The following is a 57,671-nucleotide window of genomic DNA, read 5'->3' on the forward strand; positions in this document are numbered from 1 at the left end:
TTTATTGATTTTAAAGTCTTAGAAGTCCAGGATTCCATGCCTAAGCCACTATATATAAATATATCTGCATTTGTAAGTGTTTCGATATCCTTTGTTTTAGGTTCAAAATCATGTGGTTCTGTCCCATTAGGTGTCATATTGACTATAGTTATTTTATCTTTTCCTACTGCATAAGCGAATTCTTTCATTGCATTGAAAGAAACTACGACTTTTAATTTTTTATTGGAAGAATTTGAGGTACTGTTGTTACTGCAAGCAGTAAATGAGAAAAAGATAGATATAGTTAAGAATAAAGTTAGAAATTTTTTAAACATTTTATCACTCCTATAATATTGTAAATGCAATTAATTTGCATTTACAATATTATATTATTAAGAAAAATTTGTCAATATTACTCTGTACTTTAAGCCAAGTTCTGGTTTTCCAAGATAAACTTAGAATTTAAAATTTTTAGGTTTCATGTTGTCTATCTATAATGATGGCTTAGTTTATAAAATAATTATTTTTGTATTGTTGAAATAGAAACAAAAAATTAATATAATATTGTTAATGCGCCAACAAGTGGGAGGATAGACCATGAATAAAGAAGAACAGGTCATGATGAGTTTAAGAGAGCTATTTGATAAAATGGCTTGGCTTAATAAGTTTAAGATGGAAGACAGTCTTAAGGGGTTTAAGTCTTCTGAAGTACATTACATAGAATGCATTGGAAAAAATGCCGATTCTAATGTGACAAAACTTGCAGAGTCACTTTATATGACAAGGGGTGCCATAAGCAAAATGACCAAAAAGCTTATAAAAAAAGGTGTAATTGAAAGCTATCAGAAACCAGACAATAAAAAAGAAATTTATTTTAGGCTTACTGAACAAGGAAAGAAAATTTATAAAATTCATGAGGATTTGCACAAAGAATTTCAGGAACGGGATAAAGTCGTATTTGAGCAAGTAACTGAAGAGCAATTTGAAAGTATGCTTAGCTTTTTTAAAAATTATATTAAACATTTGGATACAGAAATAAAGAAGCAGAATATAAATGAACAACATGAGACATGAAAATTTGAATAACGGAAATAAACTTATAGGCAGCTTAGCTCTGTTGAGAGCAGGCTGTATTTTTATTACTATAATTTTGTTGACAAGGAAACAAAAAGATGATACGATAAAAATGTTTCCAGGGAAACAAAGTAATGATTTCTGAAAGGAGAATTTAAATGTTTAAATTTAAATCATATAGTAAACACAATAAAGAACAAATTGTAGATAAAAATGCTTTGATATTCGGTCTTATATCTGTATTTCTTTGTGGATTAGGCTTAACTATAGTAGCACCCGTTATCCCATTCTTAGTTCAGCCTTATATAAGCAATGCAAAAGATCAAGCTGTAGTTGTTACACTGCTGACCTCTGTTTATGCAGTCTGCATGTTTTTTGCTGCTCCTGGACTTGGAGCTTTAAGTGATAAATACGGACGTCGTCCAGTGCTCTTAGTATGTCTTTTGGGTTCTACCATTGGGTACTTGGTTTTTGGCATAGGAGGAGCTTTATGGGTACTATTTGTTGGACGCATAATAGATGGTATAACAGGTGGGAACATAAGCACTATTTTCGCGTATTTTGCAGATATAATTCCTAAAGAACAGAGAACCAAATATTTTGGATGGATGAGTGCAGTTGTAGGTGTAGGTACCGTTATTGGTCCAACTATAGGTGGATTACTTGCCAAATTTGGTTATTCTGTACCTCTGTATTTTGGAGCAATAATCACTTTTTTAAATATCATTTATGGATTCTTTTTTATGCCTGAGAGTCTTGACAGAAATAATAGACTGAAGGAAATTGAATTTATACGGCTTAATCCATTTACACAGCTTGCAGATATACTTTCTATAAAAAGTTTAAATAGGCTGCTTATCTCAGCTTTCTTACTCTGGATACCAAACGGATCTTTACAGGCAATTTTTTCACAGTTTACAATTGATGCTTTCAGCTTTCAGCCTGCATTAATCGGACTTATGTTTTCAATTATGGGCATCCAAGACATCATTTCACAAGGTTTAATAATGCCAAAGCTTTTGACAAAACTTAGTGATAAACAAATATCAATTCTTGGAATGATATCGGAGATTATAGGGTACAGTTTTATAGGAGCATCAGCTCTAGGTTCCTTTTATCCTCTTTTTATTGCTGGAATGTTTATATTTGGTTTTGGTGATTCGATATTTGGACCTTCATTCAATGGAATGCTTTCTAAGTCTGTGGATTCTAATGAACAAGGAAGGATTCAGGGAGGTAGCCAGTCTGTTCAATCTTTAGCAAGAATGCTGGGACCTATTATTGGAGGTCAAATTTATGTATCATTTGGACATGCTGCACCCGCTTTTATGGGCATGATTCTTATAGCAGCGGCAATACCAGTTTTGTATAAGGGTACACAGCTAAATAAATGAACTATTTTAAGTAAACATTATTTTATTGTGGCAGGAAGGCAAGGGATATGCACATATAGGAGTTTGGCATAAGTCCAAACTCCTATATGTGTATATGACGAAGTATTGTTACTTCGTTAAGTCCATTTTTCAGCCCATTTTTGTATTTCATCCATTGATTTTTCTAAGTCTCTGCCCTTTTCAGTTAATTTATACTCAATACGCACTGGAGTTTCAGGGTATACCGTGCGAGTTATTATTCCCTCTTTTTCGAGTTCTTTAAATCTTTCTGTAAGCATTCTAGCACTTAAATCAGGGATGATTTGTTGAATGTCGGAAAATCTTTTGGAACCATCAAGCAAGGAACGTATAATTAGCCCGGTCCATCGTTTACCAAGTAATGCAAAAGCAGCTTCAAAGTGTGGACATAATCTGAAATTATCCATAATGATCATCCTCCTAAGCTTATTTTATCATATTTACTTGACAAAAGTAAGTGGCTTATTATATTATAGTTACATAAAGTAACTGGGTGTATAAAAGTAATTATAATTTGGAGGTTTATGATTATGGAATTTAAAAAACTTGTTGAAGAAAGACGTTCTGCCAATAATTTTATAGAGGGAATTGAAATTCCTAAAAGTGATTTTGAAGATATTTTTGAACTATTAAAATTAGCTCCATCTTGCTTTAATATACAACATGCAAATTATATTGTTATAACTGATAAGGATATGAAGGAAGTTTTAAGAAATGCGGCATTTAATCAATATAAGATTCATACGGCTTCGGCGGCTGTAATTGTGCTTGGAGATAAAGAGGCATATAAAGATTCAGATAAATTGTATTCTGGAATGCTCGATTTAAAAATGATTTCTAAATTTGATTATGAAAATATATTAAATGATATAAAAAATCTTTATGACGGACGAGGAGAGGATTTTAAACACGATGAGGCTATAAGAAATGCTTCCCTATCAGCTATGATGTTTATGTTACTTGCAAAGGATAAAGGTTGGGATACTTGTCCTATGATAGGTTTTGATGCTGATAAGGTAAGAAAATTTTTTAAGATTAAAGATAGGTATGAAATAGCACTTATTATTGCGATGGGAAAAGAGGACACCAAAAACAGAAGGCTTAGAGGGTATAGAAAGCCTATAGATGAGTTTGTTAAGTTTATCTAAATTAAATTTACGCATCTTCAAAAAAATAGTAAGTCCACCTTGGTGATAATTTTGCGTAATATTTTGTCAGCAGAACCCGCTAAGACTACCTAGTATTAACGGAACCTACTTCCTCGTATTACACAAAATTCTTTCGCAATTTGGAATTGTTATTTTTTTAGATGCTTTAAGGGAGTTGATATCATGATTTCACCAATGTTTATATGTCATGGTTCACCAGATTTAATACTTCAGAATAATGAATATACAAGGTTTTTAAGAAAAACTGGAGGCAAGCTTAGACCTAAGGCTATTGTCATATTTACAGCACATTTTGAAGAAGAAATAACAACTATATGTTTTAGAGATAATGCTTATGATATGATTTATGATTTTTACGGTTTTCCAAAAGAATTGTATTCTGTAAAATATCAAGCAATTGGTTCAAAGGAAATAGCTTTAAAAATGAAAAAGCTACTTGATGAAGCGGGTATAAAAAGTGCTTTTAATAAAACAAGAGGAATTGATCATGGTACCTGGAGTGTTTTAAAGCTTATGTTTGATAAAGCACCAGTACCAGTAATTCAAGTTTCTATTAATCCTTACTTAAGGCCAGAAGAGCAATATGAGATTGGCAAGGCAATTAGAAGTTTGGCAGATGAAGATATACTTGTTATTGGTAGTGGTGCAACTGTTCACAATCTTTCTGAAGTTGAATGGAATAAAAATGATCCTGAACCTTGGGCTGTAGAGTTTGATGATTGGCTAATTGATAAAGTGGAGAAAAAAGATTTAAAGGCATTATATTCTTATAGGAAGCTTGCTCCATATGCTAAGAGAGCAGTACCTCGTGAAGAACATCTTGCTCCTTTATTTGTAGCTATGGGAAGCGGATCAGAGCAGAGTAAACCTAAAGCTCTTTGCAGAATATATGAGTATGGAACTTTAAGTTATATATTTTTTCAATTTTAAAGTTAGTAATTAATAGATTGACATTTATTTTTAAAGACTGCTGCAATAGTGATTTAAAATTACTATTGCAGCAGTCTTTTTTTAATAATATGTTGAAATAATTGGGAAAATATTGGTCAAATTGCGTTTGATAACATAATAATCCTATTGTATAATTAAGTGGTAGATACACAATATATAGTATTTTTAGGAGGACGCATATGCTACATGTAGTGAAAAGAGATGGGAGAGAAGCGGAATTCAATCCTGAAAAAATAAGTAATGCCATAAGAGGTGCAGCTAAAGAAATAGGAGCAGAAGTTAAAACAAGTGAAGTCTTACACCTCACACAAGAAATTGCAAAGCAAATAGAAGCTTTAAATTTAAAAAGCATAACAGTTGAAGAAATACAAAATTTAGTTGAAAAAGAGCTTATGAAAAATAACTTTAGAGATATTGGTACTGCATATTTTAATTATAGAAGAGAACGAACTAAGATAAGAAGCATAAAATCAAGTCTTATGAAGGCAATTAGTAAAATTGGGGTAGAAACAGATAGAGACAATGCTAATGTTGGCAATAATTATAGTTCTAAATTGCTTAGAATTGCTAGCGAATCAAACAAATGGCACAATCTTGCTAAAATGCCTAAAAAACTTGCTAAAGCTCATGAAAATGGGGATATATATTATCATGATTTGGACAGCTATAATTTAACAACCAATTGTCTGCACATACCAACAAAAGAAATATTAAAAAGAGGTTTTAACACTGGCTATGGGTATATAAGACCGCCAAAGAGAATAGAATCAGCAGCAGAACTTTCATGCATACTTTTACAGTCATCACAGAATGATATGTTTGGAGGACAATCACATCCGGATTTTGATAATGATATGGGTGAGTTTGTTGAGCCAACAAGAGAATGTATAAGAAAAGAATTTGAAGATGTAGTACAAGACAAAAATAAACTTGAAGAAATGGTTAATGCAAAGTTAAGAGAGTGTGTAACCCAGGCAATGCAGGGAATAGTTTATAATTTAAATACAATGCACAGCAGAGCTGGTTCGCAGGTTCCGTTTTCTTCAATAAACATAGGACTTCCAAGAAGCAATGATGCTGCACTTATATGTGAAACCTTTTTGGAGGAATATGAAAAGGGGCTTGGAAAGGGTGAACAACCTATTTTCCCTAATATAATATTTAGAGTAAAAAAAGGTGTTAATAGAGAAGAAGAAGATCCATATTTTTATTTGTATAAGCTTGCTTGCAGAGTTGCATCAAAGAGAATGAATCCTACTTTTATGAATATTGATGCAAGCTTTAATAAAGAATATTATGATAAAGGAATCATTCCAGCGACAATGGGCTGTAGAACTTATATATGCTCAAATGTGAATGGCGAGCCAGGGGTAAAAGGTAGGGGCAACATAGCTCCAACAACAATTAACTTACCTAGAATAGGACTGCTTGCAAAGGGAGATAAAGAAAAATTCTTTTCCCTCTTAGATGAAAGGCTAGAACTTTCAAAGGAAAGTCTTTTAAACAGATATGATGTCCTTAAAAAGTTGAGAATTAAGGATTTACCTTTTGTGGCAGGACAGGGAATTATGAAAGGACTTGATGGACTTCCACCTGAAGCTTCAATTGAACCTGTACTTAAACAAGGCACCTGGGCTATAGGCTTTATAGGTTTAGCAGAAGCACTTGTTGCACTTACAGGGAAACATCATGGTGAAGATGAGAAAGCAAGAAAACTTGGCCTAGAAATTGTTAGATATATAAGAGATTACACAGACAAATTAACTATTTTAACTCATCTTAATTGGAGTTGTTATGCCACTCCGGCAGAAGGTTTAAGTGGTAAATTTATAGTTAAAGATAAAGATGTATTTGGAATAATTAAAGGTGTTACTGACAAAGATTATTACACAAATAGCTATCACATACCAGTAGGATATAAAATTTCAATTAGGGATAAAATAGATATAGAGGCTCCTTACCACAAGCTTTGTAATGGGGGACATATAAGTTATGTTGAACTTGATGGTTATCCGGATGAGGCTTCTGTTATGGATATAATAAATTATGCATATAAAAATACGGATATAAGTTATATGGGAATTAATTTTCATATAAGATATTGTAAAAATTGTGGTACTTATATGGAAGATAATGAAGGTAAATGCCACAAATGTGGAAGCACAGATATACAAGGAATATCTAGAGTGACTGGATATTTAAGTCTTGATGAGAGATTTGGCAGTGGCAAAGCAGCAGAAAGAAAAGATAGGATACCACAGAATGCAAAGTAACATCATTTTGAAATATTAAATAAAATTAATAAATCTAAGTGTCAAATTGTTAAAAGCTTAAGAGCTTTTAATAACTCTCTAAAAATAATGATTGAAGTATTTTCAATCATTATTTGCTGAATTTCCTGTATTTATATATGTCTAATAACTATTGAAATTGCGATAAGCATTATTAAGCAGGCTAAACTTAAACACAAAGAAACAATCTTCATTATGTTCCAAAATTTACTTTTCATTGATTTATTTTTGCTCATTTTTACTGATGAAATTATGAAGAATATAACCCCAGCTAAAAATGTCAGAAATATTATTCCCATAATAATAATTATTATAATACCAATTAACAAAATATCTACTCCCTTTTATGTTTGTTTTGATAGAAGTACAACTTCCTTTATGCAGTTTATTTTTGTGAATGCTTCAAATTCTATTTAATAATAGTTTAGTTAGTTTAATGATTATATGTTATATTGTGGAATCATATAAGTCAAGCTATCGAATTTTTAGTAACTTACAATGTCTATTTAGTTAACTTCAGACAATATAATTATAAAAGACTTGCTTTTTAACACAAGGACAGCAAGTCTTTTTTTGTTCATTTGAAATACTTACAGCCTAAAAGTTATTTTTACTAATTTTATAATTAGGCAAAATATAAGGGGATTTCCTACCTGTTTTATGTGGCAATCAAATAAGATAAATATAAAAATTAATGAAAATATAGGAAAGGAGTGGTGATAATGAATGAACTTGAAAAACTTTATACGGTTGAAGATATTAAAAAGCTATTTAATAATGGTACTGTTTCAAGGGATATTCGAGACAACAAAAAACAAGGGGTTCAGTCGTAATTTATAAATAATGAGAACTAACGCATAACGAAAGAAATTACCTTCGGTAAACAGTGAAGGTGGATTTTCCTCCATTACATTGCGGAAAATCTTCTAATATAGTTTTGGGCAAAGCCCATTAAATTATTTTTCGTAGTAAAACGGGTTACAAAGATTCACACCTAAAATTCTGTAGGTACGGAGAATTTTTTTAATGCGACGAGGCATTGTTACTTCGCATTATTTATAAATCATCAAGTATAAATAGTTCTTCAACTTTAGTATTTAGTAATTTGGCAAGTCTCATGGCAAGTTCAAGTGTAGGGTTATATTTTTGATTTTCAATGGCATTAATAGTTTGCCTTGTAACTCCGACAGCCTTTGCTATATCTTCTTGTCTTACTCCTAGCTTTTTTCGAAATTCTCTTATTTTATTTTTCATCTTTTCCAAGCTCCCATTTTAAAAAATATTGAATTGCAATTAGAACAAGGTTTTGTGTTACCAAAAGAAAAAATGCTAATCCAAAGGTTTTTGTCTGAATATAATCGTATATAACCTAAATTGCTAAAAATAAAACTGTATATGCCCATGCCCATTTTATTGCCTTTAAGCTAATGCTCATTTCCATTTCATCCATTTTTCTCACATAAATCACCTCTTAATTTTAAATAAGTGTCAATAACATTCCAACCGCTAGAATTACTATAGAGCATAATAAAGTACCAATGAATGTTTTCATAAAACGCCTATAAAATGTCAAATGCTTTTTACATTATAAATATTATTCATAATGTTAGTAAATATTTATGCGCAATTAATATTATTTCAAGAGATAGTAAATACTAAAATGAAATAAATTATGGATATAAGAGGTGATTATATGAGCATAACAAGTACAACTAACAGATTAGCTAACGAAAAGTCTCCATATCTTCTTCAGCATGCCCACAATCCAGTAGACTGGTATCCGTGGGGAGATGAAGCCTTTAATAAAGCAAAATCAGAGGATAAACCAATTTTTTTAAGTATAGGTTACAGTACCTGTCATTGGTGCCACGTTATGGAGGGCGAGAGTTTTGAAGATCAAGAAGTGGCAGATTTAATGAATCAAACCTTTGTCTCAATAAAAGTGGATAAGGAAGAAAGACCAGATATAGACAACATATACATGGCAATATGTCAGGCCATGACCGGCAGTGGGGGATGGCCCCTTACAATATTTATGACTCCAGAAAAGAAGCCGTTTTTTTCAGCTACATACATCCCAAAGGAAAGCAAATATGGAAGAATGGGAATGATGGATTTAATTAAAAAAGTTGATTATCTTTGGAGCACTGATAAGAAATCCCTTGTTAGTTCGGCGGAAAAACTAGCCAGAGAACTTCACAATATTTATGCGGGAGAAAAAGGAAAAGGCATAAATCAATATGCACTAGAAGAAGCGGTTACAGATCTTGGTGGATTGTTTGATGAACAGTATGGTGGTTTTGGAACAGCACCAAAGTTTCCATCTCCACATAATTTGCTTTTTTTACTTCGAGACTACAAAAGAAATAATAACAAAGATTCTTTAAATATGGTTACAAAAACGCTTGATGCCATGGCTATGGGAGGAATATTTGACCATGTAGGTTTTGGATTTCATAGATATTCTACAGATAGAAAATGGCTGCTCCCTCATTTTGAAAAGATGCTTTATGATCAGGCAATGATAGCCCTTGCGTATATTGAAACTTATGAAGTAACTCAAAATGATAAGTATAAACTTATTTGCGATAGGATTTTTGAGTATATTATGAGTGACATGAAATCTAGGGAGGGCGCTTTTTATTCTGCTGAAGATGCTGATAGCGAAGGCGTTGAAGGTAAGTTTTATGTGTGGAGAGTAGAAGGCATACGAAAGATACTAAATGAAGAGGATGCAAAGTTAGCAGTAAAGATGTATGGAATGAAGGAGGAAGGAAATTTTAGAGACGAAGCAACTGGAAAGCTGGAAGGGCTAAATATACTTCATTTTGAAAAAGACCTTGAAGTTTTAAGTAAAGAACTTAATTTGAGTGAAGCAGCTTTAAAGGCAAGGCTTGAGAAAATAAGAAGGCAGCTTAAAGAAGCTAGGGATAAAAGGATAAGACCATCAAGAGATGAAAAAATTCTTACGGATTGGAATGGATTAATTATTGCAGCTTTAGCTAGAGGCGGAAGGATTTTCAATAATGAAGAGTATATAAAAACTGCAGAGATAGCGGCAAATTTTTTCCTAAATAGTATTAAAGAAAACGGAAGGCTGTTGCACAGATATATAGATGGTCAGTGGAATTTCAAGGGCAATATTGATGATTATGCATTTTTAGTTTTTGGCTTGCTTGAATTATATGAGGCCACCTTTGATTTAAACTATCTTAAAGAAGCTTTCTCATTAAATAACGAGGCAATAAATTTATTTTGGGATGATGAGCAGGGCGGATTTTATTTTACTCCAAAGGATGGGGAAGATATCATAATAAGGACAAAAGAAGTATATGACGGAGCTATACCATCTGGTAATTCTATTCAGTTTTTAAATTTAATAAAGTTATCACGTATTTCTGGAGATAGCAAACTAGAGAATTACGCAGATGAGCTCCAAAAGGTATTTTCAAGAACTGTAGAAGGTTCTCCACTTGGATATACACAATTTCTATGTGCAGTGGACTATCTAATTGGACCATCCTATGAAATTGTAATATCTGGGGATAGAAACTCTGAAGATACTAAAAAGATGCTGCGCCAATTAAATAGAAGTTTTGTTCCGAATAAAGTCGTGATTTTTAACCCGATTAATGAAGAGGATTCGGAGCTGATTAAAATAGCACCATATGTAAAGGATGAAAAAGCTGTAAAAGGAAAGGCTACAGCATATATTTGCAAAAATTTTACTTGTGGAAGGCCAATTACAGATGCAGATGAGATGTTAAAAAGTTTAAATTCGTAACTTATTTTAAGATTTACCTAATAAAATGTGGGTAAATCTTTTTTTAAATCTAATAAAAATATAAACAAATTACATATAATGAGAATGTAAACTATATAAAGATACAAAATTACATATTATGAAATAAATCGACAAAATTAGACTTGACCTTGGCTGAATCTGCCTATATAATCATAGTATAATCAGTAGGTTAGTGATTACTCACCTATCCTATACGGAGGTATAAATGTGGAGCTTCACATAAAAAGAAAGGATAAAATTATTCAAACCTCAATTGATATTCTTGATGAATTAGGATTTCAGGGACTGACAACAAAAGAAATTAGCAAAAGAGAGCAGATTTCAGAAGCAGCAATATATAAGCATTTCAAAGGGAAAGCTGAAATAATATGTGGCATTTTAGATTATTACTATAAATTTGATAATGACATTAAGCAGACAATAGAAATAAATAGATATTCACCAAAACAAAGTATCCGTTTTATAGCAGAATGTCTTGGTGAGTACTATGAAAATTATCCCGCCATTACTGTTGTTCCTTTTTATTATGAGGCATTAAGTCATGAAAAAGGTGCTAGTAATAAGATTAAAGAAACTTATAAGCTACGCAGCAATTACTTAACACATTTAATTGAAAAAGGAATAAAAGAAAGAGAATTCCCAAAGAACACTAGCAGCGAAGATCTTGCTAATATAATCCTTGGCACTAGCAGAACTATTATATTAATTTGGAGAATGGAAAAAGGTGAATTCCTGCTTAAAGAAAAGTTGCTATCCACACTTAACATAATTTTAAAGGCATGTTAGGATTATGCTTTTAAGGGAGGTGATTAAATTTCAAAGACTTGCTAGATATTCAGTGTATTGTATATGAATTGGCAAGCGAAAAATATGCGCTGAAAATTAGTGATGTGTATGAAATAATTAAAATTGAGAAAATTACATCAGTTCATAATAGCAAGCCTTTTTTAGAAGGGATAATAAATTTGAGAGGTAAGGTTGTACCAGTTATTAATTTGCATAAAACATTTGGGTTTGAGTCATATTATAGTAAGTTAGCGGAACATTAATCGATTATGGTGTAGAATGAGAAAAAATGAGATATAAAAAAATTTGTAAGAGAAGAAAAGACACGATCGATTCAGAAGATCTTCAAAGGGTATCTTCTGAAGTTTTTGTGACAGTTGAAGATGTGACAGTCTACATAGATCAGCTTGCTCAAAATGCTGTGCACAACAAAAAATTGCTTTATTTTAGAAAGATTCCATAAGAAGTATGCAAGCGTTAAAAAGAGATAATGAAAAACATATAAAATAAGCTGCTGCACTAATAAATATTTAATATATAATGTGAAAAACAATGTGAAGAAGCATCATTGGAAGGAATAGCTTAGACATATTTATTAATTTTGTTTAGTATCTCAAGATGATGTTTCTTCACATTCTTTATATTTAAGTTTGAGGCTTCAACACAACTTTTATACAGTTATCATCTTTACCGTCAAAAATTTTGTAAGCATGTTCTCCTTTATCAATAGAAAGCTTGTGGGTTATTATATCGGTAGCATCAAATTTGCCAGCTTTAATTAGGTCTAAAATTGGATCGACATAGGCTTGAGCAGGACATTGACCCATTTTTAAAGTTACATTTCTAGAGAAAAAGTCACCCAGAGGAAATAAGTTGTATTTAGCACCATAAACTCCTACTAATACTACGGTACCGCCTTTTCTTACAGCTTGTGAAGCTATCTCAATGGCAGATTTTGAACCGCCTTGAAGCTTTAAAACACTTTCTACTTTTTCTATAGTGGACATTTTTCCATCCATTCCAACGCAGTCTATTACAGCATCGGCTCCGCCGTGAGTAATTTCTTTTAAATATTCTCCGGTGTTGTCATATTCCTCAAAGTTTACTGTTTCAACTTGATTATAATTTTTAGCATGTTTTAATCTGTAATCTATACAATCTACAGCAATTACTCGTTTTGCTCCCTTAAAAATTGCCCATTTTTGAGCTAAAAGTCCTACAGGGCCGCAGCCTAGAACAACTACAGTGTCACCATGCTTAACACCTGCCATATCTACACCCCAGTATGAGGTTGGTAAGATATCTGTTAGAAATAATACTTGTTCGTCAGTTAGCTCCTCTGGAACAATCCTTGGTCCTACATTTGCAAAAGGAACTCTTAAAAATTGTGCCTGACCTCCTGCGTAACCGCCATAAGTATTGCTATATCCAAATATTCCACCAACTTCTCCATTTGGATTGGAGTTATCACATTGGCTCCATAAATCATGCTCGCAGTACCAGCAGTGCCCGCAAGCAACAGGAAATGGGACAATAACCCTGTCTCCTTTTTTTAGATTAGAGACTCCTTTTCCAACTTCTTCAACAACTCCCATGGTTTCATGACCTAGTACAAAACCTTTTGGCAAATTTGGAATAAATCCGTGAATTAGGTGAAGGTCTGAGCCACAAATAGCAGTAGAGGTTACTCTTATAATTGCATCATCATTTTTTTCAATTTTAGGATCTGGGGTTTCTTCAACTTTAACGTTTCTAATGCCTTCATAAACTAATGCTTTCATTATTACTAACACCTCCATATATTTAAATTGCATAAAACTTTTAAGTTAGTTTTTATTTAAAATCTACAAATTATATATATAGTATGACCAAGTACTAATTTTAAATGTACATTCTGAAACATTAATTCAAAAATACGTAGATGGTGAATATATTTATATACCAAAGAAAGAAGAAAATAAAAGAGCGTGGGGTGAACTGACAAAAAGTAAAGAAGAGCTTAGGACTCGGAATAATAAAATATATAGAGATTATCTAGAAGGAATATCTGCATAGTTCCTTTCAAAAAAGTATTATCTATCACCAAAAACTATACAAAAAATTATTTCTAAAAAAAGAAAATATGAGAATACTGAAAGCTCTATCTAGTTTTTGTTGGATAGAGCAGCTGTAACTTGAACAATGGTATTAAACTATAGAAATCAAGGAATTATAGTTTGCATCAAAGTTTAAGAATTTATTAATACTTCTTTATTGTTAATATCAAGAATTGAAATCTTACATGTTCCGCCTAAATTGCAATTTACTGCTTTTTCTAAAGATTCTAAAGCACTCTCAAACTCCTTTAGTCTTCTTTGATCAATTAATTCAATGCACAAAAAAGCGTTTTTGGTATTTTCAGTGAGCATAGTTCTTACTGCTTCGCGCCAATTAAAGCATCTGCAAATTGCTCCTTCATTATCTTTATATATTATTTCACCTTCATAGGGTGGTTCACTTCTATCTGTTCCTAATGTAACAAAACTTTCATTTCCGACTGCTTTAGTTAATCGTATATCTCCAGCAAATGCATCGATATCTTCGCCGCCGCAGGGTAATGCATAGCTTAAAGAAATCGAATTGTAAATATCAACTAGGGGATTAATTGTTCCTATATGATTTCCTTTATAAACTCGCTTTAGCAATGCTTCAATAGATGATCTTGCACCCTTCTTTGTTTTAAATTTTTGAAATGCTTCTCTCCATACTTTTATTACTTCGTTACTGCTGAATTCTTCATTGCTCAAATATTTTAAAGCTTCTTTTTCTGAACTGTAAATCATATCTTTATATTGTTCTTCAGTTTTTATAGAGTTATCTATACCATGACAAACGACAACTCCAATTTTTGCATTGGGAAATAAGTGCCAAAAATCATTTTCAATGACAAACTTTTTCATTAAAAATCCTCCTCTGTATTAAAGTAATCTAGCTGTACATTTTGTATTTATAACTTTTTTTAGTTAAAGATAGACCACCTTGAAACGGTTTATTTATAGGAAAATAAAATAAGCCTAGAGAAATATCATAAAACATCTCCCAGGCTTTTATCCTTCCGTGTACACAATTAAATGTGCGTTCTCTCTTGGACCTGCCAGTTACAAGCTGCGGAACCCTAGAAAACTTAAGTATACAGTTAAATTATGGCTTGATTTTAGCATAATTTTAGACCTAAATCAACTACACATGTGTAGAAAGTCCTTGCGAGCACGGCTTTCTTAAAAATTTCATTTAAGCCTGTAGCATTGTAGATGCTATAATAAGTAAAGAGTTTTAACTTACATAGTATTATAAAATCTTTCATGAAGGCAAAATACTTAGTTATTAACGAGCAGCATGAGTTAAAACTCTTTACTTTTGAATTGTTTTTAATACTTTTATAAATAAAAAATATTAGTTTACAAATTCCACAATTCCAAGTATTATGAGAAGTATACCGGAGATTAAAGGAGCATACTTGCCTAGAAGTCTTCCAAATATATGGTTACCAAAGACTTCTCCAATTTTAATTGTAGCAATGCTGAATATAAATGTAAAAATAACTGTAAGGGTGATATTCACACCAGTTATACTTGCAGCTATTCCTGTACCTAGGTTATTGAAGGTTAACCCAAAGGCCACAAATAATGCCTCCTTAATATTTATATCACCGGATTTGTCTAAATCTGAGATTTCAGCATATTGAAGCATATCATTGATGTCCTTTAGAGAAAGTTCTTTTGGATTGGTGTTATTTATAAGCTTTATTATACTTTGAATTATAAAATATATACCCAAAATAATGATTATTATAGCACCTAAAGAATTAGCTACATAGCTTGGTAAAAGCTTGGAGATATATTTTCCAATTGACATTGACAAAAAAGTTCCTATTGATGTAACGACAGCTATTATAAAGTTTGCAGCTATTCCTATTTTTATGTTTTTTACTCCATAAGCTATACCTATAACTAGATTGTCTAAGTTAGAGGATAAGCTAAATAAGAGCGCTGATAAAATCAGTGTCATAGATGACTTCCTTATTAATTGGTTACATTATAATATATGAAATTTTATTTTTATGGTTCATATAGCTAAAATATAGACTGCTTCAAGTTTAATTTATTTACAATGATAATATGTATTTAAAGATATTTATTTTTATACATAATTTATGAGCATATATAAACAATAATTTAAAGTGCAACTTAATTTTAATATGGGGTGATGAAATGAAAGCTTTAGTGGTTTTTTATTCTCTGGAAGGTCATACGAAGTTTATTGCTAGTGTTATTGCAAAAGAGTTAAAATGTGATTTACTTGAATTACAACCAGAAAAAGAAATTCCTAAAACAGGATTTAAAAAGTTTTTTTGGGGTGGTAAAAGCGCAATATTTAAGGAAAAACCGAGTTTGAAAAATAAAATTCCTGATTTAGAACAGTATGATACAATATTCCTTGGCACACCTATTTGGGCAGGTACTTATGCACCTCCGATAAATACTTTTATTTCAGATAATGAAATAAAACAAAAGAATATTGCTTTTTTTGCTTGTCATAGTGGTGGTGGTGCAAAAAAGTGTTTTGGTAGATTGCAGGATTTTCTTAAGGATAATAATATAGTTGGATCAATTGATTTTATAGATCCTAAAAGTGATGACGAAGAAAAGAAAAGTGAAATTAAAAATTGGCTAAATGATATTATAATGACGAAGTTGAATTGATAGATATGATATTAGTAGAAAAGGTTTTGTAAACTATTCATTTTTTTCTTCATAGTATACAACGAGGGGTGGAGATTAATGAATGGTGATATTGTTAAATATAAAGTGAAAAAAAACGTAAACCCGCAAAGAATAAATAAAAATAAAGCAGCAGAAAGTACACAACTAATGAAAGAATCAGCAAACTTAATGTTTAAAATTCCAGTGTTTTTAAGCCATCCAAGTAGACTTAATGCGATTCAGCAGCAGTTTGTTGATGAAATAATAAGGCAGATTAGAAAGGCATTACTTTTCCCAAGGACTTTACCGGTTACAGAGCAATACCCAGAAACACCATTAACTAATATTCGTCGGATGATCTCATCTAGTTATGGAATGGTATCACTTAATTTAAAACAGAGACAGGTTAGGATTATTCAAAATAATCTTAATAATCCTGATGGACAGATAGTTTGGGAAGGAAGTCCATATGCACAAATTGAACCTGCAATGGCTTATCAATATGGACTGCCTTTGCTTTTAATAAGAGAAGTAGAAGTTGAAAATAGTGGTATTTGGTTTGTGGGAGCAGGACCTTTTTTGATATTGGAATGGAATTCTAACGCAGCAAATCCAATTGAGACATTTTTTAAGCAGACTGACTGGAAATCAATTTTTCAAAATTGGGTCGGACATGTAAGAGAAGGTTACTATATCCAAACACAACCTCAATTTCAATATACCTGCTCCAATAGTAAAGAAATGTAATCCTACACGGGGTTTGGGCGGAGCCCATTATCCTTCTATAACCCAAAGCGAGCACTGATTAAGCAACAGACAAAAACGAAAAGCAGAGAGGGACCAAGAGCACGGGGTTTGGGCGAATATATAGATAACTAATACAAATTAAAGAAGGATAATGGGATTACATCCTAAACCACGTATGTCTCATCTCATATAACTATCTAATAGATTATTTATCTTATTATTAATCACCTGTATGTTAATAGAGGTTGTTTTAGTATCTTTCAAATTGTACTTTTCCTTTAGTTTTAAAATCCTATATACTTTCTCATTAATAGTTTTCTCAGGAAGAGTGCCTTTGGTAACTGAATTTTTTATGGCATTTAAAACAGTGACTTCTTTATCAAAGTCGTGACAAACTAAAATAATATCTGAACCAGCATTAAGTGACTTTATAGAAGCCTCTCCTATATCATATTTTTTTATAATTGCGCCCATGGTCATGTCATCGGTAATTACGACACCATTAAAATTCATGCGTTTCCTAAGTATATCTGTAATAATAGTTTTTGAAAATGAAGCAGGATTATTCAAATCGATTTTAGGCAGAAGTATATGGGCTACCATTATCATGTCAACTCCATGTTTGATTGCATTAGAAAATGGGACAAGTTCTAAATTGTTTAATCTTTTTATGTCGTTGTACACTATAGGAAGTCCGAAATGTGAGTCAACTAATGTGTCTCCATGTCCTGGAAAATGCTTTACTACAGAGATAATGTTTTGCGATTGTATTCCTTTCATTGTTTGTATTCCTAAGTTAGAAACTAAAGGAGGATTAGAGCCAAAGGATCTATCACCTATAACAGGATTTTTACGGTTACTGTTTACATCTAAAACAGGAGCAAAATCTACATTTAATCCAAAGCCTTTAAGTTCTTGACCTAATATTTCTCCAATTTTATAGGAAAAGTTTGAATTATTAACATGACCAACAGCTGCATTGGATGGCAGTTTTACAAATTCTGAAGGCATTCTTGAAACTCTGCCGCCTTCCTCATCAACTCCAAGTAGAAGAGGAGTTTTATTATTTGATGAATTAGTTTCTTTTAAAGAATTAATTAGCTCTAATAATTGAGCAGAATTTTTAATGTTTTGACCAAATAAAATAAACCCTCCTACATGATAAGTGTTTATTAAGGTTTTTGAATGTTCATTATTTGTATAATCATCTATGCCAACTATGACAAGTTGACCTATTTTTTCATCAAGAGTCATATGGTCTAGTTTTTGCTTAATTGGATCTATTGTCTGTCGACTGCTATTATTAGCTTGCTTTTGATTGCTTTTTTTACTTAGAGTTATGATTTTTGTGCAGCCTAATGTGAATGATAAAGTTAAGATTAGTGCAAACAACGATATTTTTTTTATTTTCATTAAATTCACCTCTTCTTAGTGCAGAGTTGTTCATCTATAAATAATACCCCTTATCAATAATAGTATTCTTTTTAATAACTGTAATATAAATTGAAATTATGCAGGAAGAAATTTTAATCCTATTAATTATTTAGTTGACATACTGTTATATTTAAATTTAATATATTAATAAAAGTATAAATGATTATTAACTATTAGGAGGAATTGCTATGTTGTATAGAACTCTTGGAAAAACAAATGAAAAGGTCTCGGAATTAGGTTTTGGTTGTATGAGACTTCCTGTTATTGATGGAGATGGTTCTAAAATCGATGAAGAAAAAGCCACAGAAATTATCCGCAGTGCTATTGATAGAGGGGTTAATTACATAGATACAGCGTACCCTTATCATGGAAAAGGAGGAGAAGAAGGAGGAGAAAGTGAACCATTCGTAGGAAGAGTTTTAAAAGACGGATATAGAGAAAAAGTTAATCTAGCTACAAAGCTTCCTAGCTGGTTAATTAAAACTAGAGAAGACATGGACAAATATTTAAATAGGCAATTAGAGCGTCTTCAAACTGATAAAATAGATTTCTATTTACTACATGCTTTAAGTAAAGAACGTTGGGAGAACCTAAAAAAATTGGGGGTAACTGAATTTTTAGACTCAGCAATAAAAGACGGAAGAATAAGGTATGCAGGTTTTTCATTTCACGATAAAGTAGAGGTATTTAAAGAAATAATTGATTCGTATAATTGGTCTTTCTGTCAGATTCAATACAATTATTTAGATGAAACAAATCAAGCAGGAACAGAAGGCCTTAAGTATGCTGCAAGTAAAGGCTTGGGCGTTGTTATCATGGAGCCACTTAGAGGTGGTAGAATAGCTGGTAATCTTCCAGAAAAGGCTAAAGAGGCTATGGATAAGGCAGACATTAAGAGATCTCCGGCAGAATGGGGACTTAGATGGGTATGGAATCATCCTGAAGTATCTGTTGTTTTAAGCGGCATGGGCGTTAAAGCAAATGTTGAAGAAAACATAAAGACAGCAAGTGATGCTTCACCTAATTCACTTACAGAAAAAGAACTGGGGATAATAGATGAAGTTAAAAATGCATTTAAAGAAAGAATAAAAGTTAACTGTACAGGCTGTGAATACTGCATGCCTTGTCCAGGGGGAGTTAATATTCCTAAAAACTTTTCTTGCTATAATGAGTACAGCACATTTGTTACAAAAGAGACAGAAAAGGAACTTAAGAGCATATATGATGGTGTAGCTGCAGCAGAAAGAGCGGACAAATGCCTTAAGTGTGGTAAATGCGAAAAAGCTTGTCCACAGGGCATTAAAATACGTGCTGAATTGGAGAAGGTTAAAGCTTTATTTATTGAGGCTTAACTTATGAAAGTCTTTGTTTTAAGTAAGTGCTGACTTTTACACCTGTTTAAAACAAAGCAGCTTTAAATAGCAGTGACTATTTATTAGGGGGCATATAAAGTGCATATACCAGATAATTATTTAAGCCCATCTACCTGTGCGGTCTTTGGTGCAATAATGGTACCAATTTGGAGAAGAGCAAGCATAAAAGTTAAAGAGGAAATGACAAGGCAAAAGATGCCTCTTCTTGGGGTTTCAGCGGCTTTTTCATTTTTAGTTATGATGTTTAATGTACCAGTTCCAGGAGGAACTACAGCACATGCTATTGGAGGAGCCCTCGTAGCTATTCTACTTGGGCCGTACTCAGCGACCTTTGCAGTTACAATAGCCCTTGTAATCCAAGCATTGTTTTTTGGAGACGGAGGAGTTTTAGCAATAGGTGTAAATTGTTTTAATATGGCGTTTATAATGCCCTTTACAGCTTTTTACTTATTTAAACTTATAAAAAAGGTGTTTAAAAGCAAAAAGGGAGAGCTATTTAGTGCTTTTATTGCGGCTTATACCTCTGTTAATATAGCAGCTTTGTTTGCAGCAATTGAATTTGGTGTTCAGCCACTACTTTTTAAGGATACACTTGGAAGACCACTTTATAGCCCGTATTGCTTAAAAGTATCTATTCCGGCTATGATGATTCCACATCTATTAGTGATAGGTATTTTAGAAGGAATAATAACTGTTGGAGCATATAGTTATATAAAAAAGTTTTCTCCAGAGGTTATATATGAAGGAAAGGCTGGAAAAACAAAAGTTTTATACATCATAATAGGAGTTCTTGCTTTGGCTACTCCGCTGGGACTTTTAGCTAAGGGAACAGCTTGGGGAGAATGGGGTACGGATGAAATTAAGAAATTAATAGGTTTTGTACCTAAGGGAATGAAAAATGGAGTGAATTATAATTCTCCAATGGCGGATTATAGTATAAAGAATATGAAAGAGTACTTTGGATATATAATATCAGCAGTAATAGGAGTAATAGTAATAATAATTATCATTAAAGTTTTAGGAAAAGTAATTTTTAATAGAAAGCAGAAGGAGAATAAATGATTCCACAATGGCTCTCAGTAAAGGATGAATATGTTCCAAAGGAAGAAAAAAGTTCATACATAGAAAAGAGCATTTTTTCTTTAATAAAAACTCTTTCTATTATAAGACAGGACAAGTATAAGAACAAAGATAAGTTAATATATTCTTTAAACCCAACCTTGAAGGTTCTAAGTAACATAGCGATTATAATATGCATATCAATTTCAAGAAGCCAGATTTATTTATTGGTAATAGAAGCTTTTGCCTTAGGAAACCTTTTACTTATGGAAAAGAAGATGATAAAAAGGATATTAGCAAGAAGTTTAATATTTCCATTTATAACCTTGGCTGCTTTGATACCTTCTATGCTTTATGGAAACATTTATAATAGTTTATTGTTATTTCAGAAGATATTAGTAACTATACTTCTTATGAATTTATTATCTCATAATACTAAATGGAGCGAAATTAGCAAGTCCTTAAAACTGCTGTTTGTGCCAGATATATTTATATGGATAATGGATATAACTATAAAGTATATAGTTTTGCTTGGAGAGCATTCAATAGATTTATTTTATGCTTTAAAGCTAAGATCTATTGGAAAAGCACCAGGCAAATACAATTATATTACAGGAATTATGGGAAATTTGTTTATAAAATCTTATAGCATGAGTGAGGAAATGTTTCAGGCTATGGAGTGTAGAGGATTTGTAGGAGAATATAAAACAAAAGTTAATTTGAAATTTATAAAATTAGATTACTTATATTTGATAATGGTGGTAATATTAATTGGATTAGCTATAAACCTATGAGTTTCATATATAACTTAAATACCTTTCAGTGAGTTAGGGTTTATGAAATCGCCAAGAATGAAGTCTTGACGATTTTATTTGTATACAGTGAAACTAATGAAATTTAAGTACATTATTTATACATAAGCGTTAATTGGAAACCTTTTATGATAAAATATAGAGCGGTAGTATGTCCAAGATAATAATAGTTTCAGTTGATGCAAGAAAAGATTTATTGGTTAATTAACGATATAAAGAATAGAAAGGAAATTAACTACGAGAGACAGGAGGTGTTTCAAATAAAAGAATTACCTAGTATTCAAGAACTTGAGAATTTTATGATATATGGAAAGATACAAAATTTTACGCTGGCCGCTAATCAAGCTAATATAACTCAATCTGCTTTTAGCTTTCAAATGAAAAAGCTTGAAGAAATCTTGGGAGTAAGTCTTATCTTACGTTCAAACAGAGGCAGCCAGTTAACACATGAAGGCGAATTGTTTTATAAAAGAATAAGTGAAATACTACCCCAGTTAGTGGAGACAATTTACGAATTTCAGCAAAAAAATGGTGAAAAATCAGTAGAACTTAAAATAGGCGTACTTACATCACTTGGAGACATACTTATGAACCGCCATGTTACTTATTTTCAAAAAAACGAAAATATATTAATTACCGTTTATAGTATGGAAAAAGATGAACTTATACGCTCATTGAATAATGGCAAAATTGATATTGCATCTACTTTTCTTTCTGATGGTGAAGTCTTAGGAAACCTTGAAAAATTACTATTTAGTATGGATAAGATTGTGTATTATGCACCAAATATTAAAGTGACAGGCAAAAAAGTAACTCTAAATACTATGCTAAAATTTCCATTAGCAAAATATCCACCTGATAATTTTATGAATAAAATGCTTGATAAGTATTTTGATGCTGCTGGTAAAAAACCGGTTGTGGCAGCTCAATTGCCATCACCTTATGCTATATTTAATTATTGCAAGGAAAATGTTGCTGGTGCACTTATTACAGAGCGTTTCATTAATAAACTTGGTGTTAGCATGGGGGAAGGATACTTTGATATTGATCCATCATACTATATGGAGGCTTTTCTATTGTACAAAAAAGAAAATCCTAAATATGGTGCAATAAAACTGTTTAATAATTATTTGATCAAATTAAATCAAAATGATGATTAATGTTTTTTATGGCTGATATAAAATTATTTGTTATGAATTTTTTTTATATCAGCTATCTTTTTATTTGGCTATACAAGCATAATACGATGAACTATAATAGCTTTCGAAACACAAAAGATTTAAAACACAGCCTAAAATAAAAAGAAAGGATGTTGGAAGTTATGGAGTATGTTAATATAAATTTGCCTTACGATAAAAAGCAAATTGTCGCAAAAATAAATAAAAAAAATTTAGCTGGTATTTTAACATCAAAGGCAGAAAGTTATAAAAGTGAAATGTCTGAAAGAGAACTTGTAGAAAAATCTCTTGATAATCCTATTGGTTCTTGTAAATTGGAGGAATTAGCAAAAGGGAAGAAAAATATTGTTTTAATTAGCTCAGATCATACAAGGCCTGTTCCTTCAAAAATCATTACACCTATTTTACTTCGTCGTATTCGCAGTGTTGAACCTAATGCAAAAATAACGATACTTGTTGCTACAGGATTTCATCGCCCATCAACTCATGAAGAATTAGTTAATAAGTATGGTGAAGAAATTGTTAAAAATGAAAATATAGTAATGCATGTTTCAACAGATGATTCAGCCATGGTGCAAATAGGAACTCTGCCATCGGGAGGTCCATGTATTATTAATAAAGTAGCTGCTGATGCTGATTTACTTATTTCTGAAGGATTTATTGAGTCTCACTTCTTTGCTGGTTTTTCAGGCGGACGTAAATCAGTGTTGCCAGGAATAGCATCCTATAAAACAATTATGGCAAACCATTGTGGTGAATTTATAAATTCAAGCAAGGCTCGTACCGGTAATATAAAGTGCAATCCTGTTCATAAAGATATGGTGTATGCGGCTAAAAAAGCTGGCCTTAAGTTTATCTTAAATGTAGTTCTTGATGGAAATAAAAAAATCATTGGTTCCTTTGCTGGAGATCTTGAAAAAGCTCACGAAACTGGTTGTGATTTTGTAAGGAATCTGGCATCAGTTAAAAAGATACCTTGTGACATTGCTGTATCAACAAACGGAGGTTATCCTCTTGACCAAAATATTTATCAGGCGGTAAAGGGAATGACAGCAGCAGAGGCAACAAATAAAGAAAATGGTGTTATTATAATGGTTGCTGGATGCGCTGATGGACATGGTGGCGAAGGGTTTTATAAGAATCTTGCCAATGCCAAAACACCTGAGGAATTCCTTGAAAAAGCTATTCACACAGAACGCCAAAAAACTATTCCGGATCAGTGGACATCTCAAATATTAGCACGTATTCTTTCCAAGCATCATGTAATAATGGTTTCTGATCTTGTTGATCCAAAACTTATTAAGGACATGCACATGGAACTTGCAACAACCTTTGAAGAGGCGCTAAAACGTGCTTATGAACTAGAGGGAGAAAACGCTAAAGTAACAGTTATTCCAGATGGACTTTCTGTTATTGTGCAGTAAGAAGGGATTGGTATTAATGCATTATAGTTTGGCTGTAAGAATGGTTTGTGAAATGATTGGTACAGCAATTTTAATATTATTTGGTAATGGTGCTGTCGCTAATGTAGAATTAAAAGGAACAAAAGGTTATCGTAATGGATGGATTATTGTTGCTATTGGTTATGGAGTTGGTGTTATGATTCCAGCTTTAATGTTTAGTAAAATTAGTGGAAGTCACACAAATCCAGCTATGACAATAGGAATGGCTATAAATGGGCTCTTTCCTTGGTCAGAAGTTTTACCATACATATTAGCTCAGATGGTTGGAGCTATAATTGGACAAGTTATTCTTTACTTCGTTTATCTTCCGTTTTATAAAAAAACAGAGGATGTTGCGAGTATTCTTGGTACATGTTCTACAATATCAGCATCAGGAAGTTATGTAAATGGCTTTGTTACAGAATTTTTTGGTACATTTTTATTAGTTTTAGGTGCAATGTTTATACTTAATTCAAGTGCAGTAAAAATTACACCTTCAGTAGGATATGTTGGACTTGGTTTTCTTGTTTGTTCCTTAGTTACATCTTTAGGAGGACCAACTGGACCTGGATTAAATCCTGCCAGAGATTTAGGACCACGTATTGTACATTCACTTTTGCCGCTTGAAAATAAGGGGAAGTCTGAATGGGCATATGCATGGATTCCTGTAGTAGCACCAATAGCAGCAAGTATTGTTGCAATATTCTTATATAAGCAAATTTTCTAACTACCATATTTTTAAGGGAAGTCATTTTTAGTGGCTTCCCTTAGTTTATTTTAAGAGTTCTTTCAAGTGCTAGATTGGGAAAGGGCAGCAGCTTAGTCATCTTCTGCTTTAATGGTTTTTAAGCCCTTAAATGTTCTGTTAATTATAAATCCACCTAGAAGGAATATAAGCATAAATATGATAAGAAAAATGGTTATTTGAGTTAATCTTGAAGCATTTATACCGCTTATTATCATTCTAAGCCCTTCAACTGTGTAGGTCATAGGGAAGAATGGTGAAATAGCCCTAAAAAAGCTTGGGGCAGTTTCTATAGGAAAGGTTCCTCCAGAAGATGCCAGTTGAAGTATAAATAATATGAAGATTATTGGAGTGCCAATTATTCCAATAGCATAGGATACTCCATACATTATGCTGAAAAAAACTACCGATATAAACATGTTTTCAAGATAAAACAAAGCTAGGTTTGAAGGGCTGAGACCTAAAGCATTAACAAGCACAAAACTTAAAATAACTGACTGCAGCATAACGAGAGCTGAGCCTACTAAAAATACTCCTGTGTAAGTTTTGAAAAACTTATATTCAATTATTTTAGATAGTTTTGTTAGAGAGATTATTAGGTTCATAAGCATTGCACCTAGCCAAAGTGAAAGTGAAATAAAATATGGCGCAAGTCCTTGACCGTAATAAGGAACCGAGTTTATTGATACATCGGATAAAGTCAGAGGATTAGTTACAAAGCTTGATATATTTTCTACGCTGAATTTTAAATTACTGCTCATGGTAGTATATCCGCTGCTTAAGCCATCCTTTAGCTTTGTGGCTCCACTATTTGCTGCACTAATGCCGTTAGTTAAATCCGATGCTCCAGTATTTAAGCTAGTAAGCCCTGAAGCTAGACTTCCTGTGTTTTGAGTTGCTGTATTTAAACCATTAGTTAAGCCTTGGCTTCCGGATTTAAGTTTGTTTGCTCCATCAATAAGCTGGTTAATTCCTGAGACAGCATTTTTTTGATTTGTGGCAAGTGTGCTTGAAAGCGTGTTTGTTCCTGCTGCCACCTGTTTTGCTACTGTGCTTAATTGATTTAGGCTGCTTGTTAATATTCTTGCATTGCCGGCAGCGGTTCTTAGGTTCCCTTCTAGATTATTAGTATTAATGGTATTTATTAATCCATTTAATATACCTTGAGCTTGAGCAATACTTTGAGGATCACTAGAAGAAGCTAAAATTGAAGCTGCCTGACTTAAGGCAGTTTTGATTTGTACTATGCCATTTGCAGCAGAGGCTAGGTTTTGAGAAACGTTAGCATTGTTTGCTACTGAGGCTATAGTAGATACTCCATTTGATACTGCGTTAGCTCCGTTTACCAATTGCGTGAGGCTTCCTGCGTTTTGTGTTAATCCATTTTTAAATTGATTTAATCCATTTGTTAAGGAATCAATTCCTGTTGATAGTTGAGCTTCACCTGCAGAAGCTTGCTTTAATCCATTCTGAAGTTGATTTGCACCATTTGCGGCAGCTGTGAGTCCGGTACTTAATTGCCTTGAACCAGTAAGCAGCTTTTCTGTCCCGTTCTGCAGTGCGTTTGCACCATTGCTTGCTGTTAAAAGTGAATTTTTAACATCATATAAGCTGCTAGCTAGTGCTTTTACAGTTTGTTCTTGTATGCTTGAAGCAATCTCTGCTTTAATACTTTCTGCAGCTCTTTCAGATACCTGAGCAAATACAAAATTTTTCCCTTTGTTTGCTTCATAAAGTAAAATTGGCCTTGTAAGATTACCTCCCGCAGCCGCAGAAATTTTTTGAGAAAAATCTTCTGGTATTATAACCGCTGCATAATAAGATGTGCCATTCACACCTTTTTTGGCTTCATTTAGGCTTACAAATTTCCAGCCAATGCTGTTATTTTTTCTGAGATTATTTTCTATATCTTTTCCTATATTATATCGCTTGCCATTTTTTACAATAGGCTTATCCAAATTAACAAATGCTACAGGAACATTGTAGAATTTTCCATAAGGGTTCCAGAAAGCACTTAGGTAGATTCCTGAATACAGTATAGGTACAAATACGATTGCCGCAGTAGAAATTACTATAATTCTAAACAAAGACCTTCTTTTATTTTCTAGAACTTTTTCACTCATAATTTTCCTGCTTATTATAGATAAACAAGCTGAAAGCTTAAAATAGCTGATGTTATAATTTTACAAGTAATATTTTGCAAGACTTAACCAGTTGACAATGGATAGAGGACAATTGACAGTTAAGGATGATTTATCTTTCGCTTCTCTCAGATGTCAACTGATATATGTTCATATAACCAACATGTTCCAAAACAGAATTCAGCTAATTTTAATATTCCAAGTTGTCTATCTATAATATAGCCCTACAGGTTTCCACCTACCTTTCAAATTGGCTTTAATGTACATATTGTCTGCATAATGTTAAGGAATTATGTATTAATTAAAAGGGCAAACAAAAGGAACTTGGAGTATAAGTAAATACACAAAGTTCCTTTATTTTTAACTATGGATTTTAGTAAGAATTTTTAACTGTCCATTTTTCACAATTCCAAACTTCTGTCACTATATCTTCATAAAATTCTGGCTCATGGCATACCAGAATTATGCTGCCAGTGTATTCCTTTAAAGCACGTTTTAGCTCGTCTTTTGCGTATATGTCTAGGTGATTAGTTGGTTCATCTAAAATCAGTATATTAGTTGGCTTGTTTATGAGCTTGCATAGTCTAACTTTAGCCTGTTCTCCTCCACTTAATATATTAATAGGACTGTCTATATGTTGCCTTGTCAGTCCGCATTTAGCGAGAGCACTTCTTACCTCAGTTTGGGTTAAGCCTGGAAAGGTATTCCACATTTCATATAAAACTGTATTGGTACTGGTAGTGGTAATTTCCTGTTCAAAGTAGCCTATTTTTTTATAATCGCTTAGGATTACTTTACCGTTTATAGGCTGTAATAGTCCAAGTAGGCTCTTTAAAAGAGTTGTTTTGCCTAAGCCATTAGCTCCGGTTATTGCAAGCTTTTGACCTCTCTTCATTTTTAAATTCAAAGGTTTGCTCAAAGGAGCACTGTAGCCTATAACTAAATCGCTAGTCTTGAAAATTATACTTTCTGGCATTTTCGCACTTTTAAAGTCAAAGTGAGGCTTTATTATATTCTTTTTAATTTCTATTCTTTCAATCTTATTTAACTTTTTCTCTCTTGATTTAGCTTGCTTTGCAGTTGCTGTTCGTACTTTGTTTTTTCTTATATATTCTTCAAGCTTTTCAATTTCATGCTGCTGCTCTTTGTACTCAATTTGAAGCTGCTGCTTTTTTATTTCATAAAGCTTTAGAAAGTAATTATAGTTTCCATTGTATCTTGTTAAAGTTTTATGTTCAAGCTGGTAAACTACATTTACTACACTGTTTAAAAAGCTGTTATCATGGGATATTAATATAAAGGCGTTTTCATAATTTATTAAATAGCTTTTTAACCACTCTATATGTTCTTCATCGAGGTGATTGGTAGGTTCATCTAGCAGTAGAATATCTGGTGTCTCAAGTAAAAGCTTAGCAAGTAAAAGTTTGGTCCTTTGACCGCCGCTTAAAGCTGCAACATCCTTATCTAAAAGTTCCCTAATACCAAGACCTGCGGCGGTTGCTTGTATTTTTGAGTTTATGCTGTAAAAGTCGTTTTTGTCCAGGGTATCCTGCAATTTTGAGAGCTTATCAAGTGCCTTTGAAAGTTTATTTTCATCCATAGCTCCAAGCTTATTGCAGAGATTATTTATTTCTTGCTCTATATTAAATAATTTTGAAAATGCACTTTTTAAGGTATCAAGGGCAGTGGTTCCTTTTTTTAAACTAGCATGCTGATCCATATAGCCAATGCTGAATTTTTTATTCCATTTAATTGTACCGCTGTCTGGTAAAAGCTCACCGGTGATAAGCTTCATGAAGGTGGATTTGCCTGCCCCATTAGCACCAATAAGACCAATATGCTCCCCCTTTAATAATCTGAAGGCTGCATTTTTAAATAACGCTCTATCGCCAAAGTAATGGCTCATATTTTCAACTGTTAAAATACTCATGATTTGTTTACTTCCTTTTTGTAATATATGTATGAATGATACCATGTAATACGTTGGTTTCTCAAGGGTATAAATAATTCTGTAATGTTTAAGATCATATATAGGATAAGAATTTTAAATACGATATAATATGATATATATATAACTAAGGAAGAAGTGTTGTGTATGAGGATAAAGTACAAGCTTATTATCAGCTATTTAGTTTTAATTATATTTACCATAAGTATACTGGGTGTTTTAGTTGCGTTAAAGGCACATAATGAGTTCTTAAGCGAGATAAATGAAAAAAACAGACGGCTTACAGAATCAATTGAAACAACTCTTAGTGTAAGAAATGAGCTGCTTAAGGAAAAATCTTATGGTGATTCTAATTTTGCAAGTTTAATATTAAGTAAGCTGGATAATTTAAAAATAAATTATAATGAAAACGTAAAAGTTGGAGAGTTTAAGCTGCCAGTTTTATATGCTGGAAATCAGAGGATATCTTTAAACAATTCAATAGTTGATGAACTTAAGCAGTCTACAGGTACTGCTGCAACTATATTTTTACTGCATGAAAATAAGCTTGTAAGGGTATCTAGTACAATTTCTGAGAAGGATAAAAAATTAATAGGTACGTATATACTAAGTAGTTCTGATATATACAAAAAGATAATTAATGATAAAGAATATACTGGTGATATTTTAATAAATGGTATTGCTTATGTAACACGGATAAAGCCACTTTTAGATAAAGATAAAAAGGTTATAGGGGCCATAGGTGTAGGAAATAAAATTCTCAACAATTACTTAGAGAAAACCCTAAGCAATATAAAACTAGGAAAAACCGGCTATTCGTATATTATAGACTCTGATGGTAAGACAATTATTCATCCATTTGAAAATAAAAGGCATGCTACAAGACACAAGCATCTTGTAAGGAAGATACTTTCAAGTGACAACGGAACGATTGAATACACTACTCATAATGGTGTTAAAAAGGTAGCGTATTATGAGTATTTCGCACCTTGGCGCTGGTATATAATAACTGCAGTTAATTATGATGAGCTAAATTCTTCATATAAATCAACCTTTATAATGTCAATAGCTGCTGGCATTGTAATAATTATTATTGCAGGAATTGCAGCTGTATTAATAGCTAATAATTTTATTAAGCCTATCAATGAATTGAAGGACTGTATAGAGGCTGCGGGCAAGGGTGATTTGACAGTGCACTGCAGTGTAGATGGCAAGGATGAGATAGCAATACTAGCAAGCAGCTTTAATAATATGATGGCAGAAAATAAGAGCTTGGTAGAAAAAACTTTGCAGTATGATAAATTAAAAACAGAGTTTATTGCAAATATGTCTCATGAATTAAGAACTCCTTTAAATATTATTTTTTCTACGGTTCAGTTGTTTGATGTTCTCATAGGTAAAGGGGATAACTTAAATACAGATAAAATAAGGGGTTATACAGGAGGAATAAAACAAAATTGCTATAGGCTGGTGCGTCTTGTAAATAATCTAATTGATATAACGAAAATTGACTCTGGGTTTATGAACTTGAATTTAAGTAATCAAAATATAGTGGAGGTTGCAGAGGAAATAACACAGTCAACGGCAGAGTATGTACAGAATATGTCAAGGACCATTATATTTGATACCAATGAAGAGGAAAAAGTTATGGCCTTTGATGCAGAAAAGCTAGAGAGAATTTTACTTAATTTAATTTCAAATGCTGTTAAATTCACGAAAACAGGTGATATAATTTACGTTGCTTTATATGTTGAGGAAAATCAGGTTACTATAGCTGTAAGGGATACGGGCATAGGCATTCCGGAAGAAAAATTATCCCAGCTTTTTAAGAGGTTTAAGCAAATAGATCCCTTACTAAGTAGAAGTCATGAAGGCAGCGGTATAGGCCTAACTATAGTTAAGGCTTTAGTGGAGCTCCATGAGGGAACCATAAAGGTGAAAAGTAAATACGGCGAAGGTACAGAGTTTGTAATATGCTTGCCTGCAAAGGTTATTCCAGAGGAAGAAAATGTGAAGGGTAATGTGGATTTTGCAGGGGAGTCAAATGTTCAAAATATTAATATTGAGTTTTCTGATATCTATAAGTAAAATGCGAAAGAATAATGCTGAAGAAATATTCTTTCGCTTCCACGGCAATGCAAGGAAAAAATTCCTCCGTGCCTATGTTGTTTATCTATATGATTAAAATTAGTCGCTTTTTTGTTTTCTAATAATTCTTCTAATACTGCTTTCTGTTAAGAAGTACTGATTGGATAGGGTTTTAACAGGTACTCCTAGAAGGTACTTGTTAAAAATTTCCTCATCTCTTGTTTTTAGATATTTTTTTGTCTCAGTATTTTCTCCCCAGGATTTTTTATTACTATCTTTTCTGGGTATATAGATATATCCGCCATCGGTATATTTTTGAATTATCTCAATTATACTTTGAGGCAGTATATTTTCTGCTTTTTCATATTTCATAAGTCTCGCTCCATTCTACATTTAATTTATAAATGAAGAAGCAAAGACTGAATAAAACATGAGTTAATTTCGCTCCAGGCAAAAACCCTTCATGCTTTACAATCTTTGCATGGAGCTTACTACATTAGCCAAAAACATAATTAATTCACTTCCTTATATTGTTTTTATTGCATCTATTAATTTTAACACATTTTCTTCTTTTGTTGCCCAACTTGTGCAAAAGCGCACAGCACTGTGGCTTTCGTCAATTCTCTGCCAGTAAGAATATAGAAAATTCTCTTTTAGCTTTTCCAGTACAGCATCTGGCATAATAGGGAACTGCTGATTAGTGTATGAGTCAGAAAGGAAGGAATATCCTTTTTCTATACAGGCCTTTCTTATAAGCATAGCTAGTTTATCTGCATGCTCTGATATTTTAAAATATGCGTCATCTTCAAACAAAGTCTGAAATTGTATGCCTAATAGCCTTCCCTTTGCAAGCATTCCGCCCTTTTGTTTAATTAAGTATCTAAAGTCTTCTTTTAAACTTTCGTTTCGAATTACTACAGCCTCGCCAAACAAAGCTCCAACTTTAGTTCCGCCAATATAAAAAGCATCACAGAGCTTAGTTATGGTAGGCAAATCTAAGTCATTTTTTTCTGAGCACAAAGCATATCCTAAACGGGCTCCATCCATATATAAAAGAAGATTATTCTTTTTGCAGGTTTCACTTAAAGCTTCTAGTTCAGCTCTAGAATAAATAGTTCCTATTTCAGTTGGGTTGGATATGTATACTAATTTAGGTTGCACTGTGTGTTCAGGACCATCTTCATTGTAATGGCTGTCATAAAGCTCCTGTACTTGTTTTGCAGTTATTTTTCCATCGCTGCTTTTTAGGGTGAGAACCTTGTGCCCCGTTGCTTCTATGGCACCAGTTTCATGAGTGTTAATATGACCGGTTGCTGCGGCTACTGCACCTTGATATGGTCTAAGGGCAGCTGCAATAACTGTAAGATTAGTTTGAGTTCCTCCTACAAGAAAGTGTACATCTATATTTGTACAGCCGCATTTTTCTTTAATTATACGAGCAGCGGCCCTGCAATATTCATCTTCGCTGTAACCTTCTGTTTGGTCGAAGTTTGTTGTAGCTAGTTTTTCTAATATTTTAGGGTATGCACCCTCGGTGTAATCACAAGTAAAGCTTATCAATAAAATCGCCTCCTAAAATTGTTACTTCGCAATTTCCAGTTTAACAGGATAAACTTGGAATTATCAATTTCAATCTTTAATGTTATTTATCTATAGTATAATAAAAACTATTTTCAAAGTCCAATTTTAAATTATAAGAGAGATTTTAATATTTTATGCGTTAATATATATGAAGGTACCTTTAGAAGGGATGAAAGAGATGATAGATAAAAAAAATTTTATTAGTGGCTTAAGACACAGGGATTTGAAAGCCTTAGATTATTTAGTGGACAACTATTCTGATTTAGCACTAAAGGTAAGCTACAGCGTCTTAAATAACAGAGAGCTTAGTGAAGAATGTGTTAATGATGTTTTACTTAAAATTTGGGATAATATAGTGTCTTTTAAAGATGATGAAAATTTTGATAAATGGTTTGCTGTTATAACTAAAAGGCAGGCAATAGATATTTTAAGAAAAGAAAAAAGGCACAGCTTTAGACTAGAACTAAAGGAGGACTTTAATTATAGTGCTGATGATAATGCTTTTGAAGAAGTGAGGAAAAAACTGGAAAGAGAAGAATTAAGAAATAGTATAGAAGGATTAGACGAGAGCAGTAAAGATATAATTGTAAGGCGGTATTTTAAAGACGAAAGTTTGGAAGAAATAAGCAGCAGCCTAGGTATAAGTAAAGGTGCTGTGAGCAATAGGTTGCTTAGACTTAAAAAGAAGTTAAAGCAAGTATTTTCTAGGAGGGTTTATAATGAATAGTTATAAAAATGTGAATTTAGAAGAGTTTAACTCCATAGATATAGAGTTTTCCAAGAAGGAGAAGGAACAGCTTAAAAAGAGGCTAAGAAAAAAAATTGTAAAGGAAAAGAGCAAAAGAAATGTATTTGCAGCAGCGGTAGCTGTACTCTTAATATCTGCAATGTTAGTTCCAAATGTAAGGAAAGTATGTGCTGATGCAATTCCTACATTTAATAACCTTTATGAAACCCTTGGTTTTAAAAGTGAATATTTAGATCAGTCTGTTTATATAGGAAAAACCTATGAGGAGAACGGCATAAAAATAACCTTGGATAATTTAATAGGTACAAAGCATTTAGTAAAGGCAACTTTAAAAATTCAATATAGTGATAAATGGAGTGAGTCAAAAAGACCTTTGATTTTTTTTGATTCTGGTTTTAACGGAGAAATGAGTACTGGTTCAACTGGAGGCTATAAGGATACTGATAAAAATACAACAATTAGAGTTATAGACTTAATGCAGGACAAAGAATTTAAAAGAAAGGGAGATTTTACGATTAAAGCTTTTAGTGATGCTTTTAAGAAAACTATGACCTGGAATATGAAGGTGGATTTTTCAAAGAACTTTGACGCTGCTATTGAAAAAGATGTAACCATGTCTAAAGCTTTAGAAGCTAATATAAAACATATAGAAATCAATAAAAATGTAGTTGCTATAAGTAGTGATAATTGGTTAACATCGGTGTCAAATGGAAAGAGTTATTGCTTGAAGATGGATAATAAGCTTTACCCAATTATTGGTGCGTCAATTGGTGATGAAAAATGCACTAAGCTTACATTTATGGAGAATATGGATTATAATGCTGTTAAAAACTCTAAAAACATTTCACTTGTGGAGTATCAAAATAAAGATGTTTATGATAAAATGACCAAAACTGAAATGGATAAGCTTGCAGATGAGCAGCAAAAGGAGTTAGATAAGCTTCCTAAAGAGGAAAAAGTTGGTGTAACCTATACGAAAAATGTTACTTTTAAAAACGGAAATAAAGCTGAAATTTATAAGATTGAAAGAAAGAGAAATAAACTCTATGTTTATTTTAAAGGCAATGATAAAAAACAGCTATTTAATATGCTTTTAAACTATGGTTTGTATACTAGTTCTGGAAGTTTGGTTCAAAGTATAGAGGAAACTAATGAGGGGTATATTGCAGAGTTTAATGATGTACCAAAGGAAAATGTTGCTCTTAAAATACAAGCTGGGGCATTGGAGCTTAATGGAAACTACAGTGAAAATGAGTCAAGAATAATTTTAAAATAAGGCTAAGAGCTGGGACGCTAATAATTATTTAATATATAATTTTTAGTGTGATAGCTCCTGATTATAGATAGATAAGTTGAAGGGTTGAAATTGCTAGTTAGTACCAAGTTAATCGTATTAAACTGGAATTTGGAAAGCAGAGTAGAGAGTAGAGTGAAGGATGATTTTTCTCCGCTGTGCTTCGGAAAATCTAAAACTTAATGCGCGCAAAACGCTTAGAACATAGTGTTCAGCGCAGCTGAAACTATTAAGTTTTAAGATTTACCTGAGTGAAACGAAAGGTAAATCAACCATAACTGTCAATTGTCCTCTGTTCATTGTCAACTGATTAAAGCGCCCAAAATATTACTTGTAAAGTTTTAACATCAGCGATTTTAAGATTTTAGCTTGTTTATCTATATTTGAATGTGCGATTTTCTAAATGGATTTATGGTCTTATACTTAAATGTTTCATTCTATAATCACTAGGATAAACTCCTACATTTGATTTAAATACTCTACTAAAGTAAAAGGCATCTTTATAACCAATCAGCTCACCTATTTCTTTTATTTCTAAATCAGGTTGATTGATTAAAAGCTGTTTAGCCTCATTAATACGAATTCTAGTTATGTATTTTAGAGGAGTTACTCCAGTATACTTTTTAAAAATTTTACTTAAATATTCGTTTGTAAAACCAAATTTTTGTGAAACTTCAGTTATAGATGTTATGGTTGCGTAATTATTGAGCAAATAATTTTCAAGCAGTTGACTTAAATTTTCAGGTTTCAAATTATTATGGTCAATTGCAAAGGAGGATATTTCCTTATCTTCGGATTCAAGTATAACGAGGATATTTTGCAGGGCAGCACTGAGTTCATTTAGTTTAATAGGCTTTAATAAAAAATCCTTAACTCCATATTTTAATGCTGTTTGAGCATAGCTAAAGTCATCATAACCACTTAACACTATAGTTTTTGTATGTGGATGATTTTTATGAAGATATTTTATTAACTGTAAGCCATCCAATTGGGGCATTTTTATATCTGTGATAATTACAGGTGGACATAATTGTTCTATAAGGGATATGGCAATCTCTCCGTTACTAGCTTCTCCAATTATTTCAAAAGGAAGAGACAAGGAATTTATTTTTTTTATTATGTTTCGTCTTATAAGGTGCTCATCTTCAACTACAATAAGTTTATAAGTGTGTGTGTTGTTCATAAAAATCCTCCTTACTTAAGTAAATCGGGCCTCCAATTGTAAAAATTGTTTTGCCACTTTTAGAATTATCAATAGAAAATATAGTTTCAGTATTATATAAGAGTTGTAATCTTAAATATACATTTTTAAGTCCCATTCCTCCAATTTTTAATGATTTTAACTCTTGATTGTTATCTAAATTATGGAATGTAGATAATAATTTTTCTTTTTTTTCATTGCTAAGACACCCACCATTATCTTCAATATGAATGCACCACTTATTATCATTAGTAATAGAAGATTTTATGTTTAAGCTCCAAGGAGGTGATGAATTAAATCCATGCTTAAATGCATTTTCTACAATAGGCTGAACAATTAGCTTTGGAATTAGAATTTCCTTTGTTGCTTCATTTATATCTGAATTATAGATAAAATCGTTACCATAGCGCATTTGCATACATTCAATATACTTTTCTGTGTAAGATATTTCCTTGGATAATGGGACGACGGTTTCATTATATGATGTAATATAGCGAAAATAATCACACAGTGCATGACAAATGTTTACGATTTCATCATTCATATTTTCTTCAGCCATAATACTTATGTTTGTTAAGCTATTATATAAAAAGTGAGGATTAATAAGAGATTGGGTTGCTCTAAGCTTTGCACGAGTTTCTTCCGATCTTGATAACAAAACTTCATGAGAGGAATCTCTTAGCTTATCATACATGTCTAAGAATGATTCATATAACTCTGAAATTTCAAGTATGTTACTACTAATAGGAGGTAGTATAGTTGCATTTTTATTTAAAACTCTATCTATAGTTACCATTTTTGTAGCATTAGTTAAAGTGCTGAGAGGATGAGTTAATCTACTTGAAATAATGAAGCATAAAAGTAATGTTAAAATAATTGAAATAATAGCTATAATGATAAAGCTTTCATTAAAGGAATGTAGTGATTTAAATACAACATCTTTTGGTTCAACGGTAATGATTGTCCAATCATATGAATCGATTTTTTGATAAGTCATTAGCACATTATGTTTGTTGTCAATATTAATAAAATAGCCGACTGACGGGGATAAATTATGCTTTTTTATAGCATCTGTATAGTTTATACTGTTGTCTGAAGTAGTTGAATATGGATAAACCAATTTGTTGTTTTCATTATACACATAAAAAGATGTAGAAGGATTCTTTTCTTTCAATTCGGAAATTAAAGAAAATACAGTATTGCAGTCTTGCAAAACTTCAACGATTCCTTCCGGTTCATTGATGCCATTAAAAAACACTCTAGAAAGTGAAAGATAACGATGATTGTATATATCTTCAATTTTGCTTGGAGCGTATGACAATTTATCAGTAAGAAAAATGTTCTTTTCTCCATTCTTGTTTAATGTTTCATTATACCAGGGAATAGAATTCAAATTTACATTTATTACTCCCTGAAAAAAACCAGAACCAATGCATACTCCATTTTCAGTATAAAGATTAACTTGACTTGCCGACTGGAAGGTACCAATGATAGCAGTAATAATATCATATATGGATAAAACGTTTTCTCTAGATTGTATAAAGTCCTCAGGATTAACTTTGCTTGTATTATTGTTTATAAAGCTAGTAAAGTTCTTCTTTATAGCATTGGAATATACAATATTCATGGAGATTGTAGACATATTATCTAATTCGTTAGATACCGATTTGTGAATAGAAGCACATATAGTTTCAGATTTTGTTTTAGCAGTTCTATAAATATTATTACTATAGAAGTGATAATAGCAAACAAAAAATATGGATAGCAAGGATAATACTAATAATCCGTAAATAAAGAATAAATAAATTCTTTGAGAATAACGCAATTTATAATCCCCCTTTTTTAAAACACATTATATAATAATGTTCAAAAAAGTGCAAAACAGAGTTCTTTTTTATCTATGTTTAACTAATAGACTAAATGATATCATAAATATATAGCCAATGTAAAGCTTATCAAAAAATAATTAATGGGGGAATAATTAATGAGTAAACGTTTAGTAAAACTAATTAGCGCTATTTGTATGACTGCATTAGTAGGAAGTGTTTTGACGGGATGTGGAAGTAGCAATAGTGGGGGAGATAATAAAAATGCATCAAGTAGTGAGAGTTCAGTAACATTAACCTTTGGGTCTCATCAATCTGGACTTCCAACCTCTGGAATTGTACAGAAATTAGCGAAAGATTTTCAAAAGGAAACGGGAATTAAAGTTGATTTTCAAATTTCACCTGATGCACAGTGGAGAGATTTATTAAAAGTAAAATTAGATTCTGGAGAAGCACCAGATATTTTTTGTGCAGATACGGATCCTTTGAGTATAGAGACAAATGTTCATGCAGATAAGTATTGCGTAGATTTGACAAAAGAGAAATGGGTAAAGCGATTGGATCCTAACGTTATACCTTCAGTTTCTTTAAATAAAAAAGTGTATGCTATTACTTTTCCAGGCAAGAAAATGTATTTTTACGTATACAATAAAGAGATATTTAGCAAGTTAGGATTAAAAGTTCCTACTAATTACCAAGAATTTAAAAATGTATGTCAAAAAATAAAAGATTCAGGGGTTACTCCAATTTTTGAAGGTACTCAAAATGGTTGGCATCAAGTTCTTCCTTTATTTGAAACAGGAGCTATGTACCAAGAAAAGCATCCAAATTTATATAACAAACTTAACAAAAATGAAGTTGACTTAGATTCTATACCTGAATTACAAACTATTATTAACGAGCTAAAAGAATGTGCTAACTTAGGCTTTTATGGAAAGGATTACTTGAGTAATTCAGTTGAAAATGCAAAGGAAGCAATAGCAAAAGAAAAAGCGGCCATGTTTATAGCGGAACCAGCCTGGAGAAATGAAGTAAAAGCTGACTTCCCAAATTTCGATATTAGTAAGCTTGGGATTTTTGTAATGCCTTGGGGAGATAATCAAGCAATTGGTGTAAACCCATCAAGTAATGGATATTTTATAAATAAAAATGGAAAACATATAAAAGAAGCAGAGGAATTCTTTGATTTCTTAGCCAGACATGAGAATTTACAAAAACGTTTAGATGGACAACCAGGCTTATCAGAAGTATGTTGGCCAGAAATCAAATCAAGATATTCTAAGGAAGATCAAGCATACATTAATTCCTTAAAAAAGGGAATGGTTATGCAGGTAGGAGTTAAATATATTAATCAACAATGGATGGATGTTGGTAAAGATTTAGAGGCTATGTATACCGGAGCAATGACTCCAAAACAGGTTTTAAAATCAATTATGGACAGACGTACAGAGCAGGCTAAATTGGAGAAGGATCCACACTGGAAATAATAGACAACATGAAAGATTGAAATCAATAATACAAGCTTTATCCTGTAAAACTGGAATTTGAAAAGAAGAGTAGAGAGTAGGGAGTAGAGAGTAGAGTGAAGGATGATTTTTCTCCGCTATGCTTCGAAAAATCTAAAACTTAATGCGCGCAATGCGCTTAAAGCATATTATTCAGCGAAGCTGACACTATTAAGTTCTAAGATTTACCTGAGTAAAACGAAAGGTAAATCAACCATCACTCTACTCTCTACTCCTTACTCTCTACTCTGCTTCAAATTCCAGTTTATCAGGATAATTATAAAATTTGTAGTTTTCAAGTTAAAGGTGTCTATCTATACTAAAAGGAGGAGGATTTAAATGGATAGAAAAAAATTGTATCCATGGTATTTTACAAGTGGCGCATTATTAATATTTTTCTTACTTTGTTTTTTACCAGGAATTATTGGAATATATTATTCATTTACAGATTGGAATAGCTTTACAGATAAAATTAATTTTGTTGGACTTAAAAATTATATAGAAGTGTTTAAAGGTAAACCAGAGTATCGGTTATATATATGGAATACATTTATATTCACTATAATAACAACAGCATTGAAAACAATAATCGGATTAGCATTGTCTTTATTATTAACTCAGAAGATAATCAAGTTTAAAAATTTTCACAGAATGGTTGTATTTTCTCCTCAAGTAATGTCTTTCTTAGTAGTAGGACTTGTTTTTAAAAGTTTACTACAGCCTCAAACAGGTTTTGTAAATAACTTTCTAAATTCTGTAGGCTTAAGCTTTTTATCTAAGAATTGGTTAACAGATTTGAAAATTGTTTTTCCAGTTGTAATGTCAGTAGATACCTGGAAAGGTGTAGGATACATAATGGTTGTTGTTATTGCAGGATTATTGTCTATCTCTAATGACTATTATGAGGCAGCTAATATTGATGGCGCTAATTGCTGGCAAAAATTTCGCTCGATTACATTGCCATTATTAAAACCGGTTATTATAAATGTAACAGTATTAAATGTAACATATGGGTTTAGAGTATTTGATATGATTTATTCTTTAACAAATGGTGGTCCAGGTAATGCCACAGGCGTAATTAATACAGCAGTGTATAAAGAATTTTCTAAAGGTAACTATGCAATGGGAACTACATTATCTAGTATCTTATTTTTTGCTTTATTATTCTTACTATATTTTATTATGAAATCTATGGAGAACAAGGAGGCAAATGCATAATGGGTAAACTAAAAAAATCTATTGGAAGTGTAATAGCAAATATTATTGCAGTATTTATAAGTCTTTTAGTGTTAATACCAATGGTGGTTTTATTTCTTAATTCATTTAAGACACAGGGTGAATCTAATAAAATGTCTCTATCTTTACCGAAAGAATGGGTGTTCCAAAACTATAAAACAGTAATTGAACAAGGAAAACTAATATCATCTTTTTTTAATAGTCTTTTATATTCTACAGTTAGCGTTTTAATTATTGTAATATTAGTATCAGCAGCAGCCTTTGTTATTGCAAGAAACCGTAAGGGAATAAATAATTTTATTTATTATTTTATTGTTGCCGGTATAGCAATACCAATTAATAATGTTGCATTAATGAAAGTTTTGCAGGTACTAAGACTTGTAAATACAAGAATAGGTATTATCCTTGTTTATGCTGCCATTAATATACCTCTTAGTCTATTTTTATCATATGGATTTATTTCAACAATTCCTCGAGAAATTGATGAGGCTGCTGTTATTGATGGGTGTGGACCAATTAAATTATTTGTAAAAATAATCTTGCCATTGTTAAAACCAATTATTTCAACATTATTTGTTTTAAATTTTATGGCTGTATGGAATGACTTTAGTATGCCACTATATTATTTAAATAACTCATCAAAATGGCCAATGACATTAGCAGTTTACAATTTCTTTGGAGCATTTGAAAATTCCTGGAATTTGGTTAGTGCGGATATTATGTTAACGCTGCTTCCTGTCTTAATTGTATTTATATTAGGACAAAAGTATATTGTTGGAGGCGTTTCAGCTGGGTCTGTAAAAGGGTAACTATATTTTATTATAGATGAACAAGTTGAAAGATTGAAATTACCAAGTTGTCTATATATTTAGATAACAAAATATGAGAGGAATAAAAAACGAGGAGTGAGTTAATATGAAATTTAGCAATGGTTGTTGGTTAAATAAACCCGGATATAGAGTATTTAGTCCTCAAGAAGTGTATAGTAGTAAAATTGAAGATGATGTTCTAAAATTATATGCACCTTGTAATAAAATTAATCATAGAGGTGACACTCTTGGAGGACCGGTTATAACATATAAAATTTCAGCACCTGTGGAAAATGTAATAAGGGTAAGAGCATATCATTTTATGGGTGGACAAAAGAGATCTCCTAATTTTGAAATTTATAAGGACAAGGATGTTAAAGTTGTAATTGCAAATAATGAAAAGGATATTGTATTTAAGTCAGGAAAGCTAAAAGCGGTTATAAATAAAGATTTGTTTCAAATCGATTTTTATAAAGGAGATAAAAAATTAACTTCAAGTAGGAATAAAAGCTTAGCATATATAAATACTTATGAAGAAAAGGATTTTTTAAAGGTGCCTGAAACTGGCATTTTTATGAGGGAACAACTTCAATTATCTGTAGGAGAATTAGTTTATGGATTAGGTGAAAGATTTTCTCCATTAGTGAAAAATGGGCAAAGCATAGATATATGGAATGAAGATGGAGGCACAAGTACTGAACAAGCATATAAAAACATTCCTTTTTATATATCTAATAAGGGTTATGGAGTATTTGTAAATCATCCAGAAAAAGTATCCTTTGAAGTAGGATCAGAAAAGGTTACTAAAGTTCAATTTAGTGTGGAAGGTGAATATTTAGACTACTTTATAATTGGTGGAGAATCAATGAAAGAAGTTATTAAAAACTATACAGCTTTAACTGGAAAGCCAGCATTACCACCAGCTTGGTCCTTCGGATTATGGTTAACGACATCTTTTACCACAAATTACGATGAAGCAACTGTGAATAGTTTTATTGATGGTATGGCAGAAAGGGATATTCCGCTTAGAGTATTCCATTTTGACTGCTTTTGGATGAAGGATTTTAATTGGTGCAATTTTGAATGGGATAATAGAGTGTTTCCAGAGCCAAAAGAAATGCTTGGGAGATTAAAGGCAAAAGGTCTTAAAATCTGTGTTTGGATTAACCCATATATTGCACAGGAATCAAAACTATTTGATGAAGGTGTGAAAAATGGATATTTAATAAAGAAACCTAATGGAGATGTATGGCAGTGGGATATGTGGCAGCCAGCAATGGGTATAGTTGATTTTACAAATCCAGCTGCATGTAAATGGTATTCATCTAAACTTAAAGAATTAATTGATATGGGTGTAGATTGCTTCAAGACTGATTTTGGTGAACGCATACCAACAGAAGTAGCTTATTTTGATGGATCAGATCCACTTAAAATGCATAATTATTATACTCAAATTTATAATAGTGTAGTGTTTAATACCCTCAAAGAGAACGTAGGAGAGGATGAGGCAGTTTTATTTGCAAGATCAGCAACAGCTGGAGGACAACAATTTCCAGTGCATTGGGGTGGAGACTGTGAGGCAAATTATGAATCAATGGCAGAAAGCTTAAGAGGAGGACTCTCTCTTTGTATGTCTGGATTTGGATTTTGGAGCCACGATATAGGTGGATTTGAAAGCACATCCACAGCAGATGTCTATAAGAGATGGGTAGCATTTGGATTATTATCCTCTCATAGTAGACTTCATGGAAGTAACTCATATAGAGTACCATGGCTTTATGATGACGAAGCCTGTGATGTAGTTAGATTCTTCACTAAATTAAAATGCAGCATAATGCCGTATTTGTATAACATAGCAAATAATGCTTCAAAAACAGGTATTCCAACTATGCGAGCTATGGCTTTGGAGTTCCAAGATGATTTAAATTGCAGATATTTAGATAAGCAGTATATGCTTGGAGATTCAATATTAGTTGCACCTATTTTTAATGATGAAGGGGAAGCTAATTACTATTTGCCAGAAGGTAACTGGACTAACTTCATAAGTGGTGAAAAATATGAAGGTGGCAGATGGATTAGAGAAAAACATGGTTACTTGAGCGTTCCAATGATGGTAAAGGAAAACAGCTTAATTGCTGTAGGATGCGAAAATTCAAAACCAGATTATAACTATAGAGACAATGTATCAGTTTTAGCATATGAGCTAAAAGACAATTGTAAAGCAAAGACTAAAATTATAGATATGAAAGCTAATGTGGTCCTTGAAGTAGAAGTATTAAAAAAGGGAAATGAAATTTTTGTTGAATCAGTAGGAACAGATGGTACTTGGAATTTACTTTTAAAGAACATATATAATGTAGAAAAAGTTGAAGGTGGAGAATTTATAACTGAAGGTGAAGATACTAAAATCATATTAAACTCAGGTGTTTGCAAGTGTAAATGCTATTTGAGATAATATAAATAAGAAATGCTTAGTGCTAGAACACTAAGCATTACCTAGAACATTTATTTTGTTTTAGGGCTATTGGATGAAAATTTAAATTAATATTTAATTCAAGAGAAAAGCACTAATCATTGCTGGATGGGTGCTTTTTCTCTTTGCTGTTGATTTCTATATGAATTCCAAGAAATTTTATTTCAATGATCATAGTAGAAACAAAAAGATTATGTTTTAAAACAAGTCTAGCAATATAAATAACTGTTAGGCTTTTTATAATCAATTCTAGCATATCCAATACCATTGCCAAAGCTCCAAAATAATTGTACAATAGTTTACATGATGCAAACTATTTACACTGTGTAAACTAAGGAGAGATTAAAGATGTCTAATTCAAATGAAGGAAAAATGTTTCCACTGTACATATTAATGCTCAATATATTCATTGCAATAATAGGACAGGGAATGGTAATGCCTATTTTGCCAGATTACTTAAAGCAATTTAACCAAGGAGGCTCTGCGGCAGGGTATTTAGTTGCTGTTTTTGCAGCTGCTCAATTTATCTTTTCCCCTATAGGTGGTCAGCTTTCTGATAAATATGGAAGGAAAAAGATGATACTATGCGGAATGTCACTTACTGTTGCTTCCGATTTCATATTTGCAATATCACATGAACTTATACTTTTATACATCGCAAGGTTTATAGGAGGAATAGGACTTGGCATCATGATTCCTTCTAACCTTGCCTATGTTGCAGATACAACTACAAGAGAAACTCGTGCTAAGGGAATGGGCTACTTTAGCGCTGCCATGAATTTAGGGATGGTATTAGGACCGGGACTAGGTGGACTTATAGCGAGGTTTGGAATTAGGGTGCCTTATTTTTGTGCTTCATTTTTGAGCTTAATTGCAACCCTGTTAACTTTTGCATTGCCAGAAACACTTACGAAGGAGAAGAGAAATCAAATACAAGCTTCAAAGAAGCAGGAAACTCCTATAAAACAGCTTATTAGCTCCGTTCATGGCTCCTATTTTAAATATTTAATACTTATATTTGTCATGACCTTTGGGTTACAAAATTATGAAACGATATATTCTCTGTATGTAAAACAAAAGTATGGCTTCAGTTCAGAGGTTATTTCCATAATAATTACTTTGGGAGCGATTATTGGAATTGTAGTACAAGTAGGATTAATTGATAGAGTAATAAAACGTTATGGAGAGTATAAGTTAATCAGATGGTCTTTACTTATGTCAGTAGCAGCCCTTGTTCTCATGCTTGTAAGGGTAAATTTAATATATCTTTTAGCTGTAAGTGCTGTATTTTTTGCTTTTAATTCATTTTTGAGACCAACCGTGAATACCATGCTTTCAAATGAAGCTGGCAATGAACAAGGTTTTGTCTCAGGACTTAGCAATACGTATACCAGCTTGGGAGGTATAATTGGACCAGTAATGGCTGGAAATTTGTTTGACAAAAATATTAATTTGCCATATGCTTTAGGTGCTGTAATCCTTATTGGAACTATAGGTTTAACCTTTGGAAAAAATAAATCCTGTAAGAAAGAGGCTCATTAGAATGAATGATTCGTGGCATGAAAAAGTTAGAATTAAGAATCGTGAAGAAATTATAGAAGCAGGAAAAAAACTGTTTTTAAAATATAATTTTATTGATGTTAAAGTTAAAGACGTGTGTACCTTAGCTTCCATAAGCAGGGTTACTTTTTATAAGCACTTTAAATCAATGGATGAACTAGTTTTTGAAGTTCAAATGAACATTTTAAGGCATATGGTAAAGGCTATAAAAGGTAAGGCTAACGACAAAGTAAGCGGAAAAGAAATGATAGAGAATATGCTCTATGCGTGGATAAGCTTTGCTAAAGAATACAAGGAGGAAATGAAGTTCATATTTTTATTTGATTTTTATTACGGAGCTAACAACTCTAATGAAGATTTAAAATCGAAGTATAAGAATTTTATTTTTGAAGATAACAACTTTTTTAATGAAGCTATTGATAAGGGAATTGAAGATAAATCCCTAAGGAGAGATTTGGAGCCTGTAAGAGTTGGATGTTTAATTTTTCAAACCATTATGGGGCTGCTGCAAAGGATAAGCTGCACAGATTTGCCTGTTACCGGCGAGGTTGTAACAGCTGATGATATTGCAAAAGAGGTTGTTGATATACTTATAAATTCTATCAGTATTTAAAGAAATTAAAGCTAAGAACGAAATTTATTCTATACTTAATGCGTTTTTAGCTGTTTTTTTTATACAAATTTAAGAGTAAGGAGTAACTATTTTAAAGACAAATAATCTACTTGGACCAGTAGTTAAAATATGGTAAAATAAACCTGCAAATATTTTTATGTTTAGGCTAATAAACTTGATTTAAATGTACGATATAATTTTAAATAACAGAAATTAAAGCGAATTATGGGGGACACAAGGGGGAATAGAATATGAATTTTCAAGATTTTTATGCTGGAAAAGTATTTGATGCCTATGAGTATTTTGGAGCACATAAGGAGAATGGTAGGTTTACTTTCCGTACTTATGCACCTAATGCTAGAGGGGTTGCAATAATAGGGGAATTCAATGACTGGAAGGAACAACCTATGAATAGGGAAGGTGAAGGCGGAGTTTTTTCTATAAGTGGAGTTGATGCAGATTATGGCATGATGTATAAGTACTGCATTTATGGAAGCGATGGAAGAAGGCAGGAGCATTGCGATCCTTATGGCTTTTTTATGGAGCTAAGACCAGGAGCGTGCTCAATAACTACAGATTTAAAATCATACCGTTTTCATGATGATAATTGGATGAGCAAGCGTAGTGTTAATTATGACAGGCCACTTAACATATATGAGCTTCATTTGGGATCTTGGAAAAAGAAATCCGAAGAGGAAACTGGCTGGTATTCTTATTCTGAAATTGGAGAATTAATAGCTGATTATGTTAGGGAAAATGGATATACTCATGTGGAGATAATGCCGCTTTCGGAGCATCCCTTTGATGGTTCCTGGGGATATCAAAATACTGGCTTTTTTTCACCAACCTCAAGGTATGGAAATCCTGATGAGTTAAAGGTAATGATAGATAGATTACATCAAGCTGGGATAGGCGTAATTTTGGATTTTGTGCCAGTTCATTTTGCAGTGGATGGATATGGCTTAAAGGAATATGACGGTACCTGTTTGTACGAATATCCAAGCAAGGATGTTGGTACAAGCGAGTGGGGCAGTTGCAACTTTATGTATTCAAGAGGGGAAACTAAATGTTTTGTACAATCTGCAGCTAATTATTGGCTTAAAGAATTTCATTTTGATGGACTTAGAATGGATGCTGTAAGCCGTATGATATATTGGCAGGGAGATGAAAGAAGAGGAGAAAACGGACAGTCGATAGAATTTCTTAAGGTTATGAATGAGGGACTAAAAAGACTTCATCCTACAGCTATGCTCATTGCGGAGGACTCTTCACATTACAAGGGAGTTACTAAACCTGTTTGGATGGGGGGCTTAGGCTTTGACTATAAATGGGACTTGGGCTGGATGCATGATACTCTGGAGTATTTTCAAACAGCACCGGAATATCGTCCGAGGGATTATCACAAGCTCACCTTTTCTATGATGTATTTTTATGATGAAAGATATATTTTGGCACTTTCTCATGATGAGGTGGTTCATGGAAAGGCTACAATACTCCAAAAGATGAATGGAGAGTATGATGACAAGTTTCCGCAAGCGAGAGCGATGTATTTATATATGCTGCTGCATCCAGGCAAAAAGCTTAATTTCATGGCAAATGAGATAGGACAATTAAGAGAATGGGACGAAAAGAGAGAGCAAGATTGGGAGATTCTTAAGTTTCCTATTCACGGTGCTTTCCATCAATATATGATAAGCTTGAATAAAATTTATGCTCATTATAAAGCACTGCATGATGATTACAATACAGATAATTTTAAATGGGCAGACTGCAAACAAAATGATAATTGCATTTATGCTATTATGAGATATGCAGGTGAAGAGGCACTACTGGCTATTTTTAATTTTAGTGATAAAGATGTGAAAAATTACAGTGTGACATTGGGAGCTGATAAGTCAGCTAGACTACTTCTTCACAGCAATTGGCATAAATATAGTGGTACGATTTCAGAGGAAGAAGAAGTATACGAAATTGAAAAGATTGATGATGCAGTTAAATTAAAAGTTGAAATTTCTGCATTTAGCGGTATGCTCTTTGAAATAGTAGACGATGAGGTAGAGTATGAAGAAATAACTGACGATGAATTAGAAGGTTATGAAGAGGAAAATAATTTAAAAGAAATCGATATAACAAATAGAGAAATATAAATGTAGTTGTTTAACTAAAGTAATTCTATCTCCTTATTCTTTAATTAGTTCCAGAATATTGTACTATAAAAAAGATGAAAATAAATATTAACTATCCGCCGAACTACTTTATTTCAAAGAGTTAGACGGATTTTTTTGATTACTTTTTATTTTATAGAAGTGATATAATAATAAGGGAAGCCTGCAAAGGTCTTCTTTTTTTATTTTTATAAAAAGTGAGGGAAAAATACATGAAAAATTTTTATAGGGGCTTAGTTTATTGTATCGGACTTGTGATACTTGCATTAGGAATTATTTTAAATACTAAGACAGGTCTAGGTGTATCGCCAATAATTTCGATTCCATATAGCATCTCAAAAATCTGGAATATAAATTTAGGAATGGCAACTGGGTGTATTTATATACTGTGTGTAGCTGGTCAGATGCTGCTTTTAGGAAAGAAATTTCGTATATTTGATCTTTTACAGATTCCTATGAGCATTGTATTTAGTGAAATAATTAACGTATTTAATGACATGATAACTATAAATAGCAATAATTTAGCGGTTAACCTGCTTTTACTTATTCTAGCAATTGCACTTACAGGAATTGGGGCAGCTATGACAGTTCAAATGAAAATAGTGCCAAACGCTGCAGATGGACTTGTGCAGGCTGTGGCAGATAGGTTTAATATAGGACTCGGACTTGGAAAGAACATTGTAGATGTGACCAGTGTTTTAATTACATTAATAATTGGACTTTTAGCTGCTAGGCATGTTGTTGGAATTGGTCTTGGAACTTTGATTGCGGTTGTTGGAGTTGGACGTGCTATTGCTCTATTTAACATGATATTTAAAGAAAAAATGCTTGAGATGGTTCAGTAATACCTCTTAAAGCATATAGTATTTTCAAAAAGAATATTAACTAACACTATTGCAAACAATATTAAAAATAAGTTATGAAAGAATATATAAGAGGTGTTAGTATGAGTGATAAATCTAAGGTTATAAAAGTAAAGAAAAATTCTCAAGGGGATATAACAGATGTAATGCTAGATAATGGAAGCGTATGCTCTATAAATGAGGCAATAAATATGGCAAAGGATGATTTAATAGAAGGCGTAAATGTTGGAAAAGCAAAAAATGGCAGGGAATACCTAAGAAGCAATCCTAACGGAGATGAAGGCGACAATCTAGATAGTAAGCCTACTTTTTAAGTTATTACAAATAAGGCTGTGCTTTAAATACGTATTGATCTTTATACGTATATATAAAGCACAGCCTTATATTTTAGAAAGTTTATTTATTCATATTTTTAGCGTACCAATCATCTGCAATTTTTACAGCGATGCTGTTTAATATAATACAAATAGCTAATATAATACCAAGAGTTATTGCAGAATCTAATGAAATAAATTTTTGGCTGTGAATTCCTAAAGCCGAACTTATTGACATCCCTATTATATAGGAAATTATACTTGCCGCACATTCAAGTCTATACCTAATTTTTTTATACTTTTGCAATTTGTCCATACAACTCATCCCCATATCATCAGAATTTTTGATTGTTTTATATCTGTCCTAAAGCAAATTGAACTAGTATACTTACAACAGCAACATTAAACCAGACGATTAGCCCTAATAATATTGGTTTTACACCAGACTTTATCATCCTTCTAAAGTCAGAACTAAGGCCTATGGCAGAAAGGGCCATTACAATCATAAATTTTCCTACAGCATTTATATAGCCTATGCTACTGCCTTTAAATAAACCTAAAGTGTTTAAAATAGAAGCAACTAAGAACCATAATATAAACCAAGGAAATACTTTAGAGAATTTATAGTTAATTTCTTTGTTTTCTTTTGCTGCCTTTTTCTTTTTATATGCCATTATAGCTGTAAAAATTAGAGATATAGGTATAATCATAGTTGCCCTTGTAAGTTTAACAATAGTTGCGTATTCGCCAGCTCTACTGCTAAAAGCATAGCCAGCTGCTACAACAGAGGAGGTATCATTAACAGCGGTACCAGCCCAAAGACCAAAGGCTTTATCAGAAAAACCTATAAGATGTCCAAGAGGCGGGAAAATAAGTACTGCTATGATGTTAAACAAAAATATAGTGGATATAGAATAAGCTATGTCCATATCATCAGCTTCAATAATAGGTGATATAGCGGCTATGGCAGAACCACCGCAGATAGCTGTTCCTACACCAATAAGCGTCTTCAAATCATCCTTAACCTTGAGAATTTTGCCTATTAAGAAAGCGGATAGAAAAGCAGCTGAAATTGTGAAAAAGGTCACAGCTAGAGATTCTATTCCTGTAGTTTTTACCTGATTAAAATTGAGCCCTGCTCCCAAGACTATTATTGCCCATTGAAGTATTTTCTTTGAGGTAAAATTCACTCCCAAATCCAAATATTTTGGTTTTCCAATCGAGTTATTTATTAATAAACCTATTAGTATACCAAATACAGGGGCTCCAACTATTGGAGCTAGCTTTCCAAGTTCATTGGCTACTAGTGCAATTATAAAGGCAGCAGCAGTTCCTGGAAGCAAGTTTTTTATGTTTTTCATTTTAGTGCCATCTCCTTAAAATATCTTTCACAGTTTATTTTAAGGGTGGAGCTTTAAAAAGTGAAATATTATTATTTTATGATATCCATAAGTAAAAGGCTATAAGCGCTCAACATTTTTCTTAGAAAACTCCAAGAAAGTTTTAATTATATTGGTTATATATTTGTCCTTATGGTGAATTACATATAGGCTTCGTTTTATTTTTAGATTATCTACAGAACATATTGCCAGTTTGCCATAGCTTACCTCATCCTTTACACATCTTCTAGATATGCAGGAAATGCCAAGGCCTGCTTCTACAGCCTTTTTTATAGCTTCAGTATGTCCAAGCTCCATAAAGATATTATAGTTTATGGATCTTTGAGCTAGTGCGGTCGTAAAAACTTCTCTGGTGCCGCTGCCTTTTTCTCTTAATATAATTTTTTCTTTCTCTATATCCTCTTGAGGTATTTTCTTAGCCTTAGTCCAAGGATGATCTTTTGATGTTATAAAAACTAATTCGTCATCGCAAAATTTCTCAACATCTATTTCGTCAGAGTGAGCAGGGCCTTCTACGAGAGCTATATCTATTTTGTTTTTCTCTATAAGTCTTACAATATTTTTGGTGTTTTCTATGATTAGAGATATATCTATATTAGTGTATATTTTAGAAAAACTGCCTATGATATCTGGCAATATGTATATTCCGATAGTGGTACTTGCACCGATTTTTAATTTTCCACGCTTTAAAGAATTTATTTCTTTAATAACCTTAACTCCCTCATCATAGAGGTTTAAGATTCTTCTAGTATAATTTAAAAAAGTATCACCTTCATAGGTTAAATACAGCCTTTTTCCAATTCTATCAAAGAGCTTTACACCTAAGTCCTTTTCTAAATCGTTTATTGACTGGCTTATGGAAGGCTGACTTATATACAATTTTTCTGCTGCTTTAGTCATATTTAATTCCTTGCTAACTTCATAAAAAATCCTTAGTTTTCTTTCATTCATAGAATATATCCTTTCTAAGTGTACTTTTCTTGATTATCATTATAACAGACCTAGGTAGAGGTAATCGAAAAAATAGTTAAAAATGTGATAAAATATTATAATAATATTTAGAAATGTGATGAGGAGTTTTTAATATGAGTAAGTTTAAAATATTGCCAGGTGTATTTAGAAAAAGTGGAAGTGGTGATTTATGCTTTGTATTTTATAAAGGAGGGATATTAGCTAAAAAGGTAGGTGAGGATTTACATATACCAAGCTTTGATGACATTAAAAGATTAAATATTGAGTATGAAGGTGAATTCTTTTTAGGAGAGCTTGAAGAAAAGTCATGCTTTGCATTGGAAGCTACAAAGGAAGCTGCTTTGCCAAAGGAATTTGGAATGATTTCATTACATGATGTAGGGGCTTTTATGAATGAGGAGGTATTTGCTGCAGCAGGGAGAGCAGAAGAGATATTAAATTGGGACGAAAAACACAGATTTTGTGGAAGGTGCGGTGCTAGAACAGAAGATAAAGAAGATGAGCTTGCAAAGGTGTGCCCAAGCTGTGGAAATATAATGTATCCTGTAATTTGTCCTGCTATAATAGTTGGAATTACAAAGGGAGACAAATTGCTGCTTGCTCATAACAAAAACTTTAAAAATAACATGTACAGCATAATTGCAGGTTTTGTGGAAGCAGGGGAAACCTTGGAAAGTGCTGTTAAAAGAGAAGTGTTTGAGGAAGTTGGAATAAAGGTAAAGAATATTCGATACTACAAAAGCTCCTCCTGGCCATTCCCTAATTCACTTATGCTTGGTTTTTTTGCAGAATATGATTCTGGAGAAATAAAGGTTGATGGAGTTGAAATAATGGAGGCAGGGTGGTTTACTAAGGATAATTTTCCTAAGGGGCTTCCTAAGAAATATAGCCTTGCGAGGCAGATAATAAATGAAATTACAAGTAAAAAGCTTTAATATGGATAGACAGCTTGAAAGATTTAAATTACCAATATTAAATTTATACTGTTAAGTTATGGTTTGACTCGGAGTACAACTAACAGAGTACAGAGCACAGTAAATGTAGATTTACCTTTCGTTTCTCTTATGTAAATCTTAGAACTTAATAGTGCTCTGAAATGTTATTATTTAACCACATATTTAAAGATAGCATGATAATTTCAGAAAAAGGCTTGACTTTCAGTTAACTCTAACCATTATAATTGTATTTGTTCAATAAATTAATGGGTAATGTATAGGAGATGTGAAAAATGAAATCGATTAATATTGGTAATGGAAAAATAACTAATGCGTCTGAAATTTCACTTGGATGTATGAGAATTAACGAACTCAGCGTATCAGAAGCGAATAAACTTATTAACACTGCACTTGAAGAGGGAATTAACTTCTTTGACCATGCAGATATATATGGTGGTGGAAAATGCGAAGAGATTTTTGCTGAGGCAGTTGATATGAAACCAAGTATTAGAGAAAAGTTTATAATACAATCAAAATGCGGTATTAGAAATGGGTATTATGATTTTTCAAAGGAGCATATATTAAATGCTGTGGATGGAAGCTTAAAGAGATTGAAAACTGAATATTTAGATGTACTGCTGCTTCATAGGCCAGATGCACTTATGGAACCAGAGGAAGTTGCAGAAGCTTTTGATGTATTGAGTACTAGCGGAAAGGTTAAATATTTTGGAGTAAGCAATCAAAATCCAATGCAAATTGAACTTCTAAGTAAATATTTAAACCAAAAGCTTATTATAAATCAGCTTCAATTTGGAGTTATGCATACTGGAATGGTTGATGCTGGAATAAATGTGAACATGACAAATGCTCCTTCAGTTGATCATGATGGAAGTATTTTGGATTACTGCCGTTTAAATGACATAACAATTCAGCCATGGTCTCCTTTCCAATATGGATTTTTCGAAGGAGTATTTCTAGATAACGATAAATTTCCAGAGTTGAATAAGAAAATAAACGAAATAGCAGAAAAAAAAGGTGTTACAAACACAACTATAGCAATTTCATGGATTTTAAGACATCCAGCTAAGATGCAGCCAATAGTTGGTACAACAAATGCAAATAGACTTAAGGACATTGCGAAAGCATCACAGGTTGAACTTACAAGACAGGAATGGTATGAAATATACAGAGCAGCAGGCAACAAGCTTCCTTAATAATTGCGTTTATAAAAAATGCGAAGTAATAATGCTTCGTCACATTAAAAAAGTCCTATAAATCTAAGGCTCAAAAATCATAAAATACTAAGAAATTTCAATAACTCGCATACGCTCAGGCAATAGAAATATCTAAGCATTTTACAATTTTTGAGCTAAGATTTATTAGGACTTTTTTAAATTGTTCCTTACATTCCCGGTTTGGCGAAGTAGCAGCATTGAAGGAATAGTTTAAATAAAATTTTATAAATCTTAGTGCTAAATTTTTAAAAGCTTTAGATATTTCAATTTGTTTGAGCCAACGGCGAGTTATTGAAATGTCTTAAGATTTTAACAACTTGACACTTGGATTTATTAATTTTATTTAATATTCCAAGATGCCGTTACTTCGCAATTTTTATTTTTTGTAAAGTCACCTCTAAGCTTCAAGTGATTTATCATAATTCTTAATAAAAGCCTATAATATATATGTAAACAACATATACCTAAATAAATAAACTGAAACACCCATATTAGCGGTATTATACTCTTGATAATTTAATGATTATATAATATGATTTTAATATTATGTTAAGTATATTTTGAGTAGGTGTCACAAATGAAAAGAACTGTTCTTTCTATTATGCTTGTAATTTTAATGATAGGAGTTTATGCAGTATTTAATGATAATAGCATTGATGCGGTTAGGGGCACTTTAAATTTAAAAAATTATAATTTTCAGCAAAACGGAAACGTAAAGATTAAAGGCCAATTAGAGTTGTATAATCATAAACTGCTTAAACCAGAAGAATTAAAATATGAAAAAACACACGAATACTTAACAATATCTAAAGACTTAAAATCACAGCTAAATGGAGAAAGCATGGGATATATGACACTGCATTTAAAAATACTTGCTAATAATGATGCTATATATGGATTAAGAATACAGGAATTACTATCAGCCTCGAAGGTTTGGGTAAATGGTGTTTTACAAGGGCAAGTAGGCAAAGTAGGTACAAGCTATGAAGCTGAAAAAGCAATATATCTTCCGGATTATATGTATTTTAAACCTGAAAATGGAGTCATTGATATAGTGATGCAAACCTCTAATTATACAGACCTTACTCCCTCAATAAATCCTATGGAATTTGGACTTAAAGATAAAATTACAAATAAATTAATACTAAATACAAGTGTAGATTTAATAATTGTAGGTGCATTATTTATTATGGAAATGCTATTTTCAATGCTCCGCAAAAGCTTAAAAAGTGGGAAGCTGTGCATATATTTTTGTGCAATATGTTTTCTTATACAATTAAGGTGTTTATTTTTGAACGAAAGAGTAATAGTTCACTTTTTTCCAAACATGCCTTTTGAGCTTCTTAGCAAGACAGCAGCGCTTACATATTATTTTTTAATACCGGCATATGTTTTGTTTTTGAAGGAGCTATTTTATAATTTCCCTAAAAGAATAATTGTTACATCAGTAGTTTCATCAACAATATTTTCAATTATATGTCTTGTAACTAATAATTTGTTTTACGATAGATTAGGATTTTTAAGTCAGGCAAATTTATTTGTAATTGCAGTTGATTTATTTATATTTTTGATAAGGAAGGTAAGAGAAAAGGAAAAGGATAGCAAGCTGCTGCTTTTGGCCTTTACCTTTCTTATGGGAACAGCACTCAACGATATACTCTTGAATAATGGAGCTATAAGCAGCAGATACGGTTTTCAAGTGGGTATGTTTATTTTTGCATTTTTGCAGGCACACGTTATTATGATAGAATACTCAAATGAAATAATTAACTCAGAAAAAATAAAGCTGGAAAATAAAATTATGTACGAAAAATCCATTAGAGATAATTTGACGAATTTATATAATAGAAATTATATTGAAGAGATACTAGACAGTTCTATGGAGAGGTATGTAAGTGATGGTGAAGTATTCACTGTATTGATGTTTGACATTGACTATTTTAAGGCTATTAACGATACCTATGGGCATCTTCAGGGAGACGTTGTTTTAAGTACTGTAAGTAGCATACTAGTTGAAAGTGTGAGAAATTCGGATTATGTTGGTAGGTATGGCGGAGAAGAATTTATAGTTATTTTAAAAAATACAAAAGAGGAGGTGGCAAGAGAAATAGCTGAAAGGATTAGAAAAAATATTAAGGATTTCCCATGGGAAAATGGCATTAAGGTTACTATAAGTGGTGGGCTATATGAAAATCACACATATGAAAAAAAAGAATGCATAAAAAATGCCGATGATAGGCTTTACGAAGCTAAGAAAAATGGAAGAAATCAAATTGTATATTCCTGTTGACATCAAAGCTGAGTATGGGTTTATAATTTGTAGCATACTATTCTTTACTATGAAGACCTAGGAATTATAAATATCATAAGAGAAGAAGGTTCTAATTATAGACTCTATGGTGAAGAGGAGATATTAAAACTACAGCTTTATTAAAAAAATTAAAGAAGTTAGGGATGAGGTTAAGCTAAAAAATAACATTTCTTTGCCTTTAATAAGAATAGTTGATAAGGAGGCTTTAGGCAGAGATAAATATCTTATAAAATTCCGTAATTATGTTACGATAATTTATACTGTATATAAAGATAAATCACCTTGAAACTTGAAATGGTTTATCTATAGATAACTTATAGTAATATCAGCTAACAATAGATAGTTGACTGAATATAGGGAGGAAAGAACTATATGAATAGTATACTTTTAATATTTCTGATTTTTATAGTTGCTGCTTTAATCATATATATGTGGATTAATAAGACGAGAAGCGGCAGTATAAATGAGTCTAGTAGCAATTTAAATAAAACTATTAACAGTGAGTCTCAAGATTCCTTGGAGGAAAGGCTTAAAAAGCTTATTTTGCAAGGTCAAATGATTAAAGCTATTAAGGAATACAGAATTTCAACAGGCGCTAGTTTAGTGGATGCTAAAAACTATGTTGATGCTTTAGCTGCGGCTATTAAAGAAGGAAAATCTATGGAAGCCTTTAAAAAGCCAGAAGCAGATAGTGCTGAAATAGAAGCAAAAGTAAAGGAACTCCTTCTGCAAGGACAGAAAATTAAAGCCGTTAAAGCTTATAGAGAAGCAACAGGATGTGACCTTTTAACTGCTAAAAAATACGTAGATTCAATACAGGGGTAGTGCTTGAAAGATGGAAATTGATAATATAAATTCATTCTGAGAAACTGAAATTTGAAAGAATGAGTATAAAGTAGAGAGCAGAGAGTAGAGTGAAGGATGATTTTTCTCTGCTATGCTTGGAAAATTCTAAAACTTATTGCGCCCAAGACGCTTAAAATATAGTGTTCGGCGGAGCTGACACTATTAAGTTCTAAGATTTACCTGAGAGAAGCGAAAGGCAAATCCACATTCATTCTATTCTTCTTCAAATTCCAGTTTATTAGTATAAACCTGAAATTTATAATTTTCAAGTTCAAGGGAGTTTATTTATAAATTGTTACTTCACTGTTTCGCTTTCTAGTTTCCAAAGCGCTAATGCAAAGCTTCCAAAGCAAAGTAATATAAATAGGCTCATTACAAGTAGTAGGTTTTGCCAATCAATTGAGGTTCCCAAAATCAAAGCTCTAAGGGAGTTTATAATGTGTGTGAAGGGATTTATCATTATGGCAAATTTAAGTCCACCGGAGATATTTTTCATTGGAAATAATGCCGTGCTGGCAAAAAATAAAGACAGCACAATTAGATTCATGATTGTTTCATAAATTATTTCGTTTGGTAGAATTAAGCTAATGGCGAAGCATAGCCCAGAC

The 57,671-nt window shown here is 32.2% G+C and carries 51 protein-coding genes, 1 pseudogene and 1 riboswitch (2 of these 53 cut by a window edge); of the genes and pseudogenes, 34 read left to right on the forward strand and 18 right to left on the reverse strand.

All coding sequences use genetic code 11. The features are described 5' to 3' along the window. Positions 1 to 314 carry the 5' portion of a metal ABC transporter substrate-binding protein gene (locus ACJDT4_RS10980; RefSeq protein WP_406787613.1) on the reverse strand. It extends 592 nt beyond the left edge of the window, so 314 of the gene's 906 nt are visible here — the first part of the coding sequence; its start codon is at positions 312 to 314; its stop codon lies beyond the left edge, outside the window. A 262-nt stretch (positions 315 to 576) separates the two neighbouring features. Between ACJDT4_RS10980 and ACJDT4_RS10985 the strand changes: the two genes are divergently transcribed. Both ACJDT4_RS10985 and ACJDT4_RS10990 read left to right on the forward strand, forming a co-directional pair. Then, on the forward strand, positions 577 to 1,053 hold the full coding sequence (locus ACJDT4_RS10985) for a MarR family transcriptional regulator (RefSeq protein WP_406787614.1): 477 nt from the start codon (positions 577 to 579) through the stop codon (positions 1,051 to 1,053). 158 nt (positions 1,054 to 1,211) lie between these two features. Continuing rightward, a complete protein-coding gene (locus ACJDT4_RS10990) occupies positions 1,212 to 2,447 on the forward strand; it encodes an MFS transporter (protein ID WP_406787615.1) in 1,236 nt (411 codons plus the stop codon). Positions 2,448 to 2,563: 116 nt separating this feature from the next. On the opposite strand, the gene ACJDT4_RS10995 is transcribed toward ACJDT4_RS10990, so the two are convergent. Further along, positions 2,564 to 2,872 carry a winged helix-turn-helix transcriptional regulator gene (locus ACJDT4_RS10995; RefSeq protein WP_406787616.1) on the reverse strand — a complete coding sequence of 103 codons (309 nt, stop codon included), beginning with the start codon at positions 2,870 to 2,872 and terminating at the stop codon, positions 2,564 to 2,566. Positions 2,873 to 2,992: 120 nt separating this feature from the next. Here ACJDT4_RS10995 and ACJDT4_RS11000 point away from each other — a divergent pair, with 120 nt between their 5' ends. From ACJDT4_RS11000 to nrdD, 3 genes are all read left to right on the forward strand, one after another. After that, positions 2,993 to 3,613 (forward strand): nitroreductase family protein, encoded by a 621-nt coding sequence (locus ACJDT4_RS11000; protein WP_406787721.1) that lies wholly within the window; start codon positions 2,993 to 2,995, stop codon positions 3,611 to 3,613. Between the two features lie 183 nt (positions 3,614 to 3,796). Continuing rightward, entirely contained in the window at positions 3,797 to 4,564 is a 768-nt protein-coding gene (locus tag ACJDT4_RS11005) for a DODA-type extradiol aromatic ring-opening family dioxygenase (RefSeq protein ID WP_406787617.1), read from the forward strand. Positions 4,565 to 4,764: 200 nt separating this feature from the next. After that, a complete protein-coding gene (gene nrdD / locus ACJDT4_RS11010; protein WP_406787618.1) occupies positions 4,765 to 6,858 on the forward strand; it encodes an anaerobic ribonucleoside-triphosphate reductase in 2,094 nt (697 codons plus the stop codon). A gap of 1,074 nt (positions 6,859 to 7,932) precedes the next feature. On the opposite strand, the gene ACJDT4_RS11015 is transcribed toward nrdD, so the two are convergent. Beyond that, positions 7,933 to 8,130: a helix-turn-helix transcriptional regulator gene (locus ACJDT4_RS11015; RefSeq protein ID WP_406787619.1), complete on the reverse strand. Its 198-nt coding sequence runs from the start codon at positions 8,128 to 8,130 to the stop codon at positions 7,933 to 7,935. 439 nt (positions 8,131 to 8,569) lie between these two features. Here ACJDT4_RS11015 and ACJDT4_RS11020 point away from each other — a divergent pair, with 439 nt between their 5' ends. The 3 genes from ACJDT4_RS11020 (at position 8,570) to ACJDT4_RS11030 (ending at position 11,730) form a co-directional block, all read left to right on the forward strand. Then, on the forward strand, positions 8,570 to 10,660 hold the full coding sequence (locus ACJDT4_RS11020; protein WP_406787620.1) for a thioredoxin domain-containing protein: 2,091 nt from the start codon (positions 8,570 to 8,572) through the stop codon (positions 10,658 to 10,660). A gap of 228 nt (positions 10,661 to 10,888) precedes the next feature. After that, complete coding sequence (locus ACJDT4_RS11025) at positions 10,889 to 11,467, forward strand: TetR/AcrR family transcriptional regulator (protein ID WP_406787621.1); 579 nt, start codon at positions 10,889 to 10,891, stop codon at positions 11,465 to 11,467. 38 nt (positions 11,468 to 11,505) lie between these two features. Beyond that, positions 11,506 to 11,730 carry a chemotaxis protein CheW gene (locus ACJDT4_RS11030; protein ID WP_406787622.1) on the forward strand — a complete coding sequence of 75 codons (225 nt, stop codon included), beginning with the start codon at positions 11,506 to 11,508 and terminating at the stop codon, positions 11,728 to 11,730. 381 nt (positions 11,731 to 12,111) lie between these two features. Here the strand turns inward: ACJDT4_RS11030 and ACJDT4_RS11035 are convergent, their stop codons facing one another. Continuing rightward, on the reverse strand, positions 12,112 to 13,248 hold the full coding sequence (locus tag ACJDT4_RS11035; RefSeq protein WP_406787623.1) for a zinc-dependent alcohol dehydrogenase: 1,137 nt from the start codon (positions 13,246 to 13,248) through the stop codon (positions 12,112 to 12,114). Between the two features lie 97 nt (positions 13,249 to 13,345). On the opposite strand from ACJDT4_RS11035, the pseudogene ACJDT4_RS11040 reads away from it, so the two are divergent. After that, positions 13,346 to 13,615: pseudogene (locus ACJDT4_RS11040) on the forward strand (CD3324 family protein). Positions 13,616 to 13,695: 80 nt separating this feature from the next. Here ACJDT4_RS11040 and ACJDT4_RS11045 read toward each other — a convergent pair. Together ACJDT4_RS11045 and ytaF are read right to left on the reverse strand one after the other, a co-directional pair. After that, on the reverse strand, positions 13,696 to 14,406 hold the full coding sequence (locus tag ACJDT4_RS11045; protein ID WP_406787624.1) for a B3/B4 domain-containing protein: 711 nt from the start codon (positions 14,404 to 14,406) through the stop codon (positions 13,696 to 13,698). Between the two features lie 134 nt (positions 14,407 to 14,540). Then, positions 14,541 to 14,636: riboswitch (guanidine-I (ykkC/yxkD leader) on the reverse strand. 263 nt (positions 14,637 to 14,899) lie between these two features. Continuing rightward, positions 14,900 to 15,514: a sporulation membrane protein YtaF gene (ytaF, locus tag ACJDT4_RS11050; RefSeq protein ID WP_406787625.1), complete on the reverse strand. Its 615-nt coding sequence runs from the start codon at positions 15,512 to 15,514 to the stop codon at positions 14,900 to 14,902. A gap of 203 nt (positions 15,515 to 15,717) precedes the next feature. Here ytaF and ACJDT4_RS11055 point away from each other — a divergent pair, with 203 nt between their 5' ends. After that, positions 15,718 to 16,209, forward strand: a complete 492-nt coding sequence (locus tag ACJDT4_RS11055; RefSeq protein WP_406787626.1) for a flavodoxin family protein — start codon at positions 15,718 to 15,720, stop codon at positions 16,207 to 16,209. Between the two features lie 78 nt (positions 16,210 to 16,287). Continuing rightward, positions 16,288 to 16,956 (forward strand): hypothetical protein, encoded by a 669-nt coding sequence (locus ACJDT4_RS11060; protein ID WP_406787627.1) that lies wholly within the window; start codon positions 16,288 to 16,290, stop codon positions 16,954 to 16,956. A 180-nt stretch (positions 16,957 to 17,136) separates the two neighbouring features. Here the strand turns inward: ACJDT4_RS11060 and nagZ are convergent, their stop codons facing one another. After that, positions 17,137 to 18,369 (reverse strand): beta-N-acetylhexosaminidase, encoded by a 1,233-nt coding sequence (nagZ, locus tag ACJDT4_RS11065; protein WP_406787628.1) that lies wholly within the window; start codon positions 18,367 to 18,369, stop codon positions 17,137 to 17,139. A gap of 209 nt (positions 18,370 to 18,578) precedes the next feature. Here nagZ and ACJDT4_RS11070 point away from each other — a divergent pair, with 209 nt between their 5' ends. From ACJDT4_RS11070 to ACJDT4_RS11095, 6 genes are all read left to right on the forward strand, one after another. Beyond that, positions 18,579 to 19,742 carry an aldo/keto reductase gene (locus ACJDT4_RS11070; protein WP_406787629.1) on the forward strand — a complete coding sequence of 388 codons (1,164 nt, stop codon included), beginning with the start codon at positions 18,579 to 18,581 and terminating at the stop codon, positions 19,740 to 19,742. Positions 19,743 to 19,841: 99 nt separating this feature from the next. Beyond that, entirely contained in the window at positions 19,842 to 20,825 is a 984-nt protein-coding gene (gene cbiM, locus ACJDT4_RS11075; RefSeq protein ID WP_406787630.1) for a cobalt transporter CbiM, read from the forward strand. Next, on the forward strand, positions 20,822 to 21,616 hold the full coding sequence (locus ACJDT4_RS11080; protein ID WP_406787631.1) for an energy-coupling factor transporter transmembrane component T family protein: 795 nt from the start codon (positions 20,822 to 20,824) through the stop codon (positions 21,614 to 21,616). The genes cbiM and ACJDT4_RS11080 overlap by 4 nt, the downstream gene beginning before the upstream one ends. 197 nt (positions 21,617 to 21,813) lie before the next feature. Next, positions 21,814 to 22,794: a LysR family transcriptional regulator gene (locus ACJDT4_RS11085; RefSeq protein ID WP_406787632.1), complete on the forward strand. Its 981-nt coding sequence runs from the start codon at positions 21,814 to 21,816 to the stop codon at positions 22,792 to 22,794. Between the two features lie 161 nt (positions 22,795 to 22,955). Beyond that, the gene (larA, locus tag ACJDT4_RS11090) at positions 22,956 to 24,236 is read left to right on the forward strand and encodes a nickel-dependent lactate racemase (protein ID WP_406787633.1); all 1,281 of its coding nucleotides are present in this window, start codon (positions 22,956 to 22,958) and stop codon (positions 24,234 to 24,236) included. A 16-nt stretch (positions 24,237 to 24,252) separates the two neighbouring features. Beyond that, positions 24,253 to 24,981, forward strand: coding sequence for an MIP/aquaporin family protein (locus ACJDT4_RS11095; RefSeq protein WP_406787634.1), 729 nt, complete (start codon positions 24,253 to 24,255; stop codon positions 24,979 to 24,981). A 92-nt stretch (positions 24,982 to 25,073) separates the two neighbouring features. Here ACJDT4_RS11095 and ACJDT4_RS11100 read toward each other — a convergent pair whose 3' ends face one another. Both ACJDT4_RS11100 and ACJDT4_RS11105 read right to left on the reverse strand, forming a co-directional pair. Beyond that, on the reverse strand, positions 25,074 to 27,122 hold the full coding sequence (locus tag ACJDT4_RS11100) for a YhgE/Pip family protein (RefSeq protein WP_406787635.1): 2,049 nt from the start codon (positions 27,120 to 27,122) through the stop codon (positions 25,074 to 25,076). A 391-nt stretch (positions 27,123 to 27,513) separates the two neighbouring features. Next, positions 27,514 to 29,070, reverse strand: coding sequence for an ABC-F family ATP-binding cassette domain-containing protein (locus ACJDT4_RS11105; protein WP_406787636.1), 1,557 nt, complete (start codon positions 29,068 to 29,070; stop codon positions 27,514 to 27,516). A 165-nt stretch (positions 29,071 to 29,235) separates the two neighbouring features. Between ACJDT4_RS11105 and ACJDT4_RS11110 the strand changes: the two genes are divergently transcribed. Continuing rightward, positions 29,236 to 31,176 carry a Cache 3/Cache 2 fusion domain-containing protein gene (locus ACJDT4_RS11110; protein WP_406787637.1) on the forward strand — a complete coding sequence of 647 codons (1,941 nt, stop codon included), beginning with the start codon at positions 29,236 to 29,238 and terminating at the stop codon, positions 31,174 to 31,176. Positions 31,177 to 31,275: 99 nt separating this feature from the next. On the opposite strand, the gene ACJDT4_RS11115 is transcribed toward ACJDT4_RS11110, so the two are convergent. Together ACJDT4_RS11115 and ACJDT4_RS11120 are read right to left on the reverse strand one after the other, a co-directional pair. Beyond that, on the reverse strand, positions 31,276 to 31,548 hold the full coding sequence (locus ACJDT4_RS11115; RefSeq protein WP_406787638.1) for a CD3324 family protein: 273 nt from the start codon (positions 31,546 to 31,548) through the stop codon (positions 31,276 to 31,278). A 153-nt stretch (positions 31,549 to 31,701) separates the two neighbouring features. Next, positions 31,702 to 32,736, reverse strand: a complete 1,035-nt coding sequence (locus ACJDT4_RS11120; protein WP_406787639.1) for a threonine aldolase family protein — start codon at positions 32,734 to 32,736, stop codon at positions 31,702 to 31,704. 199 nt (positions 32,737 to 32,935) lie between these two features. Between ACJDT4_RS11120 and ACJDT4_RS11125 the strand changes: the two genes are divergently transcribed. Further along, a complete protein-coding gene (locus ACJDT4_RS11125; protein WP_406787640.1) occupies positions 32,936 to 33,484 on the forward strand; it encodes a sigma-70 family RNA polymerase sigma factor in 549 nt (182 codons plus the stop codon). Beyond that, positions 33,477 to 34,781, forward strand: a complete 1,305-nt coding sequence (locus ACJDT4_RS11130) for a DUF4179 domain-containing protein (protein ID WP_406787641.1) — start codon at positions 33,477 to 33,479, stop codon at positions 34,779 to 34,781. Before ACJDT4_RS11125 ends, ACJDT4_RS11130 begins: the two co-directional genes overlap by 8 nt. Positions 34,782 to 35,208: 427 nt before the next feature. On the opposite strand, the gene ACJDT4_RS11135 is transcribed toward ACJDT4_RS11130, so the two are convergent. Together ACJDT4_RS11135 and ACJDT4_RS11140 are read right to left on the reverse strand one after the other, a co-directional pair. Further along, positions 35,209 to 35,982, reverse strand: coding sequence for a response regulator transcription factor (locus ACJDT4_RS11135; RefSeq protein ID WP_406787642.1), 774 nt, complete (start codon positions 35,980 to 35,982; stop codon positions 35,209 to 35,211). After that, positions 35,960 to 37,825: a sensor histidine kinase gene (locus tag ACJDT4_RS11140; protein WP_406787643.1), complete on the reverse strand. Its 1,866-nt coding sequence runs from the start codon at positions 37,823 to 37,825 to the stop codon at positions 35,960 to 35,962. The genes ACJDT4_RS11135 and ACJDT4_RS11140 overlap by 23 nt, the downstream gene beginning before the upstream one ends. 159 nt (positions 37,826 to 37,984) lie before the next feature. On the opposite strand from ACJDT4_RS11140, the gene ACJDT4_RS11145 reads away from it, so the two are divergent. The 4 genes from ACJDT4_RS11145 (at position 37,985) to yicI (ending at position 43,831) form a co-directional block, all read left to right on the forward strand. Then, on the forward strand, positions 37,985 to 39,313 hold the full coding sequence (locus tag ACJDT4_RS11145) for an ABC transporter substrate-binding protein (protein ID WP_406787644.1): 1,329 nt from the start codon (positions 37,985 to 37,987) through the stop codon (positions 39,311 to 39,313). A gap of 357 nt (positions 39,314 to 39,670) precedes the next feature. Beyond that, complete coding sequence (locus tag ACJDT4_RS11150) at positions 39,671 to 40,549, forward strand: carbohydrate ABC transporter permease (protein ID WP_406787645.1); 879 nt, start codon at positions 39,671 to 39,673, stop codon at positions 40,547 to 40,549. Then, positions 40,549 to 41,376: a carbohydrate ABC transporter permease gene (locus tag ACJDT4_RS11155; RefSeq protein WP_406787646.1), complete on the forward strand. Its 828-nt coding sequence runs from the start codon at positions 40,549 to 40,551 to the stop codon at positions 41,374 to 41,376. Before ACJDT4_RS11150 ends, ACJDT4_RS11155 begins: the two co-directional genes overlap by 1 nt. Before the next feature lie 106 nt (positions 41,377 to 41,482). Next, a complete protein-coding gene (gene yicI / locus ACJDT4_RS11160; RefSeq protein ID WP_406787647.1) occupies positions 41,483 to 43,831 on the forward strand; it encodes an alpha-xylosidase in 2,349 nt (782 codons plus the stop codon). 112 nt (positions 43,832 to 43,943) lie between these two features. Here yicI and ACJDT4_RS11165 read toward each other — a convergent pair whose 3' ends face one another. Beyond that, positions 43,944 to 44,117: a hypothetical protein gene (locus tag ACJDT4_RS11165; protein WP_406787723.1), complete on the reverse strand. Its 174-nt coding sequence runs from the start codon at positions 44,115 to 44,117 to the stop codon at positions 43,944 to 43,946. 80 nt (positions 44,118 to 44,197) lie between these two features. On the opposite strand from ACJDT4_RS11165, the gene ACJDT4_RS11170 reads away from it, so the two are divergent. The 5 genes from ACJDT4_RS11170 to ACJDT4_RS11190 all read left to right on the forward strand — a co-directional run bounded on the left by ACJDT4_RS11170 (position 44,198) and on the right by ACJDT4_RS11190 (position 49,364). Then, positions 44,198 to 45,391, forward strand: a complete 1,194-nt coding sequence (locus ACJDT4_RS11170; RefSeq protein WP_406787648.1) for an MFS transporter — start codon at positions 44,198 to 44,200, stop codon at positions 45,389 to 45,391. Position 45,392: 1 nt separating this feature from the next. Further along, positions 45,393 to 46,022: a TetR/AcrR family transcriptional regulator gene (locus ACJDT4_RS11175; protein WP_406787649.1), complete on the forward strand. Its 630-nt coding sequence runs from the start codon at positions 45,393 to 45,395 to the stop codon at positions 46,020 to 46,022. Between the two features lie 251 nt (positions 46,023 to 46,273). Further along, positions 46,274 to 48,169, forward strand: coding sequence for a 1,4-alpha-glucan branching protein GlgB (gene glgB, locus ACJDT4_RS11180; RefSeq protein ID WP_406787650.1), 1,896 nt, complete (start codon positions 46,274 to 46,276; stop codon positions 48,167 to 48,169). 230 nt (positions 48,170 to 48,399) lie between these two features. Next, positions 48,400 to 49,032, forward strand: a complete 633-nt coding sequence (locus ACJDT4_RS11185; RefSeq protein ID WP_406787651.1) for a YczE/YyaS/YitT family protein — start codon at positions 48,400 to 48,402, stop codon at positions 49,030 to 49,032. A 101-nt stretch (positions 49,033 to 49,133) separates the two neighbouring features. Then, complete coding sequence (locus tag ACJDT4_RS11190) at positions 49,134 to 49,364, forward strand: DUF3892 domain-containing protein (RefSeq protein ID WP_406787652.1); 231 nt, start codon at positions 49,134 to 49,136, stop codon at positions 49,362 to 49,364. An 82-nt stretch (positions 49,365 to 49,446) separates the two neighbouring features. Here ACJDT4_RS11190 and ACJDT4_RS11195 read toward each other — a convergent pair whose 3' ends face one another. The 3 genes from ACJDT4_RS11195 to ACJDT4_RS11205 form a co-directional block, all read right to left on the reverse strand. After that, the gene (locus ACJDT4_RS11195) at positions 49,447 to 49,680 is read right to left on the reverse strand and encodes a hypothetical protein (RefSeq protein WP_406787653.1); all 234 of its coding nucleotides are present in this window, start codon (positions 49,678 to 49,680) and stop codon (positions 49,447 to 49,449) included. A gap of 37 nt (positions 49,681 to 49,717) precedes the next feature. Further along, positions 49,718 to 50,725: a YeiH family protein gene (locus ACJDT4_RS11200; RefSeq protein WP_406787654.1), complete on the reverse strand. Its 1,008-nt coding sequence runs from the start codon at positions 50,723 to 50,725 to the stop codon at positions 49,718 to 49,720. A gap of 99 nt (positions 50,726 to 50,824) precedes the next feature. Then, positions 50,825 to 51,715 (reverse strand): selenium metabolism-associated LysR family transcriptional regulator, encoded by an 891-nt coding sequence (locus ACJDT4_RS11205; RefSeq protein WP_406787655.1) that lies wholly within the window; start codon positions 51,713 to 51,715, stop codon positions 50,825 to 50,827. A gap of 134 nt (positions 51,716 to 51,849) precedes the next feature. Between ACJDT4_RS11205 and nudC the strand changes: the two genes are divergently transcribed. The 5 genes from nudC (at position 51,850) to ACJDT4_RS11230 (ending at position 57,042) form a co-directional block, all read left to right on the forward strand. Beyond that, entirely contained in the window at positions 51,850 to 52,671 is an 822-nt protein-coding gene (nudC, locus tag ACJDT4_RS11210; RefSeq protein ID WP_406787656.1) for an NAD(+) diphosphatase, read from the forward strand. 293 nt (positions 52,672 to 52,964) lie between these two features. Beyond that, entirely contained in the window at positions 52,965 to 53,885 is a 921-nt protein-coding gene (locus tag ACJDT4_RS11215) for an aldo/keto reductase (protein WP_406787657.1), read from the forward strand. A gap of 598 nt (positions 53,886 to 54,483) precedes the next feature. Then, the gene (locus tag ACJDT4_RS11220; RefSeq protein WP_406787658.1) at positions 54,484 to 56,196 is read left to right on the forward strand and encodes a sensor domain-containing diguanylate cyclase; all 1,713 of its coding nucleotides are present in this window, start codon (positions 54,484 to 54,486) and stop codon (positions 56,194 to 56,196) included. Positions 56,197 to 56,235: 39 nt separating this feature from the next. Continuing rightward, positions 56,236 to 56,340: a MerR family transcriptional regulator gene (locus ACJDT4_RS11225; protein WP_406787722.1), complete on the forward strand. Its 105-nt coding sequence runs from the start codon at positions 56,236 to 56,238 to the stop codon at positions 56,338 to 56,340. A 249-nt stretch (positions 56,341 to 56,589) separates the two neighbouring features. Continuing rightward, positions 56,590 to 57,042, forward strand: a complete 453-nt coding sequence (locus ACJDT4_RS11230; protein WP_406787659.1) for a hypothetical protein — start codon at positions 56,590 to 56,592, stop codon at positions 57,040 to 57,042. Between the two features lie 316 nt (positions 57,043 to 57,358). Here ACJDT4_RS11230 and ACJDT4_RS11235 read toward each other — a convergent pair whose 3' ends face one another. Continuing rightward, positions 57,359 to 57,671, reverse strand: the 3' end of a protein-coding gene (locus ACJDT4_RS11235; RefSeq protein ID WP_406787660.1) for an ABC transporter permease. It continues 443 nt past the right edge of the window; only the last 313 of its 756 coding nucleotides appear in the window; its start codon lies off the right edge, out of view; the stop codon is at positions 57,359 to 57,361.

It is taken from the genome of Clostridium neuense, from assembly GCF_045310695.1.
Lineage (GTDB): Bacteria > Bacillota > Clostridia > Clostridiales > Clostridiaceae > Clostridium_S > Clostridium_S neuense.

Excerpts from the sequence above, each read along its gene's own strand:
- ACJDT4_RS11195 (WP_406787653.1), bottom strand. The coding sequence starts at position 49,680 with ATGGACAAATTGCAAAAGTATAAAAAAATTAGGTATAGACTTGAATGT.
- larA (WP_406787633.1), top strand. The coding sequence starts at position 22,956 with ATGGAGTATGTTAATATAAATTTGCCTTACGATAAAAAGCAAATTGTC.
- ACJDT4_RS11095 (WP_406787634.1), top strand. The coding sequence starts at position 24,253 with ATGCATTATAGTTTGGCTGTAAGAATGGTTTGTGAAATGATTGGTACA.
- ACJDT4_RS11080 (WP_406787631.1), top strand. The coding sequence starts at position 20,822 with ATGATTCCACAATGGCTCTCAGTAAAGGATGAATATGTTCCAAAGGAA.
- ACJDT4_RS11200 (WP_406787654.1), bottom strand. The coding sequence starts at position 50,725 with ATGAAAAACATAAAAAACTTGCTTCCAGGAACTGCTGCTGCCTTTATA.
- ACJDT4_RS11125 (WP_406787640.1), top strand. The coding sequence starts at position 32,936 with ATGATAGATAAAAAAAATTTTATTAGTGGCTTAAGACACAGGGATTTG.
- ACJDT4_RS10990 (WP_406787615.1), top strand. The coding sequence starts at position 1,212 with ATGTTTAAATTTAAATCATATAGTAAACACAATAAAGAACAAATTGTA.
- ACJDT4_RS11020 (WP_406787620.1), top strand. The coding sequence starts at position 8,570 with ATGAGCATAACAAGTACAACTAACAGATTAGCTAACGAAAAGTCTCCA.
- ACJDT4_RS11045 (WP_406787624.1), bottom strand. The coding sequence starts at position 14,406 with ATGAAAAAGTTTGTCATTGAAAATGATTTTTGGCACTTATTTCCCAAT.
- ACJDT4_RS11135 (WP_406787642.1), bottom strand. The coding sequence starts at position 35,982 with ATGAACAACACACACACTTATAAACTTATTGTAGTTGAAGATGAGCAC.
- ACJDT4_RS11205 (WP_406787655.1), bottom strand. The coding sequence starts at position 51,715 with ATGAATGAAAGAAAACTAAGGATTTTTTATGAAGTTAGCAAGGAATTA.
- ACJDT4_RS11070 (WP_406787629.1), top strand. The coding sequence starts at position 18,579 with ATGTTGTATAGAACTCTTGGAAAAACAAATGAAAAGGTCTCGGAATTA.
- nrdD (WP_406787618.1), top strand. The coding sequence starts at position 4,765 with ATGCTACATGTAGTGAAAAGAGATGGGAGAGAAGCGGAATTCAATCCT.
- ACJDT4_RS11190 (WP_406787652.1), top strand. The coding sequence starts at position 49,134 with ATGAGTGATAAATCTAAGGTTATAAAAGTAAAGAAAAATTCTCAAGGG.
- ACJDT4_RS11145 (WP_406787644.1), top strand. The coding sequence starts at position 37,985 with ATGAGTAAACGTTTAGTAAAACTAATTAGCGCTATTTGTATGACTGCA.
- ACJDT4_RS10985 (WP_406787614.1), top strand. The coding sequence starts at position 577 with ATGAATAAAGAAGAACAGGTCATGATGAGTTTAAGAGAGCTATTTGAT.
- ACJDT4_RS11220 (WP_406787658.1), top strand. The coding sequence starts at position 54,484 with ATGAAAAGAACTGTTCTTTCTATTATGCTTGTAATTTTAATGATAGGA.
- ACJDT4_RS11015 (WP_406787619.1), bottom strand. The coding sequence starts at position 8,130 with ATGAAAAATAAAATAAGAGAATTTCGAAAAAAGCTAGGAGTAAGACAA.
- ACJDT4_RS11230 (WP_406787659.1), top strand. The coding sequence starts at position 56,590 with ATGAATAGTATACTTTTAATATTTCTGATTTTTATAGTTGCTGCTTTA.
- ACJDT4_RS11130 (WP_406787641.1), top strand. The coding sequence starts at position 33,477 with ATGAATAGTTATAAAAATGTGAATTTAGAAGAGTTTAACTCCATAGAT.
- ACJDT4_RS11005 (WP_406787617.1), top strand. The coding sequence starts at position 3,797 with ATGATTTCACCAATGTTTATATGTCATGGTTCACCAGATTTAATACTT.
- ACJDT4_RS11170 (WP_406787648.1), top strand. The coding sequence starts at position 44,198 with ATGTCTAATTCAAATGAAGGAAAAATGTTTCCACTGTACATATTAATG.
- ACJDT4_RS11035 (WP_406787623.1), bottom strand. The coding sequence starts at position 13,248 with ATGAAAGCATTAGTTTATGAAGGCATTAGAAACGTTAAAGTTGAAGAA.
- ACJDT4_RS11185 (WP_406787651.1), top strand. The coding sequence starts at position 48,400 with ATGAAAAATTTTTATAGGGGCTTAGTTTATTGTATCGGACTTGTGATA.
- ACJDT4_RS11150 (WP_406787645.1), top strand. The coding sequence starts at position 39,671 with ATGGATAGAAAAAAATTGTATCCATGGTATTTTACAAGTGGCGCATTA.
- nudC (WP_406787656.1), top strand. The coding sequence starts at position 51,850 with ATGAGTAAGTTTAAAATATTGCCAGGTGTATTTAGAAAAAGTGGAAGT.
- ACJDT4_RS11110 (WP_406787637.1), top strand. The coding sequence starts at position 29,236 with ATGAGGATAAAGTACAAGCTTATTATCAGCTATTTAGTTTTAATTATA.
- ACJDT4_RS10995 (WP_406787616.1), bottom strand. The coding sequence starts at position 2,872 with ATGGATAATTTCAGATTATGTCCACACTTTGAAGCTGCTTTTGCATTA.
- ytaF (WP_406787625.1), bottom strand. The coding sequence starts at position 15,514 with ATGACACTGATTTTATCAGCGCTCTTATTTAGCTTATCCTCTAACTTA.
- ACJDT4_RS11115 (WP_406787638.1), bottom strand. The coding sequence starts at position 31,548 with ATGAAATATGAAAAAGCAGAAAATATACTGCCTCAAAGTATAATTGAG.
- glgB (WP_406787650.1), top strand. The coding sequence starts at position 46,274 with ATGAATTTTCAAGATTTTTATGCTGGAAAAGTATTTGATGCCTATGAG.
- ACJDT4_RS11105 (WP_406787636.1), bottom strand. The coding sequence starts at position 29,070 with ATGAGTATTTTAACAGTTGAAAATATGAGCCATTACTTTGGCGATAGA.
- yicI (WP_406787647.1), top strand. The coding sequence starts at position 41,483 with ATGAAATTTAGCAATGGTTGTTGGTTAAATAAACCCGGATATAGAGTA.
- ACJDT4_RS11155 (WP_406787646.1), top strand. The coding sequence starts at position 40,549 with ATGGGTAAACTAAAAAAATCTATTGGAAGTGTAATAGCAAATATTATT.
- ACJDT4_RS11100 (WP_406787635.1), bottom strand. The coding sequence starts at position 27,122 with ATGAGTGAAAAAGTTCTAGAAAATAAAAGAAGGTCTTTGTTTAGAATT.
- ACJDT4_RS11060 (WP_406787627.1), top strand. The coding sequence starts at position 16,288 with ATGAATGGTGATATTGTTAAATATAAAGTGAAAAAAAACGTAAACCCG.
- nagZ (WP_406787628.1), bottom strand. The coding sequence starts at position 18,369 with ATGAAAATAAAAAAAATATCGTTGTTTGCACTAATCTTAACTTTATCA.
- ACJDT4_RS11085 (WP_406787632.1), top strand. The coding sequence starts at position 21,814 with ATGCAAGAAAAGATTTATTGGTTAATTAACGATATAAAGAATAGAAAG.
- ACJDT4_RS11215 (WP_406787657.1), top strand. The coding sequence starts at position 52,965 with ATGAAATCGATTAATATTGGTAATGGAAAAATAACTAATGCGTCTGAA.
- ACJDT4_RS11175 (WP_406787649.1), top strand. The coding sequence starts at position 45,393 with ATGAATGATTCGTGGCATGAAAAAGTTAGAATTAAGAATCGTGAAGAA.
- ACJDT4_RS11055 (WP_406787626.1), top strand. The coding sequence starts at position 15,718 with ATGAAAGCTTTAGTGGTTTTTTATTCTCTGGAAGGTCATACGAAGTTT.
- ACJDT4_RS11165 (WP_406787723.1), bottom strand. The coding sequence starts at position 44,117 with ATGGTATTGGATATGCTAGAATTGATTATAAAAAGCCTAACAGTTATT.